The organism is Fibrobacter sp. HC4, from assembly GCF_023373925.1.
Classification (GTDB): Bacteria; Fibrobacterota; Fibrobacteria; order Fibrobacterales; family Fibrobacteraceae; genus Fibrobacter.
In genome coordinates, this window is record NZ_JALCZV010000014.1 from 1 (window position 1) to 57671 (window position 57671).

The following is a 57671-nucleotide window of genomic DNA, read 5'->3' on the forward strand; positions in this document are numbered from 1 at the left end:
TCGCAATGACCCAGTCGCAAAGAAGGCTTATATGACTCTCGAACAGGAACTGAACATTCGCTACAAGAAGGGACTTGAGAAGGGTCGAGCAGAAACACGGGGCGAAGAAAAGGTGGCTGTCGCGCGTAGGATGCTTGCTAAGGGAATGTCCATTGCGGAAATCGTTGAATTAGTCGCAATTTCCGAAGCAGAAGTTCTTGGACTGCAGAAAGAAATGCAGTGATTTTGACATCTAGATCCTTCAACTCCGCCTACGGCTGCGTTCAGGATGACACTCTGAAAAAGGCTGGTGGTTTTTGAACCATCAGCTTTTATTATATAGTTAGCGCTTGTTGTCCTGCTTTAAACCATTTTTTAGGGGTTATACCCCTCCGTCTACATAATTTGGCAGCCCAAAAGTGTGATTTGCCATAGGATTTAATCCAATGCACTATCCCGCGCAAGGGATACCCCTTGGGACGCAATCCTATGCACCATCCCGTGCGATGAATTCGCCTTCGGATTCAATCCCACGCACTATCCCGTGCAATGAATTTGCCTTGGGACGCAATCCTAAGCACTTTCCGCTTTTGGGGATACCCCTTCGGATGCAATCCGGTGCCCTTCCCCACTTTTTAGCTACCAATTTGTACAGCAAATGCCTCAAATTTTACTCATTTGTTCAGCTACAAGCGTAAAAATCATAAAAAAAAGCCTAATTTGCGGCCATTGACTGCGATTTAAGAACCAGGTTATTTTTCACCGTGGAAGTTAAAATTATGCCATTTATGAATACAGGAAACAGAACAACCTCCCGACTTACGAGGAAGAACGGCGGCAGCGTGAAGCAGACCTCGTGCAAACAGTCCGCAGCGTATTTGAGGAGTACTTCTGCATCTACGGCTGCACAAAGCTCCTGAGGGAACTTAACGACCGTTCCGTAGATATTAACGAGTACAAACTACGCCGTATCATGCGCGAGACCGGGCAAGAGCGACGGGATGTATGCGGAGAACTTGCTACAACGTAATTTCGCACCGTTCGGCCTGAACCAGTACTGGTGTGGCGATATCACGTATATCCGCACGAACCTTGGCTGGGTCTATCTGGCCGTAGTTAATCGCGGCACGCAGTACAGCAGTCGCGGGTATCGTAATTTGCTTAATGACTTTGGCATAGAGCCTTCTATGAGCGCGCCGGGCAGCCCGTACGACAACGCCGCGATGGAGAGCTTGTTCGCCAGCTTGAAGAAGCAACAAGTCCATCATAGATCCTATGCCGATATTGATGAGGTCAGGGAGGACCTGTTCAAGTACATCGAACTGTTCTACAATCGCAAACGCTTGCATAGCAGCCTAGGGTATATGAGTCCGATTGCATATCGCTTGCAGAAACTTTGTGCTTAAGATGTAACTGTCGATACGAAAAAAAATGTATATTTATATCTTCAACTAATGAATATGGTTTATGAGAAACCCTCTATTAAAAAATCAACAAGTCCAGTTTATCGGTGGTATTGGTCTTTCTGTTCTGTACAATATTTTCTAGTGAATGTGCATGAATAACCTACTTAGAACGATCATCTTAACGTTTCTGATTCCCTGCGCGTTGTTTGCGCAGGTGTTACCTGGTGAACAAGAGGAACTGGCAGAAGAAACAATACAGGACGAACCATCGCATCGCATTGATTATTTTAGCCCGAATGCGTGGGTGCTTTTAGGTTTTGGCTGGAGATATACGCTAGACGGCGATACGGTCTCGACGACAAAAGAAATAAATAATATTTTAGAGCAAAATGAATATTCCAGCGGGTATTTGACTAAATCCAAAATAATGGGGTATTCTGCCGCGACTTTAGCTATTGGCGGGCTTGCTTTTTTGCTTTCTGTTGCCTTGACTGCACCTCTTTGGATTGATACAGATAGGGAATCGACTCCTGAATGGGTGACGAAAACTGGAAACGCGATTATCGCGTCTATCCCTCTAGATTGGTTGCTGCTGTATGAATCTAATCGGTATTATCAGATGTCTATAGATAGCTACACGCTTGGTGGCGATGTAATGGTAGGGAATGAAACAAACCAGAAATCGATAAGAACTTCCAAGATAATGAATTACGTTGGTATCGCAATGACTTTGGGTACGGTTTTACTTTTGGATGTGGGTTTGAATAAAAAATCTAATGATGATTCTAGCGCTAATCTGTATTTTGCAGGAGCGGCGTTTTTGATACCGCTGGATTGGTTTGTCCTCGCACTTTCTCATTAGTTATAAAGTTCGCCCGGCACATCACGAAGATGGCCGGACATTTTTAGTTTACTACATCTCGGCGATGAGTTTTTTGGCTAGGGCCTGGCCTTCGTCGTATTGGGCTTGAGTCAGGCGGCCACTTGCCAGCAGGTAATCGCCCAGGTCGGTGGCGGTATCGCAGTTTTCTTCGGTAATGTCGCTGCGCTTGATGAAGGCCTTGTTGAGAGTGGTCAAGATAATCTTGACATCCCCCATAAAGGTGATTTTCTTGATGTATTCAAGGTCGTAATCGATTTTAGCTTCCCAGGTAATGGCATTGCGGCCGCTAATCTGGGCCAGGCCGCTAAGGCCCTGGCGCACGGTGTGGCGTTTGCGCTGTTCCGGAGTCATAAAGACCATGTCGCGAACCAGCTGGGGCCTGGGGCCGATTACAGCCATGTCACCCTTGAGAATGTTGAAGAGTTCCGGCAATTCATCGAGGCTGGTACTGCGCAAGAACTTGCCGTACTTGGTCAGGCGAACGTCATCGGGGAGCAGTTTTCCATCCTTGTCCTTGGCATTGGTCATGGTGCGGAACTTGACCAGCTTAAAGATGCGTTCGTCCTTACCCGGGCGGGGCTGGGTAAAGAAGGGATTGCCCCCCATCTTGATCGCACCGAGGATCGTAAGAGCCACAAGCACCGGGCTCAGGCAGATGATGGCAGCCAGGGCACAGAAGAAGTCGATTAGACGTTTGAAACAATTAGCGTACATCAAAGCAATCCCTGATAGTTGCGATGATGGCATCCTGCTGTTCGGGGGTCATCTTGTTGTCGCTGGGCAGGCACAGGCCACGTTCAAAGATGTCGGCACCCACGTCTTCGATGCTACCGGCAATGTAGGCATTGGTGCGGGCACGGCCATTACCCTGGGCGGTAATGAAGGCATGGCTGCGGTAGATGGGCTGCATGTGCATGGGTTTCCAGATGGGGCGGCCTTCTGCATTCATGGCGGCAATCTTTTCAAGGATTTCGGTGGGGCAACTCTTGCCCGCTTCATGAACATACAGGGCGTCGGTTTCACCACGGACCTGCTTGCACATGGCTTCCTTATCGATAATCATGCAGCTGAGCCAGAAGTTGGGTTCGCTACAGGATTCGTAGGGGTTCATCTGAACGGGCAATCCCTTGAAACCTTCCTTGTAGCGCATGTATATGGCCTTTTTCTGGGCGATGTGTTCTTCAAGGTAAGGCATCTGTCCACGGACAACACCGGCAATCACATTGCTCATGCGATAGTTGAAGCCCACTTCTTCGTGCTGATACCAGCTGGCAGCTTCGCGGCTCTGGGTACTCCACTTGCGGACCTTGTCAGCGTCTTCCTTGCTGTTGGTCAGGAACATACCGCCAGCACTTCCGGTAATGATCTTGTTTCCGTTAAAACTGATGGCGTTAAAGTCACCAAAATTACCGGTTTGCGTTCCCTTATAGCTGGCCCCAAAACTTTCGGCAGCATCTTCGATCATCAGCGCACCGTGTTTTGCGCAGATGGCGCGGATTTCATCTACCTTGGCCGGGGTTCCGTACAGGTGAACCAAGACAACCAGGCGGACTTCGGGATAAATTTCAAAGGCCTTTTCCAGGGCCACCGGATCCATGTTCCAGGTATCCCGTTCGGTATCGATAAACACGGCTTCGCCATTTTCGTAGGCGATGGGGTTCACGGTAGCGTCGAAAGTCATGTCGCTGCAGAAAACCTTGCGACCTTTCAGGGAGCCCTCGCCCACCTTGGGCATTCCGTAAAGGGCTTCGCCGGCCAGCTTTGCACAAAGGTGAAGGGCGGCGGTACCGGCACTCAGGGCAACGGCATACTTGCAGCCAACCTTTTCGGCTACAAGGCGTTCCACCTCGTTAATGTTTGCGCCAACGGTACTCATCCAGTTGGTTTCGTAAGCTTCCTGAACGTACTTGATTTCGTCACCATGCATGGTGGGGCTAGACAGCCAGACTTTCTTTTCGAACTTTGTCATAGTGCGCCAAATCTAGCATAAAAAAGGACCCCATAAAGGGGTCCATTTGTATCGGAGTAGCCAGATGGCCAAAATGTTCGCTTCGCTCTCGACAATTTCAATCGAACTGATTCGTCCGTCTCTTACTGACTGCACAAATACAAGAAAGGCACCCCTAGGGGGTGCCTTTCTTGTATCGGGGTAGCCAGATTCGAACTGACGACATTCTGCTCCCAAAGCAGACGCTCTACCAGGCTGAGCTACACCCCGATTATTTAAAAGAAAAGACCGATTCCGATTACTCGAAACCGGCCTTTCCTGAGCTACGAAGGGCTCGAACCTTCGACCCACGCCTTAAAAGGGCGTTGCTCTACCAACTGAGCTAGTAGCCCGAGTGAGACCAAATATATTAAAGGTTTCCCGTTTTGTAAAGACAGACCTTGGAATTTATTTATAAATTTAGACCATGACTTCCAGATTCTCTTTACCCGTACTGGCATTGGCCGTTGCAATTCCGTCTAGTAGCTTCGCCTATTTTACCCAGGGCGACGCGGGTCAAGAGGTCTTCTCCTTCATAAACACCTTCGACAGCCCCCGCAATGCGGCTCTCGAAAAGTCGGCGGGCGCCCTGCCCTCTACCGACCCTTCTATCGTACAGATCAACCCGGCTTCGGTCAGGCTCCCAGAGGGCAAGAACCACGTTGTGGCCGCCCATTGGCAAACAGGCGACCTGGCCGAAAATCAGGGTAGCCTTTATTATACAGGGCATTACGACAAGTATATTTTCCAGGTTTCCTACAACTGGCTGGATTACGGCACCATCGACGGTTACGACGAACTGGGCGAAGCCACCCATATAGAATACAAGCCTTTTAGCCAGTTGATTACCGCCTCTATTTCGTTCCCCCTCAAGCATTTTAGCTTCGGCGCAACGGCGAAGGTGGCCACCGACAAGCTGGCCGAAGAGGCTGGCGACCGTATGGCTGTCGGTGCGGCATTCGACTGGGGTGTTACCTGGCAATCCGACTCCAAGCGCTGGGGGTTTGCCGTTATGGCCAGGGACTTCGGCTCCCTGCTCCGCGACTATGTCGATGACGGCGAGAACGAATACTACCCCATGTCCCAGACTTTTGCCGTGTCCACCTACTTTAGGCCCAAGTCACTCCCCCGCCTTACGGTTTTTGCCGACAGCGACTTCCCCCGCTATCAAGAGGCGTTCCTGAGTCTGGGTGGCGAATACGCCCTGGGCCAGAGTTTCGCAGTCCGAGTGGGTTTTGAACGCGCCTGGCTAGACCTGATCCGCGACGCCAAGGAACTGATGGCATCCGAGAGCCGCCCCGACGAAACTCAGAATGCCCACATGGTTAGCGCAGGTCTGGGCTACAATGCCAACCTGTTCTCCCTGGACTACAGCTTCTCTTACCTGGCCGAGAGCCTTGGCATCGAACACCGCCTTGGCCTCCGCGTGAATTTCTAGCCCCGCATTTTTCGGCAGTTGACCCATGCGACAGTTCGACGTTTTTGTCTTTGATGAACCTGGCGAAGATTTCGACCGTTGGGCTCCCCCTTTTACAGACCCGGCCCTGGGCTGGTTCCATACCGACCGCTGGAACGGCGACCTAGAAAAGCTGGAAGCCGAGTGGATCGTATTCGCCCACCCTTCCATCAAGATCGACCGAGATTTCTTGAACGAGTTGGCCATCGAGACCGACAGCTTCCCCATGGTAGACGCCTTCGCCCCCCGCATAAAGGCCCGTGACCATTTCTTTGGCGGACTGGCCGTAGATGGCAGCCGCGGGTTCAGCCCCATCGGCGAAGAAGAGGAACTGCGCTACGTGGCGGCCCCCATCCCCCTGATCGGCGTTTTCTCTAGGCGCATTATCCAGCGTACCGGACTTTTCGACTTGACATTGCCCAAGGAATTCAGGCTCATGGATTATAGTTTGCGCATGGCCCATGCCGGAGGCAAGATGTTCAGCGTCCCCTATCTGGTGGCCCACGCCAACGAAAATGATTTGGGAGAAGCAACAGGTACGTCTAACGATTTATTCAAGGTTATAGACGGGGAATTCTTAAAGGCAGAGTCCAGCGTTCATCCGCTGTGGAACGTGCTTTACACGACGCTCCCCGTAAGCAACTTGATGAAGTTTACCGCATGCCACCCCACCACGGTTCTGGACTTTTTCAAGACCCGCGAACTGAAGATCAAGCGAGACAAGGCCACAGCCCTGAGCAAGCTGACTGAAAAGCATTTAAGGGATATTTCAGCTAAAAGAAAATCCAGATAGCGATCCAGAAGACCATCAGGCAGAATTCCATTTCTCTAGAGATTCTAGAGAGCAGGGTGCTGCAGAAGGTCATCCCAACAAGCGCTATAATACGGGTCCAGGCCACATCCATCCCGCGGTAGTACAACGAGATCCCACCGAACAGTTCGATCCAGCACCACAGCCCTTGAGCCAGCACCAGATAGCGGCGGCGGTACTTGGGCAGCGACGTTGTAGAAAAGCAGAGGCACAGGCCCATCATGCGGAAGGGGTACATTTCTCCGGCCGGGCCCAGGCTTCCGTCAAAGGCGAAGAAGGAGAACAGGCAGAACAGCAAGAGGGCGAAGGCCAGCAGCAGGCCGTTCTTGTAGAATCCGGAATTCTTGCGCCAGAGGAAAGTGGCGCAGCCCAGAATAAAGACGCAAGCCAAGGCATTGGGCAAGGTTGTCATGGAGCCTCCTTGTCCGAGGGTTCAACGGCGGCCTTTTGTTCCGCCAGCTGTTTCATGTAGGCGGCCAGGGCGTGGGCGTCAGCCTGGGTCATACGATTTCCAAAGGCGTTCATGTTGTTGCGCCCGTTCATGATAACCGCGGTCAGGGAATCCAGGCCCAGGGAATCGATGCGGGCCAGGTCCAGCTTTTGAGGCACGGGGTAATATTCACGAACAAACTTCTGGTTGAAATTTCCATCGGCGCCGTGGCATGTGGCGCAGCGGGAATTCCACAGCAGCACAGGGTTGTGGCTGTTGGCCGAAACGCTTAAGGGTTTGTCGTCAGAAACGCTTGCCGCCGTAGAGGAGCCGCCTCCATAAAGCATTCCCCCTAGGAGCGCCACAATCATGATCATCAAGGTTAGCAGTACCTTCCCGCGAACCCCAAAATTCGGGAAAACCCGGTTTTCACGTACAAACTTAAGGCAGAGCAAAAAGGTGGTCACCAGGGCCACGATGGGGTACAGCACAGGGATCACATTTACAAAGCCTGCCCCGGCGCTTACGAAGACTTCCTGGTCAAAGCTCCAGACGCAGAACAGGACCGCCGACAGGATGCCCACCAGCAGCGGCATCCGGAGCATCTTGAATTCCACGGTTGTCCAGGGGACTTTGTAGCTGTTGTCTTCTTCGATTTCGGGCGTTTCGTTCTGGGCCAGCTCGCTGCCGTCCACTTCGCCAAAGTAGGCGCTGTCTACAGCAATGTAGGAGTCCAGCTTTTTACGCAGGCGGAAGAACATCAAGATGAACAGCCCCACAGAGAACGACATGAGGCCGTAATCGGCCCAGTGCAGAATTCCATCCCGGGTGTTCATGGAGGGGATCAGCAGGTAGAGGCGTTCCGCAAACAGTCCAAAGAGAATGCAGAAGTTCACCAGGGCTCGCAAGGTCCTGTTATCGCGAATGGCTTCCACCCAAAGCAGCTGGGGAATCACGCCGGCAAGGATTACAGCGGGCAGGCAGATTTCACCCTTCTGCAAGAAATCCCAGAACCAGATGACGATCAAGGTCCAGGAACAGCAGAGCATCAGGCGTTCCAGCAGACGCACGCGATAGCCTTCGGCCCAGAGCAGCGCATTCACAAGAGCCAGCCCCGAGTAGATGGCCCCCGCAATAAAGTACATGGGGAAGAACGCCCCCTGCCACTGGGGAACGAAGGTGGTGGCAAAGTCTAGGCTTACGATGGTATGCACCCACAGCACCAGGGGGAACAGCAGCCAGGCCAGAGGGCGGCGGAGTTTCGCCAGGGCGGGAACCACGTTGCTTTTTAAATGGGTAAAGAAGAAGACCAGCGACAGGGTGCCGTAAACGGCGATGCAGCAGAAATCCCAGACCAGGGGCGAACGCAGGTTGGCAAAGTTTCCGCGGGCATCGGCAAAGGGGGCCACCATATAAAAGTTTTCCATAACGCCCAGGTGCATCAGGGGGAACAGCGCCGCAATCACCAGGCTGCAGAGTGTCGAAAGCTCCGCAATCACTGCGGTGCGGCGGTCCATGCGCACGCCCAGCGCCAAGAAGATGGCAGAGATCAGCGTACCCGCGTGGGCAAGGCCGATCCAGAAAACGAACAATGCGATGGGCGTTCCCCAGAAGGTGTTGCCATCGGTGGCCCACGCTGCGGGGCCTTCGTAAAGGGTATAGCCCAAGGCGGCAAGCCCAGGCAAGAACAGCACCAGGCCCACGTAGAACAAGATTTTCTGGATAGTCCAACCCTGCACTAGCGCTTCCCCATCATGTAGACAACAGACGGACCAAAGGCAGCCAGTTCCTTGGGCGCATACAGTTGACGGTTTCGGGTGGCCTCAACCAGGGGCGACTTTTCGTCTAGCCAGTTTCCGAAAACGATCGCCCCCTTGGGGCAGGCTTCGGCGCAGGCGGTCTTTACACCGCGACCAAGCCATTCACCGCCATTGGGCAAAAGGGCGGCCTCGGTCTTGAAGCGGGCGCGGTCATCTTGAAGGCGATGGAGGCAAAGGCTGCATTTTTCCATGACGCCTTTTTCGCGGAGGGGAACCTGAGAATTGAACTGGTGAGCCAGTCCCATTTTCTGAGCATCGTTAAAGTTGAACTTGCGGGCATGCATGGGGCAGTTGGCTCCGCAAAAACGGGAGCCGGCGCAACGCTTGTACATCATGGCGCTAACGCCGTCGGGTGTGTGGTTGGCGGCTCCTGTGGGGCAAACTTTTTCGCAGGGTGCGTCCTCGCAGTGGGCGCACATAAAGGGGGCGGCTCCGTGTGGTTCGATCCAATGCATAAAGCGACCGGCGGCGGCTTCTTCGTCGGTTACCAGCGGCACATTATTCTCTAGGTTGCAAGCCAGAATGCATTTGCCGCAACCGTCGCAGGCATCCAGGTCGATGGCCATGCCAAAGCGGTTGACGTGGGAGGCTCCGGCGACCTTCAATGAGCCGGGCGCATTGACTCGCACCAGGTTCAAACTTTCCTTGGCCTTCGAAAGGGCCAGCTTGACTTCGTCCTGGAATCGCTTTAGGCTGGGGGCCGAAGGAGTCTCCCCCACAAAGGGAATCTTGCGGCAGCCAAACAGCAGGCCGGCCGCAGCCATCAGAGAACATGCCTTAATGAATTCACGACGGTTCATAAAATTACCTATGGCATGCGGCGCAGTAAGTGGCCGCCTTCTTGAATTGGCGATCCTGGAATGTTTCGCCCCGATGGCACTGCAGGCAAGACTTCATGTCGAACTTTTCGCCGCCGTAGTTGTTGCGGGCGACACCCCCATGGCAATCGGCACATTTTACGCCGGCGGCATTATGGACGCCGTGATGGAACACCACATGTTCCGGCAGCTTGGGGACCACCTTCCAGGGTTCTTCGGGAGCCTTGGCCAAAACTTCATCCAGCTTTTCGATGCCTTCGCTTTCGGTTAAAGGCAGGCGGTGGCAATCCATGCAGTCCCTCTTAGAAGGCAGCAGGGCCCGCCCACCGGAACGGGATCCGCTATGGCAGGCGGCACAGTCCATGCCGATGGAGTCACCATGAAGCTGATGATCGAAGGGAATTGCGTTGTCTTTAAAGTTTGCGTTTCCTACCCGAGAATCCACAGGGCTCTGGCTCCAAAGGAAATCCCCAAGCAAGAAGGCACAGACAATAGCAAATGCCAAGCCCAGAAACTTCATTTGGGCCTCGTCTGGTCATCGGGATTCTTTAGCAGGTACAGAAGCCAGGCCGTCATCATCTTGGCCTGGGGCTCGGTCAGGGGCGTAATGTCCATGGCAGGCCATTCGTCGGGGTGCTTGGGCGTGGGGTGCATCAAGTACTGCACCAGTTCCTGGGGGTTAGACTCGTATTGGGCGGCGTTGTCGTGCATGGGAGGGGCGGCAAACTTTCGGGCCCAACGATGACAGCCCTTGCACTCGTCATCGAAAAACTCACGGGCGTTGGTCTTAAGTTCCGGGGTTACTTCGGGCAAGGCAAAATCAAGAGCGAACAGGCCGCTCACCAGCACAAACACACCGACTAAAAACTTAAAACGAACTCCCATCATAAAGTGAAATATACCATTTTTCTATTTTTTGTCTTATGGGTATTATCGAAATCATCGTTATCGCCATTGTAGAAGCCATGGATTGCTTCGCGGTTTCCATCGCTACGGGTTTAAGCAAGACAGGGATCCCCTATTCCAGGGCATTACTTCAATCTATTTCCTTTGGAGTTTTCCAGGGCGGCATGACCTTGCTGGGGTATTTCCTGGGCAACTTTGCAGAACGTTGGTTCAGCTCCATCGGCACCCCCATCGCCTGCACCATCCTCTGCGTTCTGGGCGGCCGCATGATCTGGGGCGCAGTCCGTGGTAGCGACGAGGCGGCAGAGACCAGCGCCAAGAACCTGAGCGTCGCCAACATTTTGCTCATGTCCGTCGCCACAAGCATCGACGCCTTTGCCGTGGGAATTTCATTCGCCTTTATTAACGCCAACATGGTGTTCGCCACTTCGGCAATCGCCGTGGCCAGTTTTATGATGGGAGTTATCGGTTACGAAATCGGCCGCCGTGCCGCAAAGCAGTTCAAGACCAAGATTCCCGAGATTATTGCAGGAATCATCCTCATTGGCATCGGCGTAAAAATGTTATTCTAAATATGGGTTAATCAGTTCAGGAACGCATACTTTAAAAACAGGGTTTATATGGATCAGAAGGAAATTGACCGCAGCCGATATTTTGAACTGAAGACTCAGTTGGAAGAAGCCAGCCGCCTTTATTACAAGGAAGGCGTCTCCCCCATGAGCGACCAGGATTTTGACTTTGGCCTCAAGGAGATGGAAGCGCTTGAAAAGAAATATCCTGAACTGGGAAATTACAGCGGCCTGACCCGCAACGTGGGCAGCGACCTGACCAACGACTTTGCCAAAGTGACCCATGCCGTGCCGATGCTCAGTATCTCTAACGTGTACAGCGCCGAAGAGATGGCGGAATTCGTGGAAGCCGCCGAAAGAGGGCTGGAGGATTTAGGTGAGAGACGGGATTCAGACGAGAAGCAGGAAGCTAGTGCCTCAGACCTCAAGGCAGGAACCGCGAAGTGGATTTGTGAACGAAAGATCGATGGCGTCAGCCTTAGTGTGGTTTACGAAAATGGCCGCCTGAAGCAGGCCGTTACCCGCGGCGACGGCGCCCAGGGCGATGACGTCACCTTGAACGCCTTGACCATCGCCGACATTCCTGAATTTTTTGACGCCAAGAAGTTGAAACTGGATCCGTCAGAAATTCCCCAGGGAACATTCGAAGTCCGTGGTGAAGTCTATATGGAACGTGAGGCCTTTGACCGCCTGAACGAACAGCTGATCCTTGAAGGCAAGAAGATTTTCCAGAACTGCCGCAACACCGTTTCCGGTTCCTTGAAGCTGAAGAACGTCAGCGAATGCAAGACCCGCCCCATGCGCTTCTTTGCCTACCATATTCCCCAGAGCGGCAACGCCACCCATCAAGAAAACCTGGAACAGCTCAGGAAGTTGGGCTTTAACACCAACCAGTTCTGGACCGCCAACACCGCCGACGAAATCATGAAGATTTCAGAAGTGATTGGCGCCGACCGCGATAACCTCCCCTTCGATATCGACGGCATGGTGGTCAAGCTGAACAATCTAAACCAGCAGCGCGCATTGGGTACCACCAGCAAGAGCCCCCGCTGGGCCATCGCCTACAAGTTCAAGGCGGAACGTGCCTACACGCCCCTGCTTTCTGTAGAATTCCAGGTAGGGCGTACCGGTGCCGTCACCCCCGTCGCCAACCTGGCTCCAGTCCGTCTGGCAGGAACAACCGTCAAGCGCGCCACCCTCCACAACTTTGACGAAGTGGCTCGACTGGACCTCCACTTTGGCGATACCGTCGGTGTAGAAAAGGGCGGTGAAATCATCCCCAAGATTACCGACGTCAAAAAGGAATTGCGCCCCGAAGGAGCCCTCCCCGTAACCGCCCCTGCCAACTGCCCGGAATGTGGCACGCCCCTCACCCGCATCGAAGGCGAAGTGATTCTGCGCTGTGAAAACTTGCACTGCCAGGCTCAGGTACAATGTCTGTTCGAACACTTCGTTAGCCGCGAAGCCATGAACATCGAAAACCTGGGGCCCAGTCTTATCGCAAGTCTTATCGCCACCGGGAAAATCAAACGGATTCCCGACCTGTACCGCCTTACGCAAGAAGACCTGGAAAGCCAGGAACGTATGGCCAAGAAGAGCGCCAAGAACGTCTTCGACGCCATCCAGGCCAGCAAGGAACGCAGCCTCGAAAATCTGCTCCACGGTCTCGGCATCCGTTTCGTCGGACGTACCAGCGCCCGCAATTTCGCAAAGCATTTCCGCACGCTAGAAGCCATCCGCACCGCCCCCATGGAAGAACTGCTAAAAGTTCAGGACGCCGGACTAGTCATCGCCAATTCCGTATATGAATTTTTCCACAAGCCCATGTACACCGCCGAAATCGACGAGCTGGTGGAGCTGGGCTGCCCCACCGAATTCAAGGGAGTTATCAAGACTCTGTTCGCCGGGCAGACCGCAGTCATTACAGGAACATTGCCCACCATGGACCGCGACGAGGCCCGCAAACTTATCGAAGAGAATGGCGGCAAGGTCAGCGGATCTGTAAGCAAGAAGACCAGCTGGGTATTGGCAGGCGAAGCTGCAGGCAGCAAGCTTACCAAGGCAAATGAATTGGGAATCCCCGTCCACGACGAGGCCTGGCTGCTGGAACAGATTTCTGCAAACGATTCCAATGCCGATGGAGCCGCCGCAGAAAGTTCAGACAATAAAAAAGCCGAGCCCGCCAACTCTGGCGAACAGCTCAGCCTTTTCTAGAACATCAATTAAGGAGCTGCGGTTGCTGCAGGGGCAGCGGCCTTTGTCAGCTTGTTCTTGACGCACCTCAGGGAGAATGCTGCATTGTCGAAATCTTCGGCACTGGTAAAGTCATCCCTGTTGTTCACTAAGTACCAGTAGACTGCACCGAGGCCATCGCCACCGGCAGCGGTCCAGAAGTAAGTGCTGGATCCAAGCTCCATGTATTCGCCGTCAGACATACGGCTACCCGAAGGCAAGGCGTTAAAACCAGATGCAGCAGAAATCGGAGCGCCACCACGGGCCCAGAATTCCCTGTTCTTCAAGGCGGCTCCTACGCCACCCTTACGCTTGCTCAAGGCAAACTGCCCCAGTTCAATCCATTCTTCGTTGGTGGGAATATGCCAGCCATCGGGGCAGATACCCTGGTGTTCCTGGGTGATTCCGCCAGACATGGAATTGTCCACATAGTCAGCAGGCAAGCGCATGGCCACAGACCAGGGGTAAAGTCTGCCATAGGAACGGCAGCGAGAATCCTTGTCTTCGTAGCAGTAGCTGCCCGGAGCGGCAAACCTCAGGTTTTCGGACATCCAGATTGTACTTCCAACGGCAACGGTCCTGTACTTGTTTTCGTCGCGCTTATCCACAAAGGCGGTACTGTCGTAAAGTTCGTCATCGTCAGGCGGATCCATAATGCAACGCAGGTAGTAAGCCTCATCCTTGCGGGCCGTATCCAGAATGAAGTCGTCATCGTCAAAGCTCAGCTTGCGGACTTCCGCCCTCAAGGAATCAACTTCGGTTCCGCTCCAGAAGCCAGTCAAAGTACCGTTACCCTCAAAGGCCAGCGACGGAACCCAGGTCGGATCCACCACGCAGGAATCGGCGTAGACGGTATCGGCCGGAGACTTCTTGGTGGGGTCAGGCAAAATGGCCTTGATAACGCTGACGCAAGTTTCCTTAGGCTTGGTGTACTTGCACACGCCAAAGGCTTCGCCATTAAAGCCAAATCCATTTTCGCCCATCAGCGCATCTTCACTTTCGTCCCAACCAGTTCTAGAACGGAGGTTGGTACCCACGCCAACAGCTTCGTCGATATCCTTCAGGTAGGTGTTCAGTCGGGCAAAATCCAGAGACGTGGGGACGTGCCAGCCATTGGGGCAGATACCCTTGGGCTTACGCTTCGAAATAGAATCCTTACCCACAGACTGATTGAACTTCTGGTCCAGCTTTACCACACCGGCCCATGTATAGAGACGTCCATACTTCTGGCAATTTTCTTCCTTGTTGGCATAGCAATAGCTACCCGGAACCTTCACGTCCAAATTGTTAGCCATCCACACCTGATCACCAATATGAACGGTCTGGGTCTTGCGTCCCTGAATTTCCACCACCTTGGGTTCAACCTTAGGCACAGGAGGAGGCGGTTCCTTAATTTCATAGAGGCGGTCTTCTACGCAACGCACAGAGGCACCCGTTTCCTTGGTATCATAATTGCCTTCCATGGATCGGGAGTCATAGTAGATCCACCAGTTTCGCGCACCGCCGTCATCATATTCAGTAGAAGTCCAGAATACAGCGGAACGGCCCAGGTCAAAAAAGCGGCCTTCAAAATCACGTTCACCACCGGGCAGTGCATTAAAGCCAAACTCATCGGTTCCGCCAGGAATACGCAATTCCTTTTCCCAACTTTCGGTAGACTTGAGGCTCAAGGCCACACCGTCGCTCACGCCCTTCTTGGCCACGAAGAACTTCAGCTTTTTCCATTCCTTGTTAGAAGGAAGGTGCCAGCCCGTGGGGCAAATGTCGTGGATCTTGCCCTTCTTGTACTTGCCCACGAGTTTCTGGATGGAGTGGGAGTTGTAATAATCCACCAGCATCATGGCCATGGCCCAGTTATAAAGGCGGCCATACTTTTCACAATTGAAGTCCTTCTTTTCGTAGCAGACGCTTCCTCTTACGTTATAACGCAGATTCTCGGCCATCCAGCGCTGTTCGCCAATCTGGACCGTCTTATAGACACGTCCATCGCGATTATCCTGAACGTCAGGCATCTTTTCAACATGGGCAAAAGCCACGGAACACAAAAAAAGAACAAATACAACAAATAAATTCATAACAAACCCTCATTCTCCAATATAATAACATAACCTCCAATCAAATTAACGAAATAAAGCAATAGCATTGCCAATAAGTCCACAAGACAAAGGCCCCTGATCGCTCAGGGACCTTTTTTATGGGAGAAATCCAGGAACCTATTTCTTTATTCCGAAATCGCTGTCGCTCATGCCATAGAAGCGGATGTCGTCCAGCCAGATTTCCAGGTCTTCGTTAACCACTTCTCCGTAAGAGGAGCCGTTGCTAAACTGAAGGTTGAAAATGTCGTCGTTGTGGTCCAGCCATTCGGCACCGCTAATCTGCAAGTCAGACCATGCGCTTGCCACCCACTGGTCGAACCAGACCGTATACTGTTTCCATTCATCGGTCAAGTCGATTTCGGTACCGAAAGCACCCCAGGTATCGGCGCAGCAGGTATCGGCGTAATCGGTCTTCCAGTTGATCTTGAAGGAACCGGTACCCTTTGCCCAGAAGGTCATTGCCTTCAGATTCTTGAAGTCGAAGCGCTTTTTGTTATCGCTATCGAACTGAGTACCGAAACCAGCCCACGGGTAGGAATCGCCTTCCAGGTGGATCTTCACATAGAGACCGCGACCATCGTGACCATTCTTCGTGATCATCTGTTCGAAGTTGGTCTTTTCGTAGGAATTGGTGGTATCGGCAACCATGATTCCGGTGATAATGGTATCGCCAGATTCAATGGTCATATTGCTGGTGGGAATGCAGTAGGCATACCAGCTGGGGGCATCGGAAAGTTCGTCGCCCTTGGACTTGGCAACCTTAGCGGCGAGAGCGCTAACATGAATGGAATCGCCGTCGAAACCGTCAAAGTCGTCCAGCAGCACATAACCCAGAGTATCCAGATCCGGATAGACAGCGTCATCGAAAGTCATGGTGGGCTGCAGCAAGGCACGCATCAGGTAACTACGCCATTCGTCCTTGTTTTCGTCATACACGCCGAAGCCCGAGCTGAATTCCCAGTAGGCAGTTGCGAAGCCAAGGGAGTGGGCCAGGTAGGAGATGTAGGAAGTCCAGGTTTCGCGAGAGACAGAGTCTGCGGCTTCATAGGCGCCAAATTCACCCAGGTATACAGGAATATCATGCTTGTCAGACCAGTCCTTGATCTTGCTGAAAGCTGTCCTTACGGCTCTCTTCTGACCCGGAGTGGCACGCCATTCGGTACCCGTTTCGTACTTGGGATCCACAAAGTCTGCACCCTGGTGAGTGAAGTTAAACGGATCGTAGTAATGGAAGGTCACGATGATATTTTCAACGCCGGCAGGCAGAGAAAGAGCGGCTGCGGAGTTGTAGGAATTGTAGTTGTAGGTACCCACCATGATAACTCTGGCAGGATCAGCTTCGCGAACCACATTGATAATGGAAGCCACGACACTGTTCCACTTATCGTTGGTCAGCTTGCCGCGAGGTTCGTTCAAGGTTTCCACGACCAGGGAGTCGGGAGAATACTTGATCACGTTAGCCATCATCTGCTTGTACACGCTCAAGAGGCAAGGAGTTTCCTCGTCAGGATTCTCGTACATGGCATCCCAATGGTGGGTGTTGATTACAGCGATCATACCATTCTTGATCGTATGGTCTACAGCCCAGAAGACCTGCTTCATCCAATCTTCATCTACGACGCATTCTGCGCCTTCGCCAGTCACATGTTCTTCCCAACTTACAGGAATACGGATGTTCTTGAAACCGGAATCGGCCAAGGCCTTGAAATCCTTGGGCTTGATCGTTTCGCTCCAGTTGCTCTTGAACTGGGAATCGTCAAACCCCTTGAAGTTCGTATTGGGAGCTTCGAAAACGTTGCCCAGGTTAATACCTGCGCCCATGTCCTTGACCAGCTGATTTGCGCGGGCCTTCACTTCGTAAACGATGCTCGAAGAAGAAACTTCCTCATCCGTAGAATCCTTGACGCTAGAAGAAGACTCATCCTTGTCTTCATCCTTGGAATCAGAAGAAACCACCACATCGTCTTCGGAAGATGCAGAAGAAGAAGAATCGTCAGAGCAAGCTGACAGGCCGAATGCCAGAAGACCTGCAACCATACCGGTCATGCAAAACTTCATCTTGGATTCGAGATATTTTGAAATGTTCATACCAACCTCTTTCTTATGTACACCCATAATCTATTCCAATTCGGAATACAGGAAATCAACTAAGATGAAAAAGTTGTTTTCTCTTGTACACACCTCCGAAATGCAAAAAGGACTAGTCTTTTTCAACCAGTCCCTTTTGTGAGAGCGAGCGCTATCGGAGGTTCTTTACCTGCGATTTGCGCGAGCGGTCTTGACGTGAGCAAAAAGGACTGGTCTTTTCGACCAGTCCTTTTTGTGAGAGCGAGCGCTATCGGAGGTTCTTTACCTGCGATTTGCGCGAGCGGTCTTGTTTAGCAAGCGCCCTGCCACTTCATAGCGTCAGCAACCTTGAGGAAGCCAGCGATGTTTGCACCCATAACGAGGTTCTTCTTGTCGCCGTACTTTGCAGCAGCGGAAGAAGCAGCCTGGTAGATGGAGGTCATGATGCCATCGAGCTTAGCGTCGACTTCAGCGAAGGTCCAGGAGAGACGTTCGGAGTTCTGAGACATTTCGAGACCGGAGGTAGCAACGCCACCAGCGTTTGCAGCCTTAGCAGGTCCAAACAGAACGCCAGCCTTGAGGAAGGCTTCGATTGCTTCCGGAGTAGAAGGCATGTTAGCACCTTCAGCAACAGCCATCACGCCGTTAGCGATAAGAGCCTTTGCGGATTCTTCGTCGATTTCGTTCTGAGTTGCGCAGGGAAGAGCGATGTCGCACTTGACAGTCCAAACGCCCTTAGAACCTTCGTGGTATTCAGAACCCGGAACGCGCTTTGCGTATTCAGAGATACGGCCGCGTTCAACTTCCTTGATCTGCTGAACAACTTCAACCTTGATGCCGTTCGGGTCATAGATGTAGCCGTTGGAGTCAGAAACGGTGACAACCTTTGCACCGAGTTCCTGAGCCTTCTGGGTAGCGTAGATAGCAACGTTACCGGAACCGGAAATAACAACAGTCTTGCCAGCGAAAGAGGTGTTGGCGAGATCCTTCAGCATTTCGCGGGTGAAGTAGCAGAGGCCGTAACCGGTAGCTTCGGTACGAGCGAGAGAACCACCGTAGGAGAGACCCTTACCAGTGAGAACGCCAACGAATTCGTTGCGGATACGCTTGTACTGACCGAACATGTAACCGATTTCGCGAGCGCCAGTACCCTGGTCACCAGCCGGAACGTCGGTGTCAGCGCCGATGTGCTTGCAGAGTTCAGTCATGAAGGACTGGCAGAAGCGCATCACTTCGTTATCAGACTTGCCCTTGGGTTCGAAGTCGGAACCACCCTTGCCGCCACCCATGGGGAGAGTAGTGAGGGAGTTCTTGAAGATCTGTTCGAAGCCGAGGAACTTCAGCATGGAGAGAGTCACTTCGCCACGGAGACGGAGACCGCCCTTGTAAGGACCGATAGCGGAGTTGAACTGAACGCGGTAACCGCGGTTAACCTGAACGTTGCCCTTGTCATCCAGCCAAGGTACGCGGAAAGTGATCACGCGTTCCGGTTCGACGAGGCGGTCGATCACGCCGTTGGTTTCCCAGGACTTGTCCTGAGCGAGAACGGGGTCCAGGGATTCGAGGAATTCACGAACAGCCTGGTGGAAGAGAGCCTGGTCCGGATCGCGAGCGACGACCTTTTCATAGACGGACTTGAGGTAAGCATTCTGGATTGCCATAATATTATCTCCAATGAGAGTTGTTGTTTAGATAAAACTTTGTACCATCGAGTGGTATTTCTGTTACGGAAATAAAGATAACAAATAATGAAAAAAAACAAGTGGTACTGTACAAAAAACGTTCATTTCTTACATTTTTGTAAGTTAGTTTTTCAGCAGATTTTACAATTGCGTTTTTTGATTAAATTTAAAGGGTCATACTTCCAAAAACCTACATTTTTGTAAGCTCACTATTTTTACTCCAATTTGTAAACATAGTTTTACACTTCATTTTACGAAAAACGTCATCCCAACCCCCTTAAACAGACAAAAAGAGCCCCCTTTCGAGGGCTCTTCATTACAATTTTTGGAAAAAATCGGGCTCAGTCCGTCTAACTTTACTTGACCGTCTGAACAAGTACTTCGTGAAGCAGACCGTTGCTGAAAACAACCTGTTCCGCATCCACGAACTGCATTTCGGAACCGTCGATATGGGTAGAACGGCCACCGGCCTCTTCCACAAGAAGGGCGATAGCGGCAATATCCCAGGGATAGCTCATGGTCATCACGAAGCAATCCAGGCGGCCGCAAGCGGTAAAGCAACCTTCGATAACCGCAGAACCGAGACACTTCACACGTTCAAAGGCAACCGCCTCCGCCGCAAAGTTCTTGGAATTCTGGGCATTAATCTTCTGAGGATCGCCCACGTTGAAGTCGCCGTTGCTAACGATGGCATGAGTGGGATTGTCTTCGCGGCTCACATGCACGGGCTTGCCGTTCATGAAAGTTCCCTGGCCCTTGATAGCGGTGAACATCTCGCCCAGCTTGGGCAGGTTGACGCAGGCCACAAGAGGCTTACCCTCAAAGTGGAGCGCAATGGAAATACCCCACAGGGGGATCCCGCGGCTAAAGTTCACGGTTCCGTCTACCGGGTCGATAATCCAGCGGTAACGCGAATCGGAACCTTCAATAATACCCGCTTCCTCGGTACGGATAGAATGGGTGGGGAATGCGGCACGGAGGCCTTCCACAATAAGCTTTTCGCTAGTGACATCGGCAATAGTCACCACGTCCTTGGCCGACTTGTACTTGACGTCACCCAGATTGTTCTGCAGTTCCAGACAGACCTCCCCCGCCTTGCGGGCAAGTTCTTCGGCCACTTTCAAAAATTCAGAAACGTTTTCCATAGAAATCCAATGAATTATCCGGCCTACGGCTTACTCGGGGTAGGCACAGCAACGGAAACCAATCGACGAAGACTTATAGAAAGCCGAAGCTTCGCGATACATGGTCTTCTTCCCCGTCAGGAATACCACCTCGATATGGTCAGGGACATACTTCAGACTGCCACCCAAAGTCTCCAGCCACTTCTCGCCGCCTTTCTTGTACTCGCCATAGGGAGCATAGTCCACACCCACGGAATTGCCGTTGGAATCCTGAACATCAAAGAACTGCAAGGAATCCTTGAAGTCCTTCTTGGTCAGAATCTTGTACAGCATCCTGGAAGTGTCAGCCGTATACACCGTATCCACTCGAGTACCTTCGCGATAAAGGAACACGGAATCCGTCGTATATTCAGGGCGGGTATAGTAGGGGAAGCTGCGGTTGGTACACAGGGCCTGGGATTCCAGGTCGACGCCACCCATCTTCTTATAGCTGCTACCACGAACCACGACAGAGGTATCTTCGGAGCGACCCAGCACCCATTCCTGATACTGGCCAGGAAGGTCGAACACGCCCATGGGATTCACGCATCTAGAACTGCGCGTAGCAATAGATGCCGCAGACAAGGAATCGTTGGTCGCCACATTGCAATAGGAATAGAGGTAATCCACGACTCCATCGGAAGCATCTTCCACAACGCCGTAAGATAACGACCCACCAGAAAGGCAAACCAGTTCCCAGTCGCGTTCCTTGCACAGGCTCACCGTAAACCCGCTTGCAGAAATCGAGTTACAAGTCTCCAACGCTTCGGAATGAAGGACGTTCACCATGAATTCGCCGGAATCGTTACGGTGTTCATAACGTTCCATGCAGAAGACGCCGGTAGTGTCGGAAGCCTTCACCGCAATAAAGCCCTCGGGGCATTCCACCTGGCTAGCCAGTTCTCCCGGAGAGACCACAACTGTATCGACAAGGGCGATGGAACTGTAGCCAGACCTGTCCACAGCACGGATTCGCAGGATCAACGTATCGCCGGGAGACACCCAGCGGATCGTATCGGTAACGAATGCGGAAACGCCCTTGGCGCTTACTTCGTCAGCCACGATCTGCACGCTGTCACCGTCTATCTGGTAAAGCTTGTTGTACTGGCAGGTGTCATCCGGGCATTCATGCCTTTCCCACTTGTTGGCACTCTTGTTAAAGGTTTCAATTTCGTAGGTTTCAACGGTATCGTAGCACAGCAACATCAGGCAGTCCTTGGGCAAGGTCAGGACTGAATCCACATCGATATTATGATCTTCCTTCAGCGGGTCTACACTACGGCTCCAGAAAATGCGCAGGCGGTTATTGCTATCAAGGCGGGCCATGTTGGGGAACAGGGTATCCTTGAGAGTAAAGATTTTTGTAGGCATCAAGGGTGCAATGGAATCGGTGGTCGAGAAGTCATGCCAGGAACTTTCGGACATGTAATCGTTACCCGCATACTGGGCGTTGGCATCAAAGGCGGTAGACGCAATCTTGTACTTGCTTTCGGCTTGCAGGCCTTCAATCACCAAACTGAAAATATTCGAATCGGGTTCGTCTGCATTATACCCCTTGCCATCCTTGATCAAGAGGTGAAGACGGTTCTTGTTGGACTTTCGAACTTCCACAGATTCTTCCCACAGGGAATCACCATTGGAGAAGAAATGGGCATTACGCTTGTAGATTTCCTTGCCGGTAGAATCAACGCCATCAGGAGACTTGACCGTCACCTTGATTTTGGAAAGATCTTCATCCTGGTTTTCGGCATAGATGATAATGTTGTAGCCGGCAATCACGCCGCTCAAGTCGTTGGGGTCGTAATAGTCCGTCTGGTCTGTGGGTCGGGTCCACTTAAATTCCGCGCCCGTAGTCCACTTCGATTCAGGACGATCCAGCACAGAAAACAGAGGGGCGATATCATCCCGGAAATGAATATACACATGCTGTACCGAACCGGGACCGCCGCTGGTATACTCGCAATAGATGGCCACCATCAGGCTTTCGCGCTTCGATTCCCTGACACTTTCCAGAATGTCGCTTCCGGTAAGATCCACCGTATCGTAGAGAGCCTTGGTCTTCTTATACTCGATAACGGTATCGGCCCTGTCCAGCTCCTTGCTACCCACAGACCTGGTGGAGTCCTTCACAACCGTAGAATCGAACCACAGGTAAATCTTGGAAAGATCATCCTTGTCGATGGGATATTGATAACGGACCTGATAGCAGAAAGCCCCGCTGTCGGCAGAAGAGGCGCACTCCCTAAGGACAGTCAGTTCGGAAACTTCCCTGTTAAAAAGGTATTCAACCTCGCTATCATCATCGGAGCAAGCGACAAAAACGGAGCCCAAACAAGCAACCAGCAACGCAAAAACAGAAAAAGACAAAAATCTCTTGACCATAGAAGAAAAATTAGCAAAAAAAATAAGGCCACCCTTGCGGATGACCTTACTCAAAAGCATTTTAGCTTGTTTACTCAAAGATTCTAGGAAAGGCTCCAAGGGAAACCTTCGGGTTTCCCTTGCGTCTTAATTAGTTTTCTTCAGCGTAAACGGAAACCTTCTGACGCTTTGCATCGACGTATTCGAACTTCACGACGCCATCAATGAGGGAGAACAAGGTGAAATCCTTGCCCATGCCGACATTCTTGCCGTTGTGGAAGTGAGAACCGCGCTGACGGACGATGATGTTGCCAGCCTTGACAACTTCACCAGCATACTTCTTGACACCAAGATACTTGGCGTTAGAGTCGCGACCGTTACGAACAGAACCTTGACCTTTCTTATGTGCCATGGATTAAGCCTCCTTAGCCTTACGCAGAGAGTTCTTCTTGACCTTAGCAGGCTTCGGGAGACCCTGAGCGATCTTTTCCTTGCGAGTGAGGGGCTTGTTCTGAGCCTTCTGCTTAGCAAGGGCAGCCACGCGAGCGCGGTTGCGGGTAATAACTTGAGGTTCAACAGTTGCGGATTCTGCGCCGGAGCGAATTTCCGTTACGAGCACCTCGGTATAGCCCTGACGATGACCGTTACGACGTTCGTAACGAGTACGACGCTTCTTCTTGAACACGATAATGGTATCGTATTTGCCGTGGTCGAGAACTTCAACCTTGACGGAAGCATCATTCAGGACAGGGGTGCCGATTTGCACTTCTTTTCCTGCGAAAAGAAGAACGGACTTGAGCTCCAGTTCGGAACCAACAGCTGCGTCGAGGGTCGGAACCTTGTAGGTCTTGCCGAGTTCGACTTTATACTGGAAACCACCTGTTTCAACAATAGAATACATTTTGTAATCCTTTTTAAGTTGCTATTGGGACCACAAATTTAGCAACGCCGTCAAAAAAATTAAAGGGTTTATCCACAGAAAATGAACATATTTTTAAAAATTTGCGGTACCATCCCGAAAATCCCCCCTTTTTAGCCCCTCCTTCGCCTAACAATCGTTGTTCGCCGCCCATTATTTTCCTAACTTTGCCCCCGTATAACTATAAAGGACCCTCAAATGAGTAAGATAATGAGTCTAAATGGCGACTGGCAGATGCTCTGGGATACCGAAGACACCGGTATTTCCAACCGCTGGTACGCAACTTATCCGGCAAACACTGAAACTGTCCAGGTTCCCCACGTCTGGGAACGCGCATTCGACAAGTTTTTGATGTCCCAGGACTGCGCTTACTATTTCAAACGTTTCACCATCGAAGATGAAAAGCAGGTGACCAAGCGTATTTTCCTGCATTTCGACCGTATCGCAACTCATGCAACTGTCTGGCTGAACGGCAAGTTGCTGGGCACCCACTTCGGCGCCTACACTCCTTTCGAATTTGAAACCCAGAAGGCCCTGAAGATCGGCGAAGAAAACGTGCTCTGCGTACGCGTTGCCAACATGGGCGCCGCCAACAGCCGTATCGACTTCGGCCGCGAATCCAAGGAAGGCGCAGACGACCGTTTTGCCCATCCTAGCGAAATGCCCGTCGGCCTCCCCTGGAACCAGTACCCCTTTGGCGGTATCTATGGCGATGTAAGCCTGGTTCTCGGTACTGCAGCCTTCATTTCTGACGTTCACGTGGAACCGGACCTGGACCAGGACCGCATCGCCTGCGAAGTCAGCTTCAACAACCCCCGTGGCTTCCAGACCCGTCTCCGCGTTCTCATGAAGAATCCGGCAGGCGAAGTCTACGAACACTTCATCAATAACATCAAGCTGGACAAGGAAAACGCCACCCAGCGCTACGTGTTCGAAGTGAAGGAACTGAAGAGAGACAAGTTCCAGTGGAGCCCCGACCACCCCAACGTTTTCGCCATCGAATTCCAGATGGAAATCAAGGCCGCCAAGGAAAAGGACGGCAAGGAAATCAAGCGTCCCGAATATGCCTTCCCCGTCGTTCGCACCTTCGGCTTCCGCAAGTTCGACTGCCTTAAGGGCGACTATTACCTGAACGACCAGATTCTCAAGATCCAGGGCGTCAGCTACAACCAGCAGTGGAGCGAAGGCGGTCTCTGGACCGACAACAACCCCAAGTTGGAAAAGGACCTGATGGCCGTCAAGGAAGCAGGCTTCAACGCCATCCGTTCTTGCGGCGCACCTCTGACCGAGGCAGCCCTGAACATCTGCGACAAGATCGGTTTGATCGTCTTCCAGGAATTCCCCATCCACACCATGCGTTCCACCCCCCAGGGTCTGGAAATCGCCAAGAAGCTGATTAACGACCTGATCAAGGAACAGCACAACCACCCCTGTATCGGTGTGTGGGTCCTGGGTTCCGAAAACGGCACCTTCCTGCTGCAGAACGGCAACAAGATGCTGAACGCCATCGGCCCCGTAGACATGACCCGCCCGGTAATCAGCAACCTGAACAGTATCTACCTGGATAACGAAGGCAACTTCCGCAAGGATACCGGCAAGCTCCTGCCCGTTACCGTAGACCGCATTTCTGCTTACGCAACGCTCCGCGTGAACCCCCGCATGAGCCCCAGCGCCACCTACACCCACTACCTGGCCCACAGTTTCGACCGCGACAACGAAGAGCTGATGGTTCCGGATGCAGGTCTTGGCGACGCTCACTTCCAGGACGAAGAAGAAAACGTAGCACAGGATATCTCCAACAAGATGCTGGTGACCCTGAAGAACCACACCCTTCTTCCCAAGGATGCAACCACCATCAAGGGTCCCCGTTGCACCAAGAACCAGAAGGCCGTCAAGACTTTCGTCAAGTCCATCGAAAACTTTGTGGAAAGCGACCTTTCTGTATGGAAGTCTTACAGGGACTTCTGCAGCGACGTAAACGGCATTGGCCTCAAGAGCAAGCTGGACCAGGTCAGCGCCTTCCAGAGCAACCCCCAGATTTCCGGTTTCTTCCTGGATCAGTGGGCAGACTGCAGCACCGACTTCTGCGGTATCAATGACGAAAACCGCGTAAGCAAGGGCTTCGAAGATTTCACCAAGGAAATCACCACCCCCAGCCGCGCTCTTGTCAGCGAACTGGAACACGTGGTCGCCCCCCAGAGCGAAATCAGCTTCCAGATTACCCTCCTGAACAACAAGCGTCTCGAAGAAGTTTCTGTAGAAGTCAAGCTGCTGGACACCAAGGGCAAGGAAATTTCTAGCCAGACTATGGAACCGGAAGAACCGGCCGGCAAGACCAGCTTGACTCAGCTGGGCATCTGCACCATGATGGCCCCCCGCAATGAGGGCAAGTACCAGCTGCAGATTACCCTGCTGGACAACGGCAACACCATCCATACGTCTACAGAAGACTTGATCGTTATCGACCAGGCCGATGTACGTTCCGCCATGAAGAAGGTCTGCTTCCTGGACGAAAGCGAAGAATCCAGCGACGCACTGGCCGCACTCTCCGGCAAGGAACCCATCATCTTTACCGCAAACCTCAGCTCCTGGCCCGATGAAATTCTGGACAAGCTAATCGACGTGGTCAAGAACGGCGGCAAGACCTTGCTGCTTTCTGACATGACCCAGGACGACATCGACTTCCTGAACCAGAGCCACCATTTCGACAGCAACATTGAATCTCACTGGAGCACCGGTGCCAACGAAATGAGCCTCCACTACCTGCCCAAGGGTTCCGCCCTGGCATCCGTATTTGGAGAAACCGCAGTTCTGGACCACAACGCCGCAGCGGTTATGCCCAGCATTTCCCTGAACGAACTGCCCGGCGCACAGGTGTTCGCACGTTCCGTCTCCCTGAAGGAAGGCGAAGTGAAGACCGGTTGCGACCTGCAGCTCTACCCCTTCGGTAAGGGTAAGATCATGTTCAACCAGTTCAACGTCTTCGAAGGTCTTGAAACCAACGCCCTCGCCGACGCACTGTTCACCAAGATCGTGGAACTGCTGTAATAGCGAAAAGCAAACAGGTTAAAGCTAAAAGGCCGCGGATACACTCCGCGGTCTTTTATTTTATATAAAATTAGCGGGACCGACCCGCTTACCTATAAATAAAAAAAGACTCGGTGCCTTATGAGAGAGAAGGCAAGCACCGAGTCTAAACACCCAAGTCCGATACCCTGGCGACTACCCATTAATGTCGCGAGTAAAAACAAACCTGTATTGATTTCAAAGTATACTTTTTTACTACAAAAAGCAAGCAGTTTTCCCAAAATTCCAAGTGAAGAATATTCCAACTTGGACGATGGCCGTCGCGATAGCTATATTTACAGCATGAACACTGTCGATTTAGAGAAATATTCCGACCTTCTGGCCCAAAACGCCCGCAAGGCAAGCAAGAAAATCCGCACCCTCAGCGCAGAGACCCGCAGTAAGGTTCTGGCCCGCGTGGCCGAATTGCTCCGCGCAAGCAAGCCGGAAATTCTCGCCGCAAACAAGCTGGACACCGACGCCGCCCAGGGTAAGATTAGCGACTCCATGCTGGACCGTCTGACTTTGAATGACGCCCGCATCGAATCCATGGCCAAGGGTGCCGAAGAAATCGCCGCCTTCGCTGACCCGCTGAACAAGGTTCTGGAAGCCCGCGAACTGAAGAACGGAATCAAGATCAGCCGCGTGGCAGTGCCTATCGGCTCCGTGTTCTTTATTTTTGAAAGCCGCCCCAACGTGACCATCGACGGGGCATGCCTCTGCTTTAAGGCAGGCAATGCAGTGATTCTCCGTGGCGGCAAGGAATCCATCAACAGCGCTAAGTGTCTGGCTGATATCTTCCGCAAGGCCCTCACCGAAAATGGCGTTGACGAAGATGCCGTCCAGCTGGTAACGGAATCCAGCCACGACTTGGTCAGCATGCTGCTGCAGCGAAACGACTGCATAGACCTGGTGATTCCCCGCGGTGGCGAACGCCTGATCCGCGCCGTTGTGGACCAGAGCAAGATTCCTGTCATCAAGCACTTTAACGGTATCTGCCACGTTTATGTGGACAAGTCCGCCGACATCGCAAAGGCAGAGAACATCCTGATCAACGCCAAGACCCAGCGCACCGGCGTATGCAACGCCATGGAATGCGTCCTGTTTGACAAGGCCCTCCCCTCCTCCGACGTGAAGCGTCTTGTGGAAGCCCTCACCAGCCGCGGCGTAGAACTGTTCGGTAACGCCGACGCCCAGAAGCGTCTGGAAGGCATCGCCAACGTCACCGATATCGGCGACGAAGCCAACTACCACACCGAATATCTGGCATTGAAAGCCAGCGTCAAGTTCGTTGAAAATGTAGAAGAAGCCGCCGACCATATCGAAAAGTACAGCAGCCGCCACACCGAAGCCGTGGTTTCCGAAGACACAAGCGTGCAGGATTACTTCGTGGCCAACGTGGATTCCAGCAGCGTCATGGTGAACGCCAGCACCCGTTTTGCAGACGGCGGCGAATACAGCCTTGGCGCCGAAGTGGGCATTTCCACCGACAAGCTCCATGCCCGTGGCCCCATGGGCGTTGAAAGCCTCTGCACCTACAAGTGGGTGCTCCGTGGCGAAGGCCAAGTCCGCGGTTAATAGCAAACGTCATTCTGAGCGAAGATGCAAAAGCATCGAAGCGAAGAATCCAAAAAAAAGGATTCAAAATGAAATTTGAAGATATCATGAAAGAAGTGAAGTTCGAAGTGGAAGTAGACGGCGTGATGCTGGCCCCCGCTATCGTTCAGGATGCAGACAAGGGTGACGTTCTCATGATGGCATGGATGAACGAGGAAGCCCTCCGCCGCACACAGGAATGTGGCGAAATGGTATTCTGGAGCCGTAGCCGCAAGGAATACTGGCACAAGGGCGACACCAGCGGAAACGTCATGACCGTTGTGGAATGGGCCACCGACTGCGACAGCGACGCCTTGCTCTTCAAGGTCCGTATGCAGGGGCCGCAAGTGGCTTGCCACACAGGCGCCCGCAGCTGCTTCTTCAAGGTCTGCGAAAAATAGCGGAGAGTATAAAGGATAGAGGATAAAGGTTTTTTGTTTTGAGCAATCCCCCCCCATCATTCCTTGAATCCACTAGAAATAAAATCAAGCAAAACGGCTGGAAGCGTCTTTTGTTGGCGGTTTCCGGTGGGTTAGACTCTATTTGTCTGGCCCATTTTTTCGTGGTTCACAAGGAAGCCCTGGGAATCGAGTGGTTAGGCATAGCCCATGTGCATCATGGGCTGCGAGAAGGAACGGCAGATCGGGATGCTGAATTTGTTAAGGTTTTTGCCGCACAAAACCAGAGCCCATTTTTTTTAGGAACGTTGGATGGAGTAGCGTTAAAAGCCGCAGAGGGTTCGTTAGAAAATAACGCACGGGATGCCCGCTATGATGCATTGCGGAAATTCGCCCACGAGAACCGCGCCGACGCCATCGTTACCGCCCACCACGCCGGAGACCAGGCGGAAACCGTATACCTCAGGTTACGTCGCGGAGTAAGCCTGGCAGGATTGCAGGGCATCCAGAGCGTTCGCCTGCTAGCAACCGACACGGACCTCCCCCATGAAGCGGTTTTCCTTTACCGCCCCTTTCTTGACGTTTCCCGCAAGGAACTGCAGGAATACGCCCGCGATAATAATCTGGACTGGTGTGAAGATGAAAGCAATTCCGACGTAAAGTTCACCCGCAACCAGATTCGGCACGAAGCACTCCCCACCCTAGAAAAATTGCATCCCGGGGCCACAAGTCAGCTGGTCCGGATTGCGTCAAAAACTGTCTCCGCCTACGAAAGGATCTTGACTATTGCAGACAAGCTATTCCTACCGCTTGTCATTTCAAGGGATGACGGCCTTACCCTCGACACCAAAAAAGGAAAGATTTCCCTAAAGAATGGAATGGACGAAATTTTCCGTTTATGGCTGGATCGTCAAGGCTACCGATTCCCCGTAGGAACCTTCAAGGGCAAGGCCCTGCTCAACGACATCAGGAACCTCTCTTACCGCACCCGATTCATCGAGAAAAAACGCAATATTATCAGAATTTGCGAGAAGAAGGCCTCAGTAGACATTTAATAATTTGTATTTTGTCGGTGTACGAAATTTTTTGAACTATTCTAAAGGGAAAGTATGAGTCAACGCCCCGGCAAAAGTGGAAAGCCCACGCCCCCATACAAGAACAAGAACTTTATCATCCTTATCGTGATGATCCTGTTGCTATTCATTATGTTCCCCCTGGCAGGGAAAAATGAAGAAGCCAACATGACCCGCACGGAATTCCTGGCCATGATGGGAGATTCCACCAAGGTCATTACGGAACTGAGCCTGCAGAAGACCAAGGATGGCATCATCATCGAAGGCGCCCGCGAAATGACTGCCGAAGAGCAGGCCGCCGCGAAAAAGAGTCAGAGCGTGATCGCCCGCTTCGCCAAGAACGAAGATACAGGCAAGACCAAGCATTTCGTCAGCCACATGCTGGACGTCACCAACGAGCAGATTACCGCCTGGGAAGTTTTCAAGGGAGTCAAGGTCAAGGTCATCCACGAAGAATCCTCCTGGATGGATACCCTGGTGGCATTCATGCCGGCAATCCTCCTGATTGTGTTCTTCTACTTTATGATGAGCCGTCAGATGGGCGGTGGCGGCAAGAACCCCTTCGCCTTCGGCAAGAGCCAGGCCCGCCAGCTGGACGTAAAGAAGAAGACCTTGTTTACCGACGTCGCAGGCTGTGACGAAGCCAAGCAGGACTTGCAGGAACTTGTAGAATTCCTTAAGGATCCCAAAAAGTTTGACGCACTTGGTGGACGTATCCCCAAGGGTGCATTGTTGGTAGGCCCTCCGGGTACCGGTAAGACTTTGCTGGCCCGCGCCGTTGCCGGCGAAGCTGGAGTCCCCTTCTTTAGCATGAGTGGTTCCGACTTCGTGGAAATGTTCGTGGGCGTGGGTGCTAGCCGAGTCCGTGATCTTTTTGAAAACGGAAAGAAGAATGCTCCCTGTATTTTGTTCATCGATGAAATTGATGCCGTCGGTCGTCAGCGTGGTGCAGGCCTTGGTGGCGGACACGACGAACGCGAACAGACCTTGAACCAGTTGCTGGTGGAAATGGATGGCTTTACCGCCAACGAAGGCGTGATCCTCATTGCAGCCACCAACCGCCCCGATGTTCTGGACAAGGCCTTGCTCCGTCCGGGTCGTTTTGACCGTCAGATTGTGGTGGGACTGCCCGACCTGAAGGGCCGTGAAGAAATCCTCCGCGTCCACCTGAAGAAGCGCAAGGTTCCTCTGGCAGACGATGTGGATATCAAGGCTGTTGCAAAGGGCACTCCGGGACTTGCCGGTGCAGACCTGGAAAACCTGGTGAACGAAGCCGCCTTGATGGCCGCCCGCTTCAACAACAAGAAGGTGACCATGCTGGACTTCGAGGAAGCCCGCGACAAGCTTTCTATGGGTGCGGAACGCAGAACCCTCCTCATGACCGACGAGGAAAAGCGCCATACCGCCTACCACGAAGCAGGCCACGCCCTTATGACCTTGCTGTGCAAGCATTCCGACCCGCTGCACAAGATTACCATTATCCCCCGCGGTCGCGCCCTTGGCGTAACCATGAGCCTGCCGGAACGAGACCAGGTTTCTTACAGCCGCGAATACGCCGAAGAACGCATCATGATCATGATGTCCGGCCGTCTGGCAGAACTGGTATTCTTCAACCATCAGAGCACCGGCGCCTCCAACGATATCCAGCGCGCCACGGAACTGGCCCGCAAGATGGTGACCGAATGGGGCTTCGACGATGAAATCGGTCCTGTTTGCTATAGCCGCGCCGATGGCGAAGTGTTCCTGGGTCGCGAAATCAGCAAGCCTAAGGAAATGTCCGAAATGATGGCCCAGAAGATCGACCAGGCTGTTAACGGACTGATCAAGCGTCTGGATGCAGAAGCCAAGAAGCTGATTGAAGAAAACAAGGACAAGCTGATCGACCTGGCCGAAGCCCTCTTCGAATTCGAAGTTCTGGACCGCGAAGAAATCGACCGCGTCATGGCGGGCGAAAAGCTGGAAGGCACCAAGAAGAGCCGCCAGTACAAGGCCATGGAAGAAATGGCTGCCAAGAAGAAGGCCGAAGACACTCCGCCTCCCGACCCCGGTGCACAGCCTCCTGTTGCTCCCGCAAGTGACGCTCCCGTTGAAGCAGTGAAGCCTGCCCCGGCTACCGGTTCCGAAACCGCCAGCGACAGCAGCTCCCAGTCCGCTGAAGTTCCAGCCGAAGCAGCCGAAGCCTCCGCTGAAACCACAGCCAGTGCAACTGCCGAAGCAAAAGAAGAAAACTAAAAACTCAACCTCACACCTATCGACCACGAGAAGCATTTATGTTCAAGTCCGTTCTTAGCAAGTCCCGCGCCTTACCTTGGAAAATCGGCGACCAGGTTCTCTCCTGCCAGCCCTCCCCTCTCATTATGGGAATCGTCAACGTAACGCCGGATAGTTTCTTTGACGGAGGACAGCATAACACTCTAGACGCCGCCTTCCAGCATTCCATGAAGTTGCTCCAGGAAGGGGCTGTCATTCTGGACATCGGTGGCGAAAGCAGCCGTCCGGGAAGCGCTCCCGTAAGCGTACAGGAAGAACTGGACCGAGTCTGCCCGCTGGTAGAACGTCTGGCCAAGTTCGCTAAAAACAGCGACGCCCCCACCTTCTACATGTCCGTCGATACGGTGAAGTCCAAGGTCGCCCAGGAGACCATGAATCTTGGCGCCCACATCATCAACGACATCAGCGCCTGCGCCATGGACAAGGACATGCCTGCAGTCGTTGCAAAGACTGGAGCCAGTGTGGTGCTGAACCACATGCGCGGAAACTTCGGAACCATGCAGCAGGACTTCAAGCCCTACGAGAACGTGGTACAGGAAGTCCGCGAAGAACTGCTGGCCCAGGCAAAGCTCCTTCTGGACTTGGGCGTCGAACCTCAGAAAATCTGTCTGGATCCGGGCATCGGATTCGGCAAAACGGTACAGGACAACATCGACCTGATGAAGTCCGTGGAAGACATGCTGGAAGACGGCTACCCCGTTCTGATCGGCACCTCCCGCAAATCCTACATCGGCAAGATGGCGGGGCTCGAAACCAGCGACCGACTGATCCCCACCGTTACTGCAGGCATTGTGGCAGCCCTGGGCGGTGCAAGTATCATCCGCGTCCACGATGTAAAGGAAGCCAAGGAATCCATGCTCTATCTGGAGGGCATGAATGGTTCTGTTTAAACTGTTCGACATCATCGATGTCCGTATGGCGGACATCCTTGACGTCCTCTTGATTTCAATTATCCTCTACTACATCTTTTTGCTGTTCCGCGGGACCCGCGCAGCCCAGATGCTCTTTGGCGGATTGCTGTTGATCCTCGCCTGGATTATCGCCCAGTGGTGGGAACTGCACACCGTCGTGTGGCTCATCAGTAACCTGGCCACCCTGGGTATTATCGCCGTGGTGATCTTGTTCCAGCCCGAAATCCGAAGCGCGCTGACCCGAATCGGTATCGCCGCCAGTAAGCTGGACCTCCACAATTTCTTCTTCCACGCCAGCGGCCTGGATGACATTACCAAGACTATCGCCGCCGCAGTCCAGGACCTGGCAAAGACCCGCACCGGTGCGTTGATCGTTCTCGAGAAGCGAGTGGGCCTCAGGAACTACGCCGACACCGGTGAAATTCTCGACGCACGCATTAGCGCCCGACTCCTCCGCGCCCTGTTCTTCCCCAACTCCGCCCTTCATGACGGTGCCGTTATCGTAAACAGCAAGCGCATTGTTGCAGCAGGCTGTATCCTCCCCATGCCCACCGGCAACGCCGAAAAGGAAGCGGGCTACGGCATGCGCCACCGCGCCGCAAAGGCTCTGGCCGCCGAATGTGACGCCCTGGTCATCGTGGTCTCCGAAGAAACGGGCTACATCTCCATCGCCTACAGAAACTCCCTGCGCCGAAACATCAGCGTCCAGGAACTGAAGCAGGAAATCATCCGCCACTGGGGCGAACTCTTTAACGACGTTCGTGAAACCGGTAAGACGGAAGCCGCCGCAGAAAAAGCAGAATAAAGAAAGGAATTAAAGCATCATGGCAGAGAATCAAGAAAACAAGGGCACCGAAAGCAAATCTAGCCGCAAGAAAAGAAACGTTGTCGTACTCGTACTCATGTTCCTTTTGTTGGTCTGCCTTTTTATTGTGCAGTGCCACCTGGACCAGATGAAGCAGGAAGCCCTGGCCAAGGAACAGGAAACCGCCCTTGAAATGCAGCGTCGCCGCACCCTTGATAGCCTCCGTCAGCTGGAGCAGATGCGCGCAGACTCCATCCGCAGGGCCGATAGTCTCGCCGCCCTCGTAGTGGATACCGTTCCTGCCGACACCACCCCCGCCGTCGTGGAACCGGTAAAGCCCGCCCTGAACCGCGACAGCATCCGCCATGTCCGCGACAGCATCAAGCATGTAAACGACAGCCTGGCCGCCATCGAAAAGGCCCGTCAGGACAGCCTGAAGGCCGTTGCAGACAGTCTCGCGGCCCTCGAAAAGATCCGCGCCGAAGAAGCCGAAAAGAAGCGTATCGCCGACTCCATCCGCGCCGCCGACCAGGTTCCGCCGGTTGCAGAAATCGCTCCCCCCGCAGGCCGTTACTACGACCCCATCAAGCTGAAGGTCAAGTGCGACGAAATCAAGTGCAAGACCTACCTCTCTGTTGGCGACACCAACAATCCTGTGGAAGCAGGCAAGGCCATCGAATACAACAAGACCGGTTCTGTGTTCTATTACGCCGTAGACTCCGTGGGCAACCGTACCCCCTGGGAAGAAGCCAAGTATGACATGGCCAGCGACAACGTCTGCGGAAAGAACGCCTACCCCGTTCCTGTTGGCGGTAAGCAGGTCTGCGTAGACGCCTACGAATATCCCAACTCCCCCGACGAACTTCCCAAGGACATGGTCTCCCAGGAAGAAGCCGTGGCCCTCTGCGCCAAGGAAGGTAAGCACCTCTGCTCTATCGATGAATGGCAGGCCGCCTGCCGTGGCAAGGACAACACCAAGTATTCCTATGGTGACACCTACAAGCAGAACAAGTGCAACACCAACACCAAGGCTGCCAAGCGCGTAGGCCGCAAGGAACAGTGCCGTAGCTGGTGGGGCATGTACGACATGAACGGAAACCTCTGGGAATGGACTTCTACCACAAGCAAGGATCACCCCAACATGTATCTGGTGGCCGGTGGTGCATGGAACACCAACAATGGAAGCAAGTGTACCGAAAGCAAGTTCAGCTTCTACCCCCAGAATCAGTACCCCTCCGTAGGCTTCCGCTGCTGCAAGTGAGTCATGAGTTTTCAGCTCTCATAGCTCACTACTCCAACAGCTCTACGTGCAGGTGTTCTGCATCGCCTTTTTCCCAAATTGCTCGGGCCTTGCCCTTAAGCTTATCTTCGACGCCGGTTACAACCATCCGGCGTTTTTCAATGGGAATGTTCTTAATACGGAAATCAATAGCCTTGTTAAAGTAGTGCTTAGAATTTCGGGCATGAAAAGGATAGTCATTACCGCTTGTGATTACGGGAATGTAATCATCCCCCATCACATTGTGGAAGACGTTCACCACCGTCAGACCCACCGTATCCATTACCGGTTCCAGGCTTTCAAGGTACACCCCCGGTTTCTGTCGGGTGCGGTTCAGCAAGAGACGGTGGACCTCATCACCATTAAAGGCTCGGTTGTTCAGGTGGCGCAAATATTCCTCGGCAGACCAGGATTCCTCAACATAATTACTTTCAAACTTTGGGATGGGCCGACGATTGTCCTGAATTAGCTGGTAGACAAAAAATACCAGCGCAACAGCAATTACAGGCATTAAAAGATGAATATGTTTTAGAATAAACTGCATTTTACAATAGATTTCGCGTTTTCCAACGCCAAAAATACTATTTTAGAGGCATGAAAAAGATTATCGCCCTCTCTATTACACTCTCTGCAGCAGCAACCCTCTTTACCGCATGCGGAAACGACTCCGCAAATTATGTGGGCCACTGGCAGGGTGAATCCAATATGGTTTTCGAAGTTTTGAGCAACGACAATCAGAACTTCACAATCCGCAACATCAATGGCGACCTTACCGCCAAGTTCGAAGACGGCAGAATCTGCGGCAAGAATTCCCTGGATATGCAGTATTGCATGACCGTCAAGGGAGACTCCGCTTACTATGAATTCGGCGGCATCACCACGGGTTACAAGCGTATCGGCCAGGCTGAATACGAACAGATCTTCGACAACCAGAAGAAGAGCATGCAGTAATCCTATAATACGGATTTTGACGCTCTTTAAAAAATCTGACTTTATAAAGAAACCCTTCAGTAAAAACTGAGGGGTTTCTTTTGTGCTTTAATCCAATATTATGGCAGCAGAACTACTCCAGTTTATTTGCGAATTCATCAAACCAGCTCACGAGCTTCAAAACCAAATTGGTCCAGCCTAGTTCTTGGCTTCGTTCAGCACTTCGACCACCAATTTTTCAACCATGGACTGGGAGGGAGCGCCGCTCCAGACACGCTTGATGTAACCGTTTTCATCCAGAAGCATCAAGGTGGGAACCGCCCTAATTCCATAGCGGCGCCACATTTCCTGGGTGGCATCGCGGTAGAGGGGGTACGGCGAAGCGTGCTGCTGCGCATAGAAGGCATTCAGAGTCTTTGTATCTTCGTTAGAAATACCGATGACTTCCAGGCCCTTGGAGGCGTACTTGCCATACACATTGGCCAGCACAGGCAAGGTCTTACGGCAAGGGCCGCACCATGTAGCCCAGAAGTCCAGCAAGGTGGCCTTGGGCTTGGCGTTGCGCTTTTCGCCATTCTTGTAGAAGTTGGCGCCGAATTCAGCCATCTTGCTTCCGATAGCGGAACCTGTCAGGCTGCTGATATCATCGGGGCGATCCGTAATCTTTACGGTCATGGGAATCTTCTTCCCTTCACGAACCACATCAATCTTGACGTTCGACCCCACCTTGCCCTTGGAAATAGCCTGCTGGATTTGTGCAACATCCTGAAGGGGCTGCCCCTGGACACCCACAATCTGGTCACCGGCCACCATGCCTGCGGTAAAGCAACCGGAACCGGGATGCACGCCAATAACCTGGAGGGCCAAGTGATTTTCGAAAGTTCCCTTCTTGAAGGTAACACCAAGCCAGGGCACGGCACAGGCAAAGCTGACCGCACAAAGAATCAAAAATGCAAAATTGCGATTCATGACGCCTCGCCCACCTACTTCAGAGTCGTCACCTTGGGATTATGATTGTCGTAATCCTGCAGGGTGGCATAACCCGTTTCCTTGAGGGCGGCAGCCAGTTCCTTACGCATGGAATGAGCGGCCATCCAGCGGAATGCCACCACAGAATAGCACTGCACGGCATCCACACCCATCTTGATCAGGTCAAACACCTTGAAGCCATGGTCGATACCGCCGCATGCGATCACGCTCATCTGGGGGTAATGTTCGCGGATATACTTTACGTTCCATACCATGTTCTCGTACAGGGGGCGGCCAGACATGCCACCGCAATCTCCATCGGCGCGGAGGGGCGTCAAGTCTTCGAACTTGGTCTGTACGGGAAGTTCGCTAATCTTCTTGGTGGGGTAAGTGTTGCCCACCACCACACCGTTCACGCCGCAGCGCACCAGCATATCCATGATGTTCACCAGATGGCGTTCAGAAAGGTCCGGGCTGATTTTAGCATAAACGGCCTTGCGCAAAGTCTGGGAATTGCGGAACTTCATGATTTCGCTGAAGATCTTTTCGGTGAGGGACAAGTCCATGTCTACGCGGGATTCACCGGTATTGGGGCAGCTCACGTTAATTTCTATGTAATCACCAGCCTTGTAGGCGATGGCAAAGCTTTCCACCACATCCTTTAATTTATCTTCATCGTTGGTCAGGCCCGGAGTTTCGGCAACGGAAACACCGACACAGAGGCCAACCTTGTGGGCCTTGGCCAGCTGGGCGTCTACACGGCGGGCAATGACTTCGACACCTTCGTTATTCAGGCCCATGCTGTTATGAATGGCACGTTCCTCTTCGATGAAACCGACGCGGGGACGGTGGGTATTACCTTCGCGGAAGTTGCGGGTGGCAGTACCTACAGAAATACCGCCGAAACCCATATTGGCGTAGTCGCAAATGCGCTTGGCCGTCTTGTTGGCACCGGCTGCCAGAATGATGGGGCAACCGAAATACAGGGAATTGCTATGGTCCGGGAAAGTGACCACGCGCTTGAGGGTCTTGCTCAAGTCGGGGCGGCCGCTCATAAAGGGAATGATGGGAGCAAACCTGGCGGCATGCTTCAGGGAGTCATGACGGAATTCCGGATTGTTGTGGAAAATCTTGCGGATCATGGCCAACACGCGGTCGCCAAAGTTCAGGTAGTATTCGTGATTTACACAATTGAATGCCATAATTACACCTTTTAATCGCCTTTTTATAGTCAGCGTCAATTATTACGCCTTTTAAAATAGAAAATATAAAGGCCTGACACTGCGCCCCATTTTTCTTTACTATTTTCATGTGTGGTTAAATCAGGTCAAAAACGCAAACTATATAACAAGACTTATGGAACAGCAGATCAAGAAAGCTATCAAGGCAAAAATGCCCACCTATATTCAGCAACTGAGCAAGCTGGTGAGCATTCCCTCCATCAGTTTCGACAATTTTGACCAGAAGTATGTTCTGGAATCCGCCGAGGCCGTCAAGCAGATGTTCGCCGAAGCAGGTCTCACCAACATCCAGTTCCTGACTCCGGAAAGCGGCCGCCACACGGTCTATGCCGAAAGCCTGACCTCTCCGGACAAGCCCACCATCTTGTTGTACGCCCATCACGACGTGCAGCCCCCCATGCGCGAGGCCCTCTGGAACACCAAGCCTTTTGAAGCAACCGTCAGTGCCGACGGAGAACGTCTCTTTGGCCGCGGCACCGCCGACGACAAGGCCGGCATCATTATGCACCTGGCCGCCCTGGAACAGGTCCGCGCCCTTAAGAAGAACGACGGCCCTAACCTGAAGTTCATTATCGAAGGCGAAGAGGAATCCGGCAGCGCAGGTTTCGCAGGCATCCTTAAAAAGCATGCCGAACTTTTGAAGGCCGATGCCGTAATCATCGCCGACCTGGGCAACTTCGCCAAGGGCACGCCCTCCATTACCACCACCCTTCGCGGCATGAGCGCCGTATCCGTGGAACTGAAGGCAACGAAGGCTCCCCTCCATTCCGGCTCCTGGTCAGGCCCCATTCCCGACGTAGGTCAGGTCCTTTGCCGCATGATCGCGGAGCTGACCGACGGTACCGGCAAGATCTTGATTCCCGGCTTTGAAGACGGACTGGTTCCGCCCACCGCCGAAGACTTGGCCTCTTACAGGAGCCTGGGCATGACCGAAGAAATCTTCCGCAACGACGGCGGCGTCCTGGATGGCGTCAAGCTGAAGTGTTCCGAAGATGAAATTTTGACGACCCTGTGGCGCAAGCCTAGCCTGGTGGTTACCGCCATGGAAGTGGGCAGCCGCATGAACGCAGGAAACGTTCTGCAAGACAGCGCCTACGCCCGCATCGGCATCCGTCTGGCCCCCGGCATGGACGCCGACCGCTGCACCCAGCTGCTGGTGGACTTCCTGAAGCAGCACGTTCCTTATGGAATCCAGTGCAACATCGTTACCGAAGACGGCGCCAACCCCTTCGTCACAGACACAAGTCACCCCTTCTTCAAGAAGATGAGCGATGCCATGACCGCCGCCTACGAAAGCGAGACCAAGATTATCGGTTGCGGCGCCAGCATCCCCGGTGCAGAACTTTTCCGCAGCACCCTGGGCAACATCCCCGTGCTGATGACCGGTCTTGAAGACCCCGAATGTAACGCCCACGGCGAAAACGAAAGCCTTTACCTGCCCGACTTCGAAAAGGGTATCATAGCAGAAACCTTGTTCTTTGGAGGCCTCTGCTAGAGGATCACTTATGAAAAAACGTTTGGTTGTTTTAACTGGAGCAGGAATTAGCGCGGAATCCGGACTCAGGACATTCCGCGGTAACGACGGCATGTGGGAACACGAAAACATCGACGACGTATGCACCCCCGAAGGTTACTACCGCGACCGCAAGCGCGTCAAGGATTTCTACAACTTCCTGCGCATGGGTCTCAAGGAACACCAGCCCAACGCCGCCCACTACGCCCTGGCAGAACTGGAAAACCGTCTTGGCGACGAATTCCTGCTGATTACCCAGAACGTAGACGACCTGCATGAACGCGCCGGCAGCCGCCAGGTGTTGCATATGCACGGCGACCTGATGCGCCTGACCTGCGAACGAGACCCCAGACACCAGTTCGTATTCAAGGGCGAAGAAACCATGAAGACCATCTGTCCCTTCTGCGGTGCCATGAGCCGTCCGGACATCGTGTTCTTCGGAGAAACCCCGCAGTACATGGAAGAAATCCAGCAGGCCCTGGAAGAATGCGAAGAGTTTGTCTACATTGGCACCAGCAGTGTGGTCTACCCCGCCGCCGGTTTCAAGAGCCTGGCCCATTCCTACGGAGCCAAGGTTACCTGTCTGAATTTGGAAGTCCCCGCCAGCGACCCCTACACCGATGTAAGCATCCAGGGCAAGGCCAGCGTCATTGTACCGGAATGGTGCAAGAACTTTAAATAATTTGTGGACGTCAAAAAGTTTCCGCTAACCGGTTTTTATAGACCGTAGCAGAAAGCGATATGATCCGCTTCGGAGTCCTGACTCCGGGGCGGTTTTTCGTTACCGCGGCAACGAGCCTGAGCGTCGGCGGAAAGATTGGAGCAACGTTCGCATCGATCCGCAAAACGACAGCCAGACACAAAATCCTTGGGATGCGGCACAGAGCCCGGAATAGACTTCAGGTTCTTCATTTCGCTGTGACTTTCAGGAATGGCTGCCAGCAAGCCCTGGGTATAAGGATGCAGCGGATTGTTGATGACTTCACGGACAGGGCCCACTTCAACAATGCGGCCCGCATACATTACAGCCACGCGGTTGGCATACTGGGAAACGATACCCATGTTGTGGGTAATGAGCAGCACTGCGGTTCCAGTACTTTCGGCCATTTCCTTAAGCACCGCCAGAACCTGAGCCTGCACGGTCACGTCAAGAGCCGTAGTCGGTTCGTCGGCAATAATCAGCTTGGGCCTAGGCAGCAACGCCATCACGATGCAGACTCGCTGCAGCATACCCCCCGAAAGTTCATGAGGGTAAGAATTCAAGACACGATCCGGATCCGTAAAGCCGGCCAAGTTCAGCATGCGGCGAACTTCCGCTTCAGGGGCATCCTTCCCGGAGCCTACCATGGAACGTGCGCGGGCACTGAACTTGAAAACTTCCAGCAGCTGTTTCTTGATAGTCACCACCGGATTCAGGGCCTGCATGGGTTCCTGGAAGATGCACGCGATTTCGGAACCGCGAACCTTCTGAAGTTCCTTCAGCGGGAGTTTGGACAAGTCAATGCAAGATTCCTCGCTATCGCTCGGAATGACACATTGAGACGCGTTCTGAAAGACTCCTTGAGACGCGTTCTGAAAGGCTCCTTGAGACGCATTCTGAATGGCGCTGGGAGCAAACAGCACTTCGCCGCTGACAATTTTTGCGGAGGGCTGAGGCAGCAGTCGCAAGATGCTCATGGCGGTCACGCTCTTACCGCAACCAGACTCCCCCACCAGCGCAAAGAATTCACCGGCATGGATGTCAAAGGAAACACCGTCCGTCACCTGCAGGCGGGCAGCCCCGAAGGCCACCGACAAATCCTTTACTGAAAGAACCGTGTTACTCATAGCGGTCTCCAGACTTGGGGTCCATGGCATCGCGAACACCTTCGCCTACAAAAGTGGTCAAAAGCAAGGTCACAAAGAGTGCCGCCACCGTACTTACAGAAATTCAGGGGGCGTAAAGATTATTCAATCCCTGGCTCATCAGTTCGCCCCAGCTAGGTGTAGGCGGCTGCAGACCGAAGCCAAGAAAATCCAGGGAGGTCAGGCTTCCGATTCCGCCAATCAAGGTAAAGGGGAACAGCGTCACCACAGGCGTCATGGCGTTGGGCAAAATTTCCTTGAAGAAAATATGACGATGTCCAAGTCCCAACACGCGGGCGGACTGCACATAGGTCATGCCGCGCAACTTCATGAATTCGGCACGCATATAGTAGCTGAGCGAAATCCAGTTGAAAGCAGCCATAATCAAAATCAGAAGCCAGAAACTGCGGCCATAGATACTGCCAATAAGAATCACCACATAAAGCATGGGCAGCGAAGACCAGATTTCGATAATGCGCTGCATGCCGGTATCCCAGAACTTTCCAAGATAGCCCTGAATGCCACCAATGACGATTCCCAGGAACGTACCCAGAACCGTTAGCAGTAGACTAAAGCTGATACAAATCCTAAAACCATGAATCAAGCGGGCCAGAACGTCGCGGCCATTGGAATCCGTTCCCAGCCAATGCTTGGCGCTGGGGGCGAAAGGCGGCGCACCGTCATTATCCAGGTCGGCCTTCAGCGGGTCATGAGCCACAGGAGGCATAATGGTCCAGAGAGCAGGACAGCCACCGGCTCGAGTAAAACCTTCGGCGGCATCTTCTTCGCATTCACGAACCGCAGCAAACAAGGCACCGTAATCGGCCTCGGTATCATAGCTACCGCCAAAGTCCTTGTCGCTATATCGGGCAAAGGCCGGGAAATAGCTCTTGCCATTGTAGCTCATGTACAGGGGTTCGTCGTTCACGGTCCAGGGGCTAGTCAACGAAAGCAGGTAAGCCACCACAAGAACCACAAGCGACCAGAATGCCCGACGATTCCTGCGGAAACGTCTCAGACGATTCAAGGTTTCTTGAGTCAATCGAACTTTCATGTGCCAAGCCCGCCCTAGTTAAACACCTTCTGCAAAAGGTTATAGAACTTGGTAAAGTCAACCGGCTTAGAAATATGCCCATCCATGCCGGCATTCACCGATTCCTGGACATCTTCGGCAAAGGCGTTTGCAGTCATTGCATAAATCTTGATGCAGGCCTTGAGCGGGTCAGACATTTGACGAATTCTGCGGGTCGTTTCATAGCCGTCCATGCGAGGCATCTGCACGTCCATCAAAATCAAGTCGTAGCTGCCAGACGGTTCACGTTCCAACCTTTCAAGGCATTCCATGCCGTCTTCGGAACATTCCACATGAACGCCAAAACTCTTCAGCATTTCTTCGGCAATCTCGCGATTCAACTTGTTGTCTTCTACAAGAAGGATTCGCTTGCCCTGAAGGTTAGCAATGTACTTCGGCGAATTCTTACCATCACCCACGCTATCGCTTTCTGCAACACGGTGAGGAGTTTTCACCACGACCTTGGTACCTTCACCAACCTTACTGTTCACCTCGATGGAACCACCCATCAAGTCCACATACTTCTTGACGATACTCAGGCCAAGGCCAGAACCAACGACACCGCTAATCGTCGCAGACCGTTCGCGTTCAAAATCTTCGAATATATGAGGCAGGAAACTTTCTGATATACCCACACCGTTGTCTTCAACGGTAGTCACCATATAGCACCAGCCTTCCTTTTCGTGAGGCATTTCGCGGAAGTTCACTCTGACAGTTCCAGCGTTCTCGGTATACTTCACCGCATTGCTGACCACATTCAGAATCACCTGCTGGACTTTAACCTTGTCGCAGAAAATATACTTGTGACCCATGTTTCTGGACACCAGAAGCATGATATTCTTTTCTCGAGCCGTTTCTTCGAAGGTCACGGCAACTTCGCCTGTCAGTTCGGCCACCACAGTGGGAGACTCTTCCAGAAACACTTCGCCCGATTCAATGCGAGCCATGTTCAGCACGGAGTTAATCAAGCCCATCAGCTGCTTGCCGGACATCTGGATATTATTCAGACAGCGAGAAAGTTTTTCAGTCTGTTCGGGAGGCAGACCCAGTTCCCACAAATACTGCAGGGCCAACGTATCATAGCCAAGCACCGCATTCATAGGTGTGCGGATGTCATGACTCATGTTGAACAGGAACTTCGACTTGGCCTTATCGGCAGAGCGAGCCTTTTCCAGGGCGGTTTCCAGAGCGATTCGCTGTTCCAGTTGTTTCTTCTGCTTTGAACGTTCCAACTCCATGGTTTCGTCAAAGTTCTTGAAGCCCATCACAAATTCCGGACGAATCTTGGAAGGTCTTACGAAAAGAGCCTGGATATAATGGGTCGTACCGTTCCCCTGGGTACGGAATACGAAATCAAACTGAGACCTGTTGGCAAAAGCCTCCTTCACCTTTTCAAGGGTCAACACCTGATCAAACAAGGCCTTGTCTTCGGGAATAACCATACGGTTGGCGTACACAGCCATGATCTGATTATACTTGGCGTCTCCGCTAAAGAGAGCGCCAGCCTTCTGAACGAGAATGGGGGCAATACGGATGCACTGGTTTTCACCCGTATCCAGATTCACTTCGAAGACACTGGCGTACGATTCCGCCAAGGCGCCGACCACACTCTGGAAGTGGTCCCTGTTTTCTGTATGGATCATGCGGCTGGCCCGGTTCATCAAGTAGATTACCAGGAAAACAATCAAGACGATGATCAAGGCTATTAGAAGGGCGCCAACCACAACCTGGATAGAAACCTTTGAAATTTCTTCCGGAGGGACCAGGACCACAAGGTAAAATCCGTAATCGCCAATGGCATAAACACCGGCTACGTGGGCACCGTTCTCGTCGCCATAGGTGAACTCAACAATGGAATCATCCAAGGCGGCCTTACGGAACAAGTCCATATTGCGATCGGCAAAATTACCAGTCAGCACAGACCTGAACGGGAGGCCATATTCCGCCTCATCCAGAGAAGAGACCACGTTCAACTTGGAATCCAGAATGTATTCGTACGCACGGCGGTTACTCAAGGAGGAATCAAGCAAATGGCGTAATTTTGTACGGCCACCCATGGAGCCCACCAGATAGCCCACAACAGAATCCTTAAATGTTACGGGCTGTACAAATCCCGCTAGGGCCTGCAAACTCCTCTTGGACTTCAGAATGGAGAAGACGTTGTTCTTTCTGGAAATGGCTTCCCTATAGAGGGGTTCATCATAAAGATCGAACTGATTGTCTTCGCTTACAAGGACCCCATCGAGCCTAAGGAAGTCCACATAGTCAAAAAAATCCTCACTATTTTCCGCCACCTCTTTAACAGCAGCCGGCGTAACGGGCAAACTCTTTAGCCGACGAGAGAGTTCCGAAGCCATCAACTGAACCTTTACGCGGGATGCATCCAGATGATGATTCAGCAGTTCCGATTTCTGCTTAACTTCCCATGCGACATACATTTCAATCTGTCTCACATGAGCTTCACGGACAATGTATGCAAAAAAAGCGGCAGCGATAAAAACGCCAACGGCAACAGAAGTCGCAAGTAAAAACTTGGGATTCATGTCCATCGGTCTGTTGTTCTTTTTGTCTTCCATAGGAGGCCCTTTTTCGCACACAATAATAACAAATTTCTAATATGTAGTCGTATGAGAGAAAAGACGATTGAGCACAAGAAAGAGAAAGACCAGAAGGAACGTTGCATTTTGGTTGGTATCGCCACTCCAAAAGTGCGTCCCTGGCTCGCCACCGAACAGTTGGCGGAACTTGGTCGACTGGCAGAAACTGCCGGAGCTGAAGTTGTGCAAAGCTTTTTACAGAGGGTTCAGCAATTCAATGCCGCTACCCTTATTGGAGAAGGCAAGGTAAATCAGGTAAAACAAGCCCTTGAAGAAAACGACGCCAAGATGGTGGTTTTCGACGATGATCTATCCGGTTCCCAGGTCCGCAACCTGGAACAGAGAATGCCGGGAATCAAGGTCCTTGACCGCACAGGATTAATCCTGGACATTTTCGCAAAGCATGCCGTTACCGCCGAAAGCCGCCTCATGGTAGAAGTGGCCCAGTTGCAGTATATGATGCCCCGCCTTACCGGTGCGTGGACCCACTTGTGTAGACAACATAACGGCGGTATTGGAACCAAGGGCCCAGGCGAAACCCAGCTGGAAACGGACCGTCGACTGATCCGCAAGCGCATACAGGAACTGAAGAAAAAACTTGAAAAAATCGAGGACGCCCGCGAAAGCCAGGCGGAAAACCGCAACGACATCTTTCACGTCGGCATCGTTGGTTACACCAACGCCGGTAAGAGTACTCTTACCAACCGGCTCACCGGTGCCGACGTCTACGTCGAAGACAAGCTCTTCGCCACTCTGGACAGCACCACCCGCAAGCTGTTCCTTGACGGCGAGAACATCATCCTCTCCGACACCGTGGGCTTTATCCGCAAACTCCCCCACAACCTGATCGAAACTTTCAAGAGCACCCTGGGAGTGGCCGCCCACGCCGACTGCATCCTGGAAGTGGTTGACGGAAGCGCACCCGACTACCGCGAACATCTGGAAGTCACCCACAAGACTCTGGAAGGTATCATCAGCAAGGACACACCCCGCCTCCGCGTATTCAACAAGGTGGAAGTCTGCGACGAAGCCCGCCGAAACGAACTGCTTGAAAACTATCCCGAAGCCATCCAGGTCAGCGCCCGCGAAAACATCGGCATGGAACGCCTGCGAGAAGCCTTCAGGGAGCAGCTATCCAACTGGCACAAGAAGCGAGAAGCACAAGCAGAAAAAATCAAGGAAGAAGCAGAATCACCATGGAAGAGTGAATAGTGAAGAGCAATGAGTTATGAGTTATGAGTTATGAGTTAAAATATGGCGCCTTCGGCGCGACTATTTAGCTGAAAGGAGCCGCAGGCTCCGACCTCATACCTGATACCTCATACCTAACTTTGGCGCCTTCGGCGCGATTATTTAGCTGAAAGGAGCCGCAGGCTCCGCCCTCGTACCTGATACCTAAAAATTATGAACAAAGAAGAACTTAAAGAAAAATATGGCAAGAAGCGCGTCCCTCACCAGTGGCGCGGTACCGACTTCATCTCCGCACAGATTTGCACCTTTTTCGGTTCGGGCATGAGCCCCAAGGCACCCGGCACCATGGGAAGCCTGGCCGCCGCCATCGTCGCCTACCCCATGGCATTGCTATTTGCCAAAATCGGCACACCCGACCTGGGCATCCGCGGAACATCCGCCGGTCTGAACAGCGCCTTCCTTATCGCCGCCATCTTCGTATTCTTCGCCGCCATCCCTTTTGTCAAGAAGGCCATGAAGGATACGCAGACCGAAGATCCGGGCTGGATTGTCATTGACGAAGTCTGCGGCATTTTCATGTCGTTAGCATTTATTTCTAATGCAAGTATACTCGCCCATCCCTGGACCCTTGCAGTGGCCTTCGGACTGTTCAGATTCTTCGACATCCTGAAGCCCCTAGGTATCCACAAGTTCGAAGCCTTCCCCGGAGCATGGGGCGTCATGGCAGATGACTTGCTGGGCGGTATTTACGCAGGCATCCTCATGGGCGCCATCGCATTCGGAATCGGACTTTAATCAGCCGCGCCAGAAGGTAAAGGAACGGCCCTCGATTTTCTTACTTTCGTAGGTACAGTCGTCGGCCTGTCGATAAAGGTCATCAAAGTCAACCTTGCCGCCCCTAAAGAAGGTGGCACCAAGGCTTACGGCAATATTGTAATCTTCAAGGCCTTCAATAGAGACCTTATTCAGTTCCGTAAAGAATCGTCCAATGGCCTGTGCACCCAACTCCTCGTTGGTCACCTTGCTCAGGAATACCATAAATTCATCGCCACCTAGACGCAGCAGCACATCGACGTCACGAAAGGCCCTCTGCATGGCATCGGCTACAGCCACAATCACCTTGTCACCAGCCTGGTGGCCATAATTGTCGTTGATGGACTTAAACTTGTCTATGTCAAACAGGCAAAGCATTCCCTGCAGGCAGTCGTGCATCTTTTCCTTGATCTTGGAAACGCCACCGTTGCGGTTGTAAAGGCCAGTCATGGCATCGGTTTCCGCCTGGGAAATCAAGGCCTTTTCACGCTGCTTCTGTTCGCTGATATTTTCCACCGCAAAAATCACGTAGCGGGGCAATTCATCTTTTTTGTCAAAGTCCACGTTCACATAACGGGCGCGGCACCACATCCCGCTCTGCGAAAGGAATTCATGAGTAATGGTCGTCTTCCCTTTCAGACGTTCCTTCAAAGTCCCTAAGTCCAGGAACTTCTTTGCGTTTTCGAGAAAATCGGGATCCACAGTCTGCAAGGCACCATGATGTAACATCTGCTCCACATGAGGGCCCATGGCACCATAAGGCTTCAGGGCATCTACATCATTACGAAGTTCCATGAACATCCCGGTATCAAGGTCTGCATGATACATGGTAACGTAAATATTGGAAATGGACTTCAAATATTTCGTCAGCTGTTCCTGGTTCGTCAATTCATTAACTCGATACTCAAACACAAAACGTTCCAGCTTCATTCGGGTCATGTAGGTTCCAAGAATCAAGCCCACGCTACTGTAGACCACCATGTTCACAATTTCAAGATTCACCATTTCGGCGGGCTTGAAAATCTTCACAAGATGAATGAACAGCAATTCCAAAACGAAATACAGGATCGCCAATCGATAAGGGCGGTCTGTAAAGAACATGGGCACGATGGCGAACATGACCAAAAGCGAAATGGTCAGCTGGTTTGGCGAACATACAAAGGCCAACAGGAATCCAAAGCCGAACAGAACACAGTCAAACAGGTATATCAGCCAAGGCAGCAACCTGGGCTTGCGGGGAACCAGATAGTAGTTGGCGAAGAAAATAATCAGCGATAGAACCAGGCCAAAACTGTAACCGAAATTCTGGTCAATCTTAACTTCAATCTGGAATGAACGGGAAAGCAACAGGGCCGTAGCAAACAGCACCACCGCGATCCTTGAAAAAGCATGAAGGGCCGCCTGGTTATTACGGTCCATAGCCGTCTTAATCTTGGGAAACTCCCTAGGATCAATACAAGCATACAGGATGTAGCTGCGCAACCATTCAAAAAATCGTTTCATCGGTTTTAAAGTAAATAAAAAAATATCCGTGGGAACATTTTCCAATCAACTTCATAGGAAAATCATCTAAAAAAAGGTATTTTTGGCCTAATTTGGAGTGAATAGATCTATTCTTCGGCTTGCAGGGGGTAATCGAACTGAATTGCCCTGTGAGTCGCAATCTTATCGAACTTGACTTCGTAGTATAAGTTCTCGGCATCGACACCAACCACGGTACCCGCCCCCATAATCTTGTGAACGACACGGTCCCCTTCCCCAAACTTGGCAATGGGAGCTTTCTTGCCGACAACACCATCCACACCGGATTCGCCATCCAGATTCTCGCCCAGTTCGCGGTTGCGATCCACCTCGGCAATATGTTCCTTGGCGGCGCGGTACCATTCCTCGGTAAAACCCTGAACCACATCCAGGTCGTCCATATCCATTTCCAGCAGGAACCGTGACGGGTAGCGACATTGGACATCGCCACCGGCGCTATCTTCGGAATCGCTGATGCACAGCACATTTTCGGCGCGGGTCAGAGCCACATAGGCCAGACGGCGTTCCTCTTCTAGCTGAGCCTTGTTCTTGACACGCTTTACCGGGAAGCAGCCTTCGTTAAGGCCGCAGACAAACACATAAGGGAATTCCAGGCCCTTGGCGTTGTGGATGGTCATGAGCTGAACCTTATCCTTGCGGACTTCTGCAGATTCAGCGGATGAGTCAGAGGAACCGCCCGCCCCATCGCCGGCTCCATCCCCCAAGCCATCGCTATTTGTGAACAGCACGATGTTCTGGAGGTATTCATCAAGGGTAGCATCTTCTTCGAAGTTCTTTTCGAACTCCATGACGCCCTGCTTAAGTTCGGCAAGGTTACCCAGGCGGTCTTCGTCACCATCCAGGCGAAGCATTTCTTCGTAGCCGGTTTCGCGGAGCATCTTGGTCAGCACATCGCTGACGGCCATATCGCGGTAAAACCCGCGGTACTTCTCGATCAGCTTGACGAACTCGCCCACCTTGGTGCGGGCCATGAAAGCGGCACAATCCAGGTCAGGCTTTACAGCATCATTTTCGACGGCGGCATTTTCCGCCTCGGCGGCCACATAAATTTCTAGAAGGGCATCGTAAAGATTCAGCCCGCGGCTAGTGGCGTAATTCTGCAAGATAGCCTGCTTCTTAGGGCCAAACATGCGCTTGGGCGTATTCACCACACGCAAAAAACTCAAGTCGTCGCCGTATACCAGCATACGCAAGTAGCAAAGCACATCCTTCACTTCCTGGCGCTGGTAAAATCCGATACCGCTGTAAACCTTGTAAGGCAAGTCCGAAGACATCAGCGCTTCTTCTACAGAGCGGGACTGGGAATGCATACGGTAAAGGACTGCGATATCCTTGGGACTGACGCCGTTATCGATTGCCTGCTTGATCCGTTCCACAATCCATTCCGCCTCTTTGCGGGTGTTCTTGGCGTGGTAAAACACAGGCGTCTTGCCGCCGGCCCTGGTGGGCTTCAACACCTTCTGAATACGGAACTCGTTATTCTTGATAACAGAATCCGGGATTTTCAGGATCGAGGGCGTCGAACGGTAATTGTTCTGCAGAAGGATTGTCTTGCAGCCTTCGTGGTGGCGGTCAAAATCAAGAATGCGGTTGACATCGGCCCCCCGCCAGGTATAAATCGTCTGGTCCGGGTCCCCCACAACAAAAAGATTCTTGTGGTAGCTGCAAAGCAGTTCCGCCAGGCGGTACTGCTGACCGTCAATATCCTGGAATTCATCCACCATCACATACATCATGCGCTTGGCCCACTTCTCCCGTTTTTCGGGGAAGCGTTCCAGAATATAAAGCGTTACCAGAATGAGGTCATCAAAATCCAGCGCAAAATTTTTGCGCTGTTCATATAGGTAGCGGTAATAAACCCGATGCCACTTATCAGGCGCAGCCTCCACCAATTCCAAAAGGCCTTCGGCATCCTTGTCGGCAAACAGGGAAACATAATCCGCCTCGTTGGCCTTGCGACCGCCAATGAAATCCATGACGCTACTGATCTTAAGGTCGTTCAGGTGCAGGCCCAGTTCGGCATAGCACTTCTTTAGCAAGGTCTTCTGATCGTCTTCGTCAAGAATCATGAATTCCTTGGGATAATTCAGCACATGAATATCTTCGCGAAGGAACTGTACGCAAAAACCGTGGAAGGTGGAAATATAACCGGAATCGTCGCCCTTGAGCATGGTGCGGATTCGGTTCTTCATTTCGCCGGCGGCCTTGTTGGTAAAGGTAACGCAAAGAATATTGGATGGAGAAATCCCCAGTTCCCTAGCCAGATACAGATAGCGATGGGTAAGCGTGCGGGTCTTGCCGGAACCAGCCCCGGCAATCACACGAATAAAGCCCTCGGTATTTTCAACAGCCTCACGCTGTTCTGCGTCTAGTTTAGAAAGCAAATCCATACTGCACAAAAATACACTTTAACAAAGGCTCTGTCAAGTCACCCCATACACATTTGAGCAACCAGCATAAAAAGTCCGTTTTGTCAGCCTGTCGAAAACTGCATTTTTACTCCAGAAACGCCATTTCAAGGCTGTTTATTAGCTTCGGCGCCAAAGCATATTTACAGTAGGTTTGCAGCATACAGTCTGGACTGACAGAGCCTGCAGTTAGAATACAGCTAACAAAACGCGTTTATGCAATCTGACCCTGGCCGTACGAAAAAACTTGACAGAGTTATCCGATTAGTAGTCTTTTGCGCACCGGACGGACGCCCCGTTGACTTTCTTTAGACCCGCATGTTGGTTTATAAAGCTGCTGGCGACAAAAGCTATCCTGCCTAACACTTCATGTTCTTCACTGTCGTATTCACCGGGCATCCAGTGACAAGCGTATTTTTCTATATTTTGATAAGTAGCTTGTTTTTCATTACTGTATCTACTCTGTAATTCAAGATCCCCCGCCGGCAGAAGGGAGAATCCGCGTTGGTTGCTCCCCCACAGGACTGCCCCCAAATAATTGGCACCATTACGCGATATGCTTCCCTTCATAATCAAGCCCCATTCTTCTTGATTCATCACATGCCAGCCCTCGGGGCATATTCCTTGATGGAGGACATACGTAATTCCATTTTTGTAGAAAGATACAGGATTACTCATCAAATCAAACTCCATCGGGCACTTGCTTGTGCCAATGCCAAAGCTGTCGCAGGCGGCAGGGAAATTCATGGCGCTAGCCCAGGTGTAAAGCCCGCCGAAGCCGTTGTCGCAGAACCACGGGTCGTCGTCGTAGCAGAATTTCGTGGAGTCGGTCATCTGGGCCCCGGCATCAATCATCTTCCCGTAGTTCAGGTTCTCCGCAAAATAAGTTATGGAATCTAAATTTGTATATCCCGCCCAATAACGAATGGTCTTGTACACCTGGCCGTCGCGCGGGTCGGTGAACTCGCCGTAGCTGTAGCCCTGGTCGTTCACAAACAGCTCGCTCATGTCGTAGTACTTGCTACTGCTGCTCGAACGGGCAACAGAACTGCTGGATTGTAGAATCCAGTGACCGTTTATGCAAAAATAAGTTTGACCTGTTTTCATGAAATACTGAGACCATCCTTCATATTCGCTGTCGCAAAGCGAGTCTACCAGCACAAAGCTGCTCGAGCTAATCCCGACATCGCTAACCGCTCCCGACGATGCCGCCACAGAACTGCTAGATCCCCAGTCGGTGCCGGGGATGACACTGCTGCTGGAGGCGGCACTTTCGCTCGATTTTGCGGAGCTTCCCTTGCTCGAGGAGCTCTTCTTGGATTCCTTGGCTTCGCCAGCTGTGACACTTGTGCTGGAGGCGGCGTCGAGGCCTTCGTCGTCGCTCGAGTTCACGGAAATTTCGTCGCTTGCGCCACTCCCGGAGTCGCCTCCGCAGGCGGTAAAGAAGAAAGTCAACATGGCGCACAGGGCAAGGCAAAAAATTCTGAGCAGGTTCATTCAAATATCCTTGTCATAACTCGTTTGAAAAATAAAAAATTTATATGTGAGCATCATTTTTACGCAGCGAGCACATCAAGAGTCTTGGTTCAAGAGACTCGATCTTGTAATTGTTACGGTTTTTCTTGGACTTTTTGTTCTTCTTGTTGAGTTTAGACACATAACCCCTATAGCCTTTCAAAGGAAAGGCTTTGTTAATTTGTTTAAAATCTTGTTATAGTTAGTAGTTTTTTACACAGCGAACAGAAAACGCTCGTTTTGATTTAGGCTCTTCGCTAAGACGAGCCATTTCTTGTGAATCAATTGAGATGAGATGCGCTTTTTCAGGATAATCATTTGATTGCTGCGGCGACCAGAAAAACGTCTGTACCTTTATAAGTTTATAAAGAGTGGTGTTATTTTCGTAACGCAACCAATACCCAGCAGGCAGTATTGACAGCCCATAGCTGTTGTTGCCAAAACCAGCGACCTTTGAGCCCATGTAGAGGGCGACATCACGGCTACTCTTTTCGGATATTTCAACCCACTCATTTTCATTCATTATATGCCATCCTTCCGGGCATATACCTTGATGCTGGACAAAATAATACTTTCCGTTAAATTCTTCATTATCGCTTTCTAGATTAAACTTATTCGGACATTTTTCCGAAGCAATGGAGACGCTGTCGCATACGGCGGGGAAATTCATGGCTCTGCTCCAAGTATAGAGTCCACCCCATCCATTTTCGCAGTACCACGGGTCATCATCGTAGCAGTACTTAGAGGAGTCTCCCTGAACAGATCCTCCAGAAACCATCTTGCCATAGTTCAGATTCTCCGCGAAAACCGTGTAGGATTCCATGAACACGCCTTTTTTTAGCTCAACCGTACGGTATTTCTGTCCGTCGCGCGGGTCGGAGAACTCGCCGTAAGACACCTTCTCGTTGAATTGTTCCGTCATATCGAAGTAGCTGCTGGTCGGCACAGCCGAACTGGAGGAGGCCGGAACCCAATAGCCTCCTTGGCAGACCTCTCGAACGCCACTATTCCTTCGTGTCTCTCCTTCTTCGCATATAAACACAACTTCACTAGAGCTACTTGTCCCATCCAAGTCATCACCACCACCCTCCTCTGAGCTGCTCGACTTAACGCTTGACGAGGCTGGGCTAGACTCACCGCCACTGTTCTTGTCTCCTGTAGACGAGTTTGATTTCGCAGAGGAAGAGCTGTTCGTAGTCGAAGACGAGACACTGCTGCTAGATTTGTCTCCATTGCCGTCACTGGTCCCGTCGCCGCTGCTCAGGATTTCGCTAGACGAGGATTCCTTTTCCGGTTCAACGAAGCTGCTGCTGTCGTCGTCACCGCAGGCGGTAAAGAACATGGTTGCCGCGAACAGGGCAAGGGCAAATGGTAGCAATCGTTTCATTTGTTCACTCCAAAGAAAGAAGATAGAAATTGTTGATGAGGCACGAGGTTCGAGGGCGCTCGCGGGGCTCGCTTCGAGGTTAAAATTTGGCGGCTACGCCGCGTAGCTAAATCTCATAACTCGTAATTCATACCTCATAATTAATTGACGACGCTTACCCCCTCGTACGCCGATAAAGGCACAACAGCCGGAGTCCGCTGTCTGAGGGATTAATTAAATTAAATGTATGCATTTAAAGTTTCGCCAGAGCATTCTCTCCCTGATACCGTCACTGGCGGTTATCTCGTTCCTATTCGCAAGTTGTTCTAGCGAAAACTACGAAGAAATCGTTACCGTTTCCATCAAGGACGGTGTTCTAGGCGATCCGGTAGACATCGATGTTCCTTCCGACCTTTTCAGGTCCAGTTCAGACATGTCTCCGTTCAAGACATCCTCCAGTTCGATAGCCAGCGGTAAATCTTCTGACAGTAAGACGGATTCATCTGACAGTTCCGTCAAACCGGTTAGCAGTTCTTCTATTGACGTCCCAAAATCATCTGCATCACAGGCAAGCTCCTCGTCGCAGAAAACCGAGACTCCGGCCTCAGCCCTTCCGCCGGCAGGATTCTACTCAGCCTTTACCCTGACCGCCCCTACCCCGAAGAATGGCGGTGTGATCCGTTGCACTTACGACGGTTCCGAACCCACCAGTGCCACGGCCCAGGCAAGCAACAAGAACATCTCTTCTACAACTGCCGTTCGCTGCTACGAATTTATCGGTAACGACATCGTCGCCAAGGAAACCCAGACCTACTTTATCAACGAAACCATTTCGATGCCCGTAGTGGCCATCAGCGTGGCTCCGGAATATTTCAACGGTTACGTCGCGGCCCCCAAGTGTTCCCCGGACCCCTGTTACTCCGCCAAGTTCTGGGAAGACGTGGAGTACCCGGTACATGTCGAATACTTCGCCAACGGCAGCCGTTCCACCCAGAAGGATTTCGAAATTGACGCCGGGATTTCCATCATGGGCGGCTGGAGCCGAAACCAGATCAAGAAATCCGTTTCGATCGCCATGCGCAAGGAATACCAGGACGGCCGTCTGAAGTACCCGCTTTTTGACACCCGCCCCGAAAAGAAAAAGTTCAAGGCATTCAACCTCCGCAACAACGGCAACCGCTTTGTCAGCGACTACATCGAAGACCCCATGGCCGTAAGCCTGCTGGAAGGGACCCATGTGGATTACCAGCGTTCTCGCCAGGTGGTGGTTTTCTATAACGGAGTCTATTACGGCATTCACGACATGCGTGAAAAGTTGAACGAACATTTCGTAGAGACCAACTACGGAATCGATTCCAAGGGCGTGGACGTCATCAAGCATACGAACACGGATATCAGCGCCAGCGGTGGTACCAGCGAAGGTTACATCAGCATGCTGAACTACGCCGTCAATAACGACCTGACCATAGACGCCAACTACATCACCCTGGGAACCATGCTGGACATCGCCAGCTACGTTGACTACATGGCGGCAGAAATCTACTACCACAACGGAGACTGGCCCAACAACAACCTTCGTGCCTGGCACTCCGTAGAACAGCCCTGGAAGTTCATGGCCTTCGACATCGACCACGGTTTTGACTGGACCTGGAACGTTAGCGGTTTTGGCCAGAGCACCAACATATTTACATGGATCAAGAACGGCGGAACCACAAGCGGATCCTGCTACAAGTCCAGCAACAGCCTCTGCTTCCACAACCTGTACAACAACATTATCAAGAACGAGAACTTCAGGCGCACCTTCATAAACAGGGCTGCCGTCCTGTACAACAGTTTTGTCAATTCCGCAAAGGTTGAAACCGCTGTCGACAAGATGGTATCCACCATGCCCATTTCCGATATTACCCGCGATATGAATAAATTCCCCAGGGCTCAGTTATGGTACACCAACAGTTGCAACAACGGATTTGAATATACGGGCTCCTGCCTCAAGACCTGGTCCCGCAGCAGGGACAGCAAGGTCATCCAGGAATTCCAGAACGAATTTGGCCTTGAATCCCTGGTGAAGACGACCATCAGCGCCACAGGACTGGGAACAGTGCTGCTAGATGATATTGCCCTGCCCAGCCAGAGCTACACAGGCAATTTCTTTAACGGTCACCCCATGAAGTTGACAGCCAGCGGAAACGGCGGCATCTTCGTAGAATGGGAAGATGGATCCGCCCAGAATCCCCGTTTTGTCTACGCATCGGCCGGGGCCACCTACACAGCCAAATTCAAGTAAAAAGGACGCTCACGCTAATCGCGTAGGCAACGCACCGAGTACATATTGGTGCTGATATCGAAATCCCTGGAAAAGTCCCCCGGAGGAGCCAGATGCCAACCAAAGGCATCACCATCTTCTTCGGTAGCGCTCCAGAAATGGGCAGACACACCCAGATCTACAAACTCATCCGTAGCCTTCCCTGCCGGAACCACGTCGAAACCATAACGGTCGGAGCCGTCCCATTTGTCCCTGGACTTTAGGCTGACCCATGCTTCTTCCTTTCCGTCGCTATCTTCGATAAAGCGTTTGAACATGGTCCATTCGTCGTTATCGGGCAGATGCCAGCCTCGGGGGCAGGATTTTACAGCGGATGAAAATGCATACAGTCTGCCGTACCTTTTACAGTTTTCGTCACTGTTATCGTAACAGGCACTCCCTTCGGACTTAAAGTTCAAATTCTGGGACATCCACGTTTTTGAGCCAATTTTGACGGTTTTGTAGGTCTGACCGTCTCGAGAATCCGTAAAAGAACCCGTGACAGGCACGGATATTGCTAAAGTGGGCAGGAAGAAGCAAAGAAAGGGAACGAAAATTTTATTCATGCAACTAAAGATATATTTCTTTCCCCATTTTGCAATGCAAAGGATAAATAACTAAATTCGCCCCGTTTTTTTTTTAAAACTTGATGGGGTACATCAGGTACCAGTGGACTTCGGGGTAAACCTGCACCGTGGGAGCCGGGAACTTGAAGTAGTTCAAGTAACGCACAATTTGGCGGGCCAGACGACTCTGGGGCCGGAAGGCTTCAAGGTCGTAGTCCAGGGCGATGTAGACTTCGCGATGGGGCGTTCCCTCGTAATGCTTGATGAAGACACCCTCGTCAATGCTGAGACCCACGGCAATGGCAAGCCAGCTGGGGTAATAGGCGCGGGCTGCGGCGGGCAGCATGCGGTAAGGCTTGAAGCTAGCCCAGTAAGTCTGGTTCACGTAGTCGTCGGTAAAGATGCCGTCTGAAGCCTGGTGGTCCTGGCGGTAGTAAACCTTGGTATTGATCCAGTAGCTCCACTTGAGGTCCACATACTTGAACAGCGGAACATAGCGTTCTGCCATAGGCAAGAAACCGCCAAGGGACCCGGACAGAACGTCAAAGATGCTGAAACCCCAGCTGGGAGCGAAGCCGTCCTTGATGTCGATGGCGATATGGGTGGACATGGCAGAAAGACCTGCGAACAGGTAGGAATAGAATTCCGAGACACCAGCCCAGTGGTAACCTTCGTAGAAGAATTCGCCCAGAGCCACACCCGAGGCAAAATGCCCCAGCTTGTCCAGGTTCAAGGCGTAGTCAAAATCGTTTTCAAAGTGGAAATCGTTGCCGTTCTCGCCCCACCAGCCTTTGTCAAAGACAAGCCAGTAGGCTGC

Annotated in this window: 47 protein-coding genes, 2 tRNA genes and 1 pseudogene (1 of these 50 running past the window's edge); 22 read left to right on the forward strand and 28 right to left on the reverse strand. The window is 52.2% G+C overall.

Features of this window, described 5'->3' with window-relative positions:
* The 4 genes and pseudogenes from MMG03_RS10050 to MMG03_RS10060 all read left to right on the forward strand — a co-directional run.
* Positions 1-223, forward strand: a pseudogene (locus MMG03_RS10050) (hypothetical protein); the annotation flags it as partial.
* 540 nt (positions 224-763) lie between these two features.
* Positions 764-1009 (forward strand): IS3 family transposase, encoded by a 246-nt coding sequence (locus MMG03_RS16300; RefSeq protein WP_369077391.1) that lies wholly within the window; start codon positions 764-766, stop codon positions 1007-1009.
* On the forward strand, positions 981-1385 hold the full coding sequence (locus MMG03_RS10055; RefSeq protein WP_249506191.1) for an integrase core domain-containing protein: 405 nt from the start codon (positions 981-983) through the stop codon (positions 1383-1385). The genes MMG03_RS16300 and MMG03_RS10055 overlap by 29 nt, the downstream gene beginning before the upstream one ends.
* Before the next feature lie 151 nt (positions 1386-1536).
* Entirely contained in the window at positions 1537-2247 is a 711-nt protein-coding gene (locus tag MMG03_RS10060; RefSeq protein WP_073287181.1) for a hypothetical protein, read from the forward strand.
* A 51-nt stretch (positions 2248-2298) separates the two neighbouring features.
* On the opposite strand, the gene MMG03_RS10065 is transcribed toward MMG03_RS10060, so the two are convergent.
* The 4 genes from MMG03_RS10065 to MMG03_RS10080 all read right to left on the reverse strand — a co-directional run bounded on the left by MMG03_RS10065 (position 2299) and on the right by MMG03_RS10080 (position 4608).
* A complete protein-coding gene (locus tag MMG03_RS10065) occupies positions 2299-2982 on the reverse strand; it encodes a sugar transferase (protein WP_112132508.1) in 684 nt (227 codons plus the stop codon).
* A complete protein-coding gene (locus MMG03_RS10070) occupies positions 2972-4237 on the reverse strand; it encodes a DegT/DnrJ/EryC1/StrS aminotransferase family protein (protein ID WP_249506192.1) in 1266 nt (421 codons plus the stop codon). Before MMG03_RS10070 ends, MMG03_RS10065 begins: the two co-directional genes overlap by 11 nt.
* Before the next feature lie 175 nt (positions 4238-4412).
* Positions 4413-4486, reverse strand: a tRNA-Pro gene (locus MMG03_RS10075).
* A 49-nt stretch (positions 4487-4535) separates the two neighbouring features.
* Positions 4536-4608: transfer RNA gene (locus MMG03_RS10080), tRNA-Lys, on the reverse strand.
* Between the two features lie 74 nt (positions 4609-4682).
* Here MMG03_RS10080 and MMG03_RS10085 point away from each other — a divergent pair.
* Positions 4683-5693, forward strand: coding sequence for a PorV/PorQ family protein (locus MMG03_RS10085; RefSeq protein WP_073161429.1), 1011 nt, complete (start codon positions 4683-4685; stop codon positions 5691-5693).
* A 25-nt stretch (positions 5694-5718) separates the two neighbouring features.
* Entirely contained in the window at positions 5719-6504 is a 786-nt protein-coding gene (locus MMG03_RS10090; RefSeq protein WP_249506193.1) for a hypothetical protein, read from the forward strand.
* Here MMG03_RS10090 and MMG03_RS10095 read toward each other — a convergent pair.
* Genes MMG03_RS10095 through MMG03_RS10115 form a run of 5 tightly spaced genes read right to left on the reverse strand, consistent with a single transcriptional unit; the run spans position 6485 to position 10478 of the window.
* Positions 6485-6934, reverse strand: coding sequence for a hypothetical protein (locus tag MMG03_RS10095; protein WP_073161427.1), 450 nt, complete (start codon positions 6932-6934; stop codon positions 6485-6487). The genes MMG03_RS10090 and MMG03_RS10095 overlap by 20 nt on opposite strands.
* Positions 6931-8691, reverse strand: a complete 1761-nt coding sequence (locus tag MMG03_RS10100; RefSeq protein ID WP_249506194.1) for a c-type cytochrome — start codon at positions 8689-8691, stop codon at positions 6931-6933. The genes MMG03_RS10095 and MMG03_RS10100 overlap by 4 nt, the downstream gene beginning before the upstream one ends.
* Positions 8691-9572, reverse strand: coding sequence for a 4Fe-4S dicluster domain-containing protein (locus tag MMG03_RS10105; protein ID WP_249506195.1), 882 nt, complete (start codon positions 9570-9572; stop codon positions 8691-8693). The genes MMG03_RS10100 and MMG03_RS10105 overlap by 1 nt, the downstream gene beginning before the upstream one ends.
* Positions 9573-9576: 4 nt before the next feature.
* Positions 9577-10110: a cytochrome c3 family protein gene (locus MMG03_RS10110; protein WP_073161425.1), complete on the reverse strand. Its 534-nt coding sequence runs from the start codon at positions 10108-10110 to the stop codon at positions 9577-9579.
* Positions 10107-10478, reverse strand: a complete 372-nt coding sequence (locus tag MMG03_RS10115; RefSeq protein ID WP_073237955.1) for a hypothetical protein — start codon at positions 10476-10478, stop codon at positions 10107-10109. Before MMG03_RS10115 ends, MMG03_RS10110 begins: the two co-directional genes overlap by 4 nt.
* 35 nt (positions 10479-10513) lie before the next feature.
* On the opposite strand from MMG03_RS10115, the gene MMG03_RS10120 reads away from it, so the two are divergent.
* Together MMG03_RS10120 and ligA are read left to right on the forward strand one after the other, a co-directional pair.
* Entirely contained in the window at positions 10514-11068 is a 555-nt protein-coding gene (locus MMG03_RS10120) for a manganese efflux pump (protein ID WP_101478991.1), read from the forward strand.
* Between the two features lie 48 nt (positions 11069-11116).
* Positions 11117-13279, forward strand: a complete 2163-nt coding sequence (gene ligA, locus MMG03_RS10125; RefSeq protein ID WP_249506196.1) for an NAD-dependent DNA ligase LigA — start codon at positions 11117-11119, stop codon at positions 13277-13279.
* Between the two features lie 8 nt (positions 13280-13287).
* On the opposite strand, the gene MMG03_RS10130 is transcribed toward ligA, so the two are convergent.
* From MMG03_RS10130 to rplU, 7 genes are all read right to left on the reverse strand, one after another.
* Positions 13288-15372, reverse strand: a complete 2085-nt coding sequence (locus MMG03_RS10130; protein WP_112132501.1) for an FISUMP domain-containing protein — start codon at positions 15370-15372, stop codon at positions 13288-13290.
* Between the two features lie 138 nt (positions 15373-15510).
* Positions 15511-17481 carry a glycoside hydrolase family 5 protein gene (locus tag MMG03_RS10135; protein ID WP_073237945.1) on the reverse strand — a complete coding sequence of 657 codons (1971 nt, stop codon included), beginning with the start codon at positions 17479-17481 and terminating at the stop codon, positions 15511-15513.
* Between the two features lie 290 nt (positions 17482-17771).
* Positions 17772-19121: an NADP-specific glutamate dehydrogenase gene (gdhA, locus tag MMG03_RS10140; protein WP_073161419.1), complete on the reverse strand. Its 1350-nt coding sequence runs from the start codon at positions 19119-19121 to the stop codon at positions 17772-17774.
* A 377-nt stretch (positions 19122-19498) separates the two neighbouring features.
* On the reverse strand, positions 19499-20287 hold the full coding sequence (locus MMG03_RS10145; RefSeq protein WP_101478989.1) for an inositol monophosphatase family protein: 789 nt from the start codon (positions 20285-20287) through the stop codon (positions 19499-19501).
* A 30-nt stretch (positions 20288-20317) separates the two neighbouring features.
* Positions 20318-22687, reverse strand: coding sequence for a hypothetical protein (locus MMG03_RS10150; RefSeq protein ID WP_249506197.1), 2370 nt, complete (start codon positions 22685-22687; stop codon positions 20318-20320).
* 130 nt (positions 22688-22817) lie between these two features.
* Positions 22818-23078: a 50S ribosomal protein L27 gene (gene rpmA / locus MMG03_RS10155; RefSeq protein WP_073161417.1), complete on the reverse strand. Its 261-nt coding sequence runs from the start codon at positions 23076-23078 to the stop codon at positions 22818-22820.
* Between the two features lie 3 nt (positions 23079-23081).
* On the reverse strand, positions 23082-23567 hold the full coding sequence (rplU, locus tag MMG03_RS10160; protein ID WP_073161416.1) for a 50S ribosomal protein L21: 486 nt from the start codon (positions 23565-23567) through the stop codon (positions 23082-23084).
* A 216-nt stretch (positions 23568-23783) separates the two neighbouring features.
* On the opposite strand from rplU, the gene MMG03_RS10165 reads away from it, so the two are divergent.
* The 8 genes from MMG03_RS10165 to MMG03_RS10200 all read left to right on the forward strand — a co-directional run bounded on the left by MMG03_RS10165 (position 23784) and on the right by MMG03_RS10200 (position 34966).
* Complete coding sequence (locus MMG03_RS10165; RefSeq protein ID WP_249506198.1) at positions 23784-26633, forward strand: glycoside hydrolase family 2 protein; 2850 nt, start codon at positions 23784-23786, stop codon at positions 26631-26633.
* A 321-nt stretch (positions 26634-26954) separates the two neighbouring features.
* Entirely contained in the window at positions 26955-28229 is a 1275-nt protein-coding gene (locus MMG03_RS10170) for a glutamate-5-semialdehyde dehydrogenase (protein WP_249506199.1), read from the forward strand.
* Between the two features lie 68 nt (positions 28230-28297).
* Positions 28298-28648, forward strand: coding sequence for a phosphoribosyl-AMP cyclohydrolase (gene hisI, locus MMG03_RS10175; RefSeq protein WP_073161414.1), 351 nt, complete (start codon positions 28298-28300; stop codon positions 28646-28648).
* Positions 28649-28686: 38 nt separating this feature from the next.
* Positions 28687-29700, forward strand: coding sequence for a tRNA lysidine(34) synthetase TilS (gene tilS / locus MMG03_RS10180; RefSeq protein ID WP_249506200.1), 1014 nt, complete (start codon positions 28687-28689; stop codon positions 29698-29700).
* A 54-nt stretch (positions 29701-29754) separates the two neighbouring features.
* The gene (gene ftsH / locus MMG03_RS10185) at positions 29755-31950 is read left to right on the forward strand and encodes an ATP-dependent zinc metalloprotease FtsH (protein ID WP_275976899.1); all 2196 of its coding nucleotides are present in this window, start codon (positions 29755-29757) and stop codon (positions 31948-31950) included.
* Positions 31951-31988: 38 nt separating this feature from the next.
* A complete protein-coding gene (gene folP / locus MMG03_RS10190) occupies positions 31989-32879 on the forward strand; it encodes a dihydropteroate synthase (RefSeq protein ID WP_073161412.1) in 891 nt (296 codons plus the stop codon).
* Complete coding sequence (gene cdaA, locus MMG03_RS10195) at positions 32866-33705, forward strand: diadenylate cyclase CdaA (protein WP_073161411.1); 840 nt, start codon at positions 32866-32868, stop codon at positions 33703-33705. The genes folP and cdaA overlap by 14 nt, the downstream gene beginning before the upstream one ends.
* 19 nt (positions 33706-33724) lie before the next feature.
* On the forward strand, positions 33725-34966 hold the full coding sequence (locus MMG03_RS10200) for an SUMF1/EgtB/PvdO family nonheme iron enzyme (protein WP_073161410.1): 1242 nt from the start codon (positions 33725-33727) through the stop codon (positions 34964-34966).
* 28 nt (positions 34967-34994) lie between these two features.
* On the opposite strand, the gene MMG03_RS10205 is transcribed toward MMG03_RS10200, so the two are convergent.
* The gene (locus MMG03_RS10205) at positions 34995-35495 is read right to left on the reverse strand and encodes a hypothetical protein (RefSeq protein ID WP_073161409.1); all 501 of its coding nucleotides are present in this window, start codon (positions 35493-35495) and stop codon (positions 34995-34997) included.
* Between the two features lie 83 nt (positions 35496-35578).
* Between MMG03_RS10205 and MMG03_RS10210 the strand changes: the two genes are divergently transcribed.
* Complete coding sequence (locus tag MMG03_RS10210; RefSeq protein WP_073161408.1) at positions 35579-35935, forward strand: hypothetical protein; 357 nt, start codon at positions 35579-35581, stop codon at positions 35933-35935.
* A gap of 177 nt (positions 35936-36112) precedes the next feature.
* On the opposite strand, the gene MMG03_RS10215 is transcribed toward MMG03_RS10210, so the two are convergent.
* A complete protein-coding gene (locus MMG03_RS10215; protein ID WP_073161407.1) occupies positions 36113-36883 on the reverse strand; it encodes a thioredoxin-like domain-containing protein in 771 nt (256 codons plus the stop codon).
* 14 nt (positions 36884-36897) lie between these two features.
* Entirely contained in the window at positions 36898-38085 is a 1188-nt protein-coding gene (locus MMG03_RS10220; RefSeq protein WP_073237928.1) for a dihydroorotate oxidase, read from the reverse strand.
* A gap of 154 nt (positions 38086-38239) precedes the next feature.
* Here MMG03_RS10220 and MMG03_RS10225 point away from each other — a divergent pair, with 154 nt between their 5' ends.
* A complete protein-coding gene (locus MMG03_RS10225; RefSeq protein ID WP_249506201.1) occupies positions 38240-39619 on the forward strand; it encodes a M20/M25/M40 family metallo-hydrolase in 1380 nt (459 codons plus the stop codon).
* A gap of 10 nt (positions 39620-39629) precedes the next feature.
* Positions 39630-40319, forward strand: coding sequence for an NAD-dependent deacylase (locus MMG03_RS10230; protein WP_073161404.1), 690 nt, complete (start codon positions 39630-39632; stop codon positions 40317-40319).
* A gap of 35 nt (positions 40320-40354) precedes the next feature.
* Here the strand turns inward: MMG03_RS10230 and MMG03_RS10235 are convergent, their stop codons facing one another.
* The 3 genes from MMG03_RS10235 to MMG03_RS10245 form a co-directional block, all read right to left on the reverse strand.
* Positions 40355-41464 (reverse strand): ABC transporter ATP-binding protein, encoded by a 1110-nt coding sequence (locus MMG03_RS10235; RefSeq protein WP_249506202.1) that lies wholly within the window; start codon positions 41462-41464, stop codon positions 40355-40357.
* A 103-nt stretch (positions 41465-41567) separates the two neighbouring features.
* Complete coding sequence (locus MMG03_RS10240; protein WP_249506203.1) at positions 41568-42536, reverse strand: ABC transporter permease subunit; 969 nt, start codon at positions 42534-42536, stop codon at positions 41568-41570.
* A gap of 14 nt (positions 42537-42550) precedes the next feature.
* Positions 42551-45130, reverse strand: coding sequence for an ATP-binding protein (locus tag MMG03_RS10245; RefSeq protein WP_088665800.1), 2580 nt, complete (start codon positions 45128-45130; stop codon positions 42551-42553).
* 51 nt (positions 45131-45181) lie between these two features.
* On the opposite strand from MMG03_RS10245, the gene hflX reads away from it, so the two are divergent.
* Entirely contained in the window at positions 45182-46363 is a 1182-nt protein-coding gene (hflX, locus tag MMG03_RS10250) for a GTPase HflX (protein WP_073161400.1), read from the forward strand.
* A gap of 192 nt (positions 46364-46555) precedes the next feature.
* Positions 46556-47137 carry a phosphatidylglycerophosphatase A gene (locus MMG03_RS10255; RefSeq protein ID WP_073161399.1) on the forward strand — a complete coding sequence of 194 codons (582 nt, stop codon included), beginning with the start codon at positions 46556-46558 and terminating at the stop codon, positions 47135-47137.
* Here MMG03_RS10255 and MMG03_RS10260 read toward each other — a convergent pair whose 3' ends face one another.
* The 4 genes from MMG03_RS10260 to MMG03_RS10275 all read right to left on the reverse strand — a co-directional run bounded on the left by MMG03_RS10260 (position 47138) and on the right by MMG03_RS10275 (position 54007).
* On the reverse strand, positions 47138-48658 hold the full coding sequence (locus MMG03_RS10260) for a diguanylate cyclase (RefSeq protein ID WP_249506204.1): 1521 nt from the start codon (positions 48656-48658) through the stop codon (positions 47138-47140). It abuts the gene before it with no gap.
* A gap of 107 nt (positions 48659-48765) precedes the next feature.
* Positions 48766-51087, reverse strand: a complete 2322-nt coding sequence (locus tag MMG03_RS10265; protein WP_249506205.1) for an ATP-dependent helicase — start codon at positions 51085-51087, stop codon at positions 48766-48768.
* A gap of 282 nt (positions 51088-51369) precedes the next feature.
* Entirely contained in the window at positions 51370-52602 is a 1233-nt protein-coding gene (locus tag MMG03_RS10270; protein ID WP_249506206.1) for an FISUMP domain-containing protein, read from the reverse strand.
* Between the two features lie 220 nt (positions 52603-52822).
* Positions 52823-54007, reverse strand: a complete 1185-nt coding sequence (locus MMG03_RS10275; RefSeq protein WP_249506207.1) for an FISUMP domain-containing protein — start codon at positions 54005-54007, stop codon at positions 52823-52825.
* Positions 54008-54233: 226 nt separating this feature from the next.
* On the opposite strand from MMG03_RS10275, the gene MMG03_RS10280 reads away from it, so the two are divergent.
* On the forward strand, positions 54234-56270 hold the full coding sequence (locus MMG03_RS10280) for a CotH kinase family protein (protein WP_249506208.1): 2037 nt from the start codon (positions 54234-54236) through the stop codon (positions 56268-56270).
* A 14-nt stretch (positions 56271-56284) separates the two neighbouring features.
* Here the strand turns inward: MMG03_RS10280 and MMG03_RS10285 are convergent, their stop codons facing one another.
* On the reverse strand, positions 56285-56854 hold the full coding sequence (locus MMG03_RS10285; protein WP_073160505.1) for a fibrobacter succinogenes major paralogous domain-containing protein: 570 nt from the start codon (positions 56852-56854) through the stop codon (positions 56285-56287).
* Between the two features lie 73 nt (positions 56855-56927).
* Positions 56928-57671: the 3' portion of a YfiM family protein gene (locus tag MMG03_RS10290; RefSeq protein ID WP_249269337.1), read on the reverse strand. It continues 195 nt past the right edge of the window; only the last 744 of its 939 coding nucleotides appear in the window; the start codon falls outside the window, past its right edge; the stop codon is at positions 56928-56930.

Coding starts and splice junctions, on each gene's coding strand:
- MMG03_RS10055 (WP_249506191.1), top strand. CDS start 981: ATGTATGCGGAGAACTTGCTACAACGTAATTTCGCACCGTTCGGCCTG.
- MMG03_RS10060 (WP_073287181.1), top strand. CDS start 1,537: ATGAATAACCTACTTAGAACGATCATCTTAACGTTTCTGATTCCCTGC.
- MMG03_RS10065 (WP_112132508.1), bottom strand. CDS start 2,982: ATGTACGCTAATTGTTTCAAACGTCTAATCGACTTCTTCTGTGCCCTG.
- MMG03_RS10070 (WP_249506192.1), bottom strand. CDS start 4,237: ATGACAAAGTTCGAAAAGAAAGTCTGGCTGTCTAGCCCCACCATGCAT.
- MMG03_RS10085 (WP_073161429.1), top strand. CDS start 4,683: ATGACTTCCAGATTCTCTTTACCCGTACTGGCATTGGCCGTTGCAATT.
- MMG03_RS10090 (WP_249506193.1), top strand. CDS start 5,719: ATGCGACAGTTCGACGTTTTTGTCTTTGATGAACCTGGCGAAGATTTC.
- MMG03_RS10095 (WP_073161427.1), bottom strand. CDS start 6,934: ATGACAACCTTGCCCAATGCCTTGGCTTGCGTCTTTATTCTGGGCTGC.
- MMG03_RS10105 (WP_249506195.1), bottom strand. CDS start 9,572: ATGAACCGTCGTGAATTCATTAAGGCATGTTCTCTGATGGCTGCGGCC.
- MMG03_RS10110 (WP_073161425.1), bottom strand. CDS start 10,110: ATGAAGTTTCTGGGCTTGGCATTTGCTATTGTCTGTGCCTTCTTGCTT.
- MMG03_RS10115 (WP_073237955.1), bottom strand. CDS start 10,478: ATGATGGGAGTTCGTTTTAAGTTTTTAGTCGGTGTGTTTGTGCTGGTG.
- MMG03_RS10120 (WP_101478991.1), top strand. CDS start 10,514: ATGGGTATTATCGAAATCATCGTTATCGCCATTGTAGAAGCCATGGAT.
- ligA (WP_249506196.1), top strand. CDS start 11,117: ATGGATCAGAAGGAAATTGACCGCAGCCGATATTTTGAACTGAAGACT.
- MMG03_RS10130 (WP_112132501.1), bottom strand. CDS start 15,372: ATGAATTTATTTGTTGTATTTGTTCTTTTTTTGTGTTCCGTGGCTTTT.
- MMG03_RS10135 (WP_073237945.1), bottom strand. CDS start 17,481: ATGAACATTTCAAAATATCTCGAATCCAAGATGAAGTTTTGCATGACC.
- gdhA (WP_073161419.1), bottom strand. CDS start 19,121: ATGGCAATCCAGAATGCTTACCTCAAGTCCGTCTATGAAAAGGTCGTC.
- MMG03_RS10145 (WP_101478989.1), bottom strand. CDS start 20,287: ATGGAAAACGTTTCTGAATTTTTGAAAGTGGCCGAAGAACTTGCCCGC.
- MMG03_RS10150 (WP_249506197.1), bottom strand. CDS start 22,687: ATGGTCAAGAGATTTTTGTCTTTTTCTGTTTTTGCGTTGCTGGTTGCT.
- rpmA (WP_073161417.1), bottom strand. CDS start 23,078: ATGGCACATAAGAAAGGTCAAGGTTCTGTTCGTAACGGTCGCGACTCT.
- rplU (WP_073161416.1), bottom strand. CDS start 23,567: ATGTATTCTATTGTTGAAACAGGTGGTTTCCAGTATAAAGTCGAACTC.
- MMG03_RS10165 (WP_249506198.1), top strand. CDS start 23,784: ATGAGTAAGATAATGAGTCTAAATGGCGACTGGCAGATGCTCTGGGAT.
- MMG03_RS10170 (WP_249506199.1), top strand. CDS start 26,955: ATGAACACTGTCGATTTAGAGAAATATTCCGACCTTCTGGCCCAAAAC.
- hisI (WP_073161414.1), top strand. CDS start 28,298: ATGAAATTTGAAGATATCATGAAAGAAGTGAAGTTCGAAGTGGAAGTA.
- ftsH (WP_275976899.1), top strand. CDS start 29,755: ATGAGTCAACGCCCCGGCAAAAGTGGAAAGCCCACGCCCCCATACAAG.
- folP (WP_073161412.1), top strand. CDS start 31,989: ATGTTCAAGTCCGTTCTTAGCAAGTCCCGCGCCTTACCTTGGAAAATC.
- cdaA (WP_073161411.1), top strand. CDS start 32,866: ATGGTTCTGTTTAAACTGTTCGACATCATCGATGTCCGTATGGCGGAC.
- MMG03_RS10200 (WP_073161410.1), top strand. CDS start 33,725: ATGGCAGAGAATCAAGAAAACAAGGGCACCGAAAGCAAATCTAGCCGC.
- MMG03_RS10205 (WP_073161409.1), bottom strand. CDS start 35,495: ATGCCTGTAATTGCTGTTGCGCTGGTATTTTTTGTCTACCAGCTAATT.
- MMG03_RS10210 (WP_073161408.1), top strand. CDS start 35,579: ATGAAAAAGATTATCGCCCTCTCTATTACACTCTCTGCAGCAGCAACC.
- MMG03_RS10215 (WP_073161407.1), bottom strand. CDS start 36,883: ATGAATCGCAATTTTGCATTTTTGATTCTTTGTGCGGTCAGCTTTGCC.
- MMG03_RS10220 (WP_073237928.1), bottom strand. CDS start 38,085: ATGGCATTCAATTGTGTAAATCACGAATACTACCTGAACTTTGGCGAC.
- MMG03_RS10225 (WP_249506201.1), top strand. CDS start 38,240: ATGGAACAGCAGATCAAGAAAGCTATCAAGGCAAAAATGCCCACCTAT.
- MMG03_RS10230 (WP_073161404.1), top strand. CDS start 39,630: ATGAAAAAACGTTTGGTTGTTTTAACTGGAGCAGGAATTAGCGCGGAA.
- MMG03_RS10235 (WP_249506202.1), bottom strand. CDS start 41,464: ATGAGTAACACGGTTCTTTCAGTAAAGGATTTGTCGGTGGCCTTCGGG.
- MMG03_RS10240 (WP_249506203.1), bottom strand. CDS start 42,536: ATGAAAGTTCGATTGACTCAAGAAACCTTGAATCGTCTGAGACGTTTC.
- MMG03_RS10245 (WP_088665800.1), bottom strand. CDS start 45,130: ATGGAAGACAAAAAGAACAACAGACCGATGGACATGAATCCCAAGTTT.
- hflX (WP_073161400.1), top strand. CDS start 45,182: ATGAGAGAAAAGACGATTGAGCACAAGAAAGAGAAAGACCAGAAGGAA.
- MMG03_RS10255 (WP_073161399.1), top strand. CDS start 46,556: ATGAACAAAGAAGAACTTAAAGAAAAATATGGCAAGAAGCGCGTCCCT.
- MMG03_RS10260 (WP_249506204.1), bottom strand. CDS start 48,658: ATGAAACGATTTTTTGAATGGTTGCGCAGCTACATCCTGTATGCTTGT.
- MMG03_RS10265 (WP_249506205.1), bottom strand. CDS start 51,087: ATGGATTTGCTTTCTAAACTAGACGCAGAACAGCGTGAGGCTGTTGAA.
- MMG03_RS10270 (WP_249506206.1), bottom strand. CDS start 52,602: ATGAACCTGCTCAGAATTTTTTGCCTTGCCCTGTGCGCCATGTTGACT.
- MMG03_RS10275 (WP_249506207.1), bottom strand. CDS start 54,007: ATGAAACGATTGCTACCATTTGCCCTTGCCCTGTTCGCGGCAACCATG.
- MMG03_RS10280 (WP_249506208.1), top strand. CDS start 54,234: ATGCATTTAAAGTTTCGCCAGAGCATTCTCTCCCTGATACCGTCACTG.
- MMG03_RS10285 (WP_073160505.1), bottom strand. CDS start 56,854: ATGAATAAAATTTTCGTTCCCTTTCTTTGCTTCTTCCTGCCCACTTTA.